The sequence below is a fragment of the Endozoicomonas sp. genome (genome assembly GCF_965196975.1).
Taxonomy (GTDB): Bacteria; Pseudomonadota; Gammaproteobacteria; order Pseudomonadales; family Endozoicomonadaceae; genus Endozoicomonas.
This window is the reverse complement of record NZ_OZ239981.1, coordinates 1,211,096-1,268,766: the sequence shown is the minus strand read 5'-3', so window position 1 is coordinate 1,268,766 and position 57,671 is coordinate 1,211,096. Positions and strand designations below refer to the sequence as shown.

The following is a 57,671-nucleotide window of genomic DNA, read 5'->3' as shown; positions in this document are numbered from 1 at the left end:
GTTCCTTCAGGGCCTTATTCTACCAGCAGTGATCACTCTGGGCCTGAATATCTGGACCACGAATGATAATGCACTTTACGTTTCCGGTCTGGGCTTTGCCAGTATCACCGGCAAGAGCAAGAACCTGATCGTGATGATCAACGGCGCTCTGGGAACACTGTTCGCCCTGTGGCTCTATAACAATTTTGTCGGATGGCTGGGACTGCTGAGCTCTGCACTGCCGCCCGTTGGTGCCATTCTGCTCGCCGACTACTTTCTGGTAAGAAAAGGCCAGTACCCTGACTATCAAAAGGCTTCATTTGCCACCATCAACCCTTCAGCACTGATTGCCTGGATTGCCGGTATTGCCGCCGCAACACTGCTGCCGGGCATCGCCCCCATCAATGGCGTTGTGGTGGCGGCTATCAGCCATATCCTGCTACAGAAAGCACCTATTTTTCAGGGACGCCTTGCTCACACTGAGACTTCGTTATGAGACTTGAAAACGTTCGCCTGCACCAGCAGCAGGGCCTGTTTGATATTGACATTGATAATGGCATTTTCACGGCCATCACGCCTGCTGGCACTGCCCGAAACGAAGGTGTAGAGGTCATTGATGGTAATGGACAATTAGCCCTGCCGCCCTTTATCGATCCACACGTTCATCTGGACACTGCTCTGACGGCCGGAGAGCCGGTATGGAATCGAAGCGGCACTTTATTTGAAGGCATTCAGAACTGGTCTGAGCGGAAAAAAACGCTGACCCGCGGTGATGTTAAAAACCGGGCATCAAAAGCCCTGGAGTGGTACATCGCTCAGGGTATTCAGCACGTTCGCAGCCATGTTGATACCACTGACCCATCGCTCACCGCCCTGCATGCCTTACTGGAACTGAGAGAAGAGATGCGGGACCTGATTGATATTCAGCTGGTCGCCTTCCCCCAGGAAGGTATCCCCTCTTTTCCAAAAGGCGCTGAGTTGCTGGAAGAGGCTCTGAAGCTGGGCGCAGAGGCTGTTGGAGGTATCCCACACTTTGAATACACCCGAGAATATGGCATCGAGTCCCTGAAATCCGTGTTTGATCTGGCCGAGAAATATGATCGCCTGATCGACATTCACTGTGATGAGATCGATGACGAACAGTCACGATTCGTAGAAACAGTAGCTACCCTCGCCCTTGAACGCTCCATGGGGCAAAGGGTCACAGCCAGTCACACAACGGCAATGCACTCTTACAACAATGCCTATGTTTTCAAATTGATGCGCCTGCTGAAAAATTCCGGAATCCATTTTATTGCCAACCCGGTTACTAATTTGAATTTACAGGGACGCATGGATACCTATCCAAAACGCCGGGGCATCACGCGAATCCCTGAGTTGCTGGAAGCCGGTGTCAACGCCTGTTTTGGTCAGGATGACATTGTGGATCAGTGGTTCCCCATGCAGGGCTGTAATATGCTGCTGGTGCTGTTCACCGGCCTGGTGGGTTGCCAACTGACCGGTTTTGACCAGATTAACCAGGGCATCAACCTGATTACCCACAACAGTGCCCGCTGCCTGAACATTCAGGACCAGTACGGTATTGAGGTTGGTAAACCGGCAAACCTGATTATGCTGGACTCTGAGAGCGTGTTCGATGCGGTACGCCGCCAAGCTTCGGTAACCCACTCTATCCGTCATGGAAAACTGATTGCCAGCACTGCACCTGCCAGAACCCGACTCTATCAATCCGGACAACCCAGGGATATCAGCCTAGCCTACTCAATATAAGCGCTAACCAGCCGTCTATATCCCTCGAAATGCCTCTCCTGTCACATCCACTGTGAGAGGCCACTCCCTCCTTTTTTCTAACAGTATATGCCTTGGTTGAAACTCATTCTCCTGTAACCTGTCTATATTGATTCGGTTATCTCAAAAATCTGGATGTACCGATTCATCCCGAGGAAGTTTACATGGCGATAAAAAAATGGTTTCTTGTCTGTGCCCTGTCCGGAGCAGCCACACTGGTTTTTGCCTACCCCGATGCTGACCGGCAAGGCAAGGTCTACAAAGGGCTACAAGATGTTCATTCCATTGCTGATTTTCAGGGCATCAATCCGCAGGATACAACCCTTCGCTGGGAAATCGGTGATAACAACCTGATTGAGTGGTTGCTGGCCCCTTGGGACGAGTCAAAAGTCAATGAAGCCTTTGACGCCTACCGACAGGAATATGGGTCGATAGCTGAAACTGCTGAAAAGGTTGTTTATGGAGCTATCGCCGGAAATTTTGATGCCTCAGGACACCAGATCACAGATGATGAACTTAAACAGCTTCTGAACATCGTAAAACAAACCGATTTCATTCAAACCTTTCACTCGGAAGCCAGAGCAATCACTACCGCTGATACCGATGCTCAGTTTTTTCCGAGTGATGTGTTTTTTACCAACAATCTTGCCCAGGCCTCTAATGTTGCAGCCAATCAAAAGTCTTCAAGTACACTGATTCCAAGAAATACACCCGTTTTTGTTCTTGGGCAGCTCATGACGGTTGACTCCTCAGGCCTGGAACCCGCAGATGACAGCTGGTTAGCACTGTGGCGACCAGAGTTTGGCTTAAAGTTTGCCAAAGCCCGCCATGTAGCTTTCGTCGATAAAGCTATGGCCGATGACTTTCCTGTGACTCCCCAGGACATCGAACCGGATAACAGGCTTAAACTGACTTGTACAAGCCGGGTCAAACATTCAGGGTGTTCAAAGCGCTTCCCTCTGGGAACGCCGATATTTATCCAGGGCGGACAGCACCTTATGGCTCAAAAAGATCAGCAGGAGCCAACCACGATAACCGTCTCTTCCACAAAGCTAAGACTCTATTCTGCTCAGTTATCCTTTGTTAACCTGTCTGTTGATCCAGCAGGAGAGCTTGATCAACAGGTGCGTAAAGTACCTCTACCACTTAGCTATCATAACTACCTGAATCAGTTGAGTAGCACCCTTCTAAAATACCCCACAGAATACGTTGCCCCGGAATACAATGAGAACCGCCATTTTGCTTTTGGGGAGGGCACTATTGGACCTGATGGGGAAAGGGGAATGGATGCCTCCACATTTGCACTGAAACTTATTCAGCCTTTCGGAAAATGGTTACCCAGGTATTCCGTCCATCAAGTTGAAGAGGGGATTAAGAGCTGCGCTACTGAAAAAGCGACTCTGGAAGAAAACTATCACGCCATGCTTGATCACTGCCCAATTGGCAATTTCGTCTCTGTAGGCTCTGGTAATAACATGGCCTGCCTTGGCAGCATTACCCTGGAACAACTTGGCCAGATTAGCCCTGAAGCCAAGGCGGATGCCATAGGCACTGGGGGAATGACCGAACAGGACCGGGTCCCCCTTCTGGCGATGAGCGCAACCGGAATTACAAACCTGGAAGAGGTCATTGTCACCAGGCCATCTGGCACACTTGAAATACCTTCAACCGGTGAAACCCTTCAGGTCTCTTCGCAAACCATGGAGCAACAAGCGGTTTGGTATATCACCGGGAAAGCGGCTGTTTACCCTGTATTTAAATCGGGTTATCTAAGCAGCTATATTCGGGATGGTCGATCACTGACATTCTATAGCTATTTCACACCTAAGCCACTAATTCAATCTGTCAGCCCTGTTCTCAAGAGCAAACTGTAACCCATTTCTAAGAACTCACTATGATCTATACGCTGCCCCGGACAAAGGGCAACGTATAATCCAATGAGCGGATCACTTTGTTAATTTTTCAGGAAAAACAGCGATAAATATAAAGGTAAAATCACCAACCATAATGTATTCCAAGCGGATCAGCCTATGGATAAGTTGCCAAGGAATGGCCACCACCATTTTACACCTAACTCTCCGGGTCTCACAAAGGCACATACTGCTCGAAACCATCAATACAGAAGAGTTATCCCTGTACAAGTTCCTGTCATCTGGTTCAGACCTGACACTCGTACAACCGTTGAAATTTCACAGCGCCCTCTGAAAGCGAGAAAAGTTAAATCCCTTAATAAGTCGATCAAGAAGTCTATTGCAAAAGAAGCACGCAAACACACAGTTAAGAAAGGCTTCCTTCGCAAAGCAAAAGACAAATGCTCACAGGGTTTAAAAGCAATTGGAAAAAGCCTTAAATTTCGTTCCGTACAAGCAGGTGCTTGTGGAGGCGGTGTACTGGGTGGAATAGGAGGAGTAATAGCCGCTGGAGCTATTGCAGGGGGAGCTACAGGAACTGCTGCAGGTCCCATTGGAACTGCCGTAGGTGCAACGGTAGGGGGCATTGTCGGGGTAGCTTTGGGAGTCGGTGCTATTTTTGGCGTAGGTATAATATCGGGTGAAGAACAGTTTCAGGATCTCTTTTCGGAAAAAGGCCTTCCCCATAAGAAGCAATGGATGAAAAACACGTTGGGAAAGGAGGCCATAGCCCTATTACTAAAAGAAGTACCCTCCTTAGAGGATATTCATACCTGTATTCAGGCAATAGATCATGCTCCCGAAAAGCTTCAGGAAATCCTGCTGAACTTACCGAATGATTTACGAAGAAACTATTATCGGAAAAAATTTGAGAAATTTGATGCTATTAGTGGTCTTTATCTTAACAGGGCCATAGAAAGAGGATTACCAACATTAAGAAACTTTATTGAGGAATGGCGATATGATAAAGACTTTAAAGGATTTGAGTTTGCCAATGATCTGGAGTAGTTCAGACTTAATCTGACATTTTCTTCTCATCAAAAGAAAAGGGTTACCGATTTAGAAAGAAGGTGAGTTCACTGAAATCTAAATCATTAAAGGTGACCCTTATGATTCACACCAACCAGAAAATCATCAAGCACAAGGTCGGGCTACTGAACCTTGCAGATGAGCTCGGAAACATCTCTAAAGCCTGTAAAACCATGGGTGTCTCCAGAGATACATTTTATCGTTACCGGGATGCTGTTGATGAAGGTGGGGTCGAAGCACTTCTTGATCAAAGCCGAAGAGTTCCAAACCTCAAAAACCGAGTAGACCCCGCTGTTGAAAAAGCGGTTCTTGAGTATGCGGTAGAAGATCCTGCCCATGGGCAGGCCCGTGTTTCCAATGAACTTCGCAAGCAAGGTATCTTCGTCTCTCCCAGCGGTGTGAGAAGCATCTGGCTAAGAAATGATCTGGGAAGCTTCAAACTGCGCCTCAAAGCCCTTGAAGAGAAAGTGGCTCGAGAAGGAATCATTCTCACCGAGTCCCAGGTCAGGGCACTTGAGCGCAAGAAGCTGGATGATGAGGCCAGTGGTGAGATTGACACAGCGCACCCTGGCTACCTTGGTTCACAGGACACTTTCTATGTTGGAACCTTTAAAGGTGTTGGCCGCGTTTATCAGCAGACTTATGTTGATACTTACTCCAAGGTAGCGCAGGCCAAACTCTATAAGACAAAGACCCCAATTACGGCTGCAGACCTGCTCAATGACCGCGTGTTGCCATTCTATGAAGCTCAAGAGCTACCTGTGCTCAGAATACTGACAGACAGAGGTACAGAGTATTGTGGTCGTGCTGATCAACACGATTATCAACTTTACCTGGCGGTGAACGACATTGAACATACGAAGACGAAAACCCGGCATCCACAAACGAATGGAATCTGTGAACGCTTCCATAAAACGATTCTGCAGGGGTGCTCTCTCTGAATGATTGAAACAATAGTGCTCTATTTTCACAGCTACTATGGGAACACCACTCATAATAGTTAACTGTCATGCCCGCTTCTGTTATTTCCAGCTCTACCAAAAGCATCGTTTTGCAAATTGAAGTTTCTATAGATTCAGGCAACATGCTGAATCTTGAAGATAGTTTACAGCGTGCACTCAATGAAGCCGGGCAGCTTGGAACAAAAGAGTTATTGGGGCTATTTGAATCACCCAATAAAGAACCTATCGTCGTTAATCAGCAGAAGTGGAACTACAAAGGAAAGGTTCTTAAGCACTATGAAACCTTATACGGTCGTATACCTTTGGAGCGCTCCGTATATCAGGGTGTCAGAGGTGGCAGTACTCTGGCAGCACTTGATCTTCGTGCCGGTATTATTGGTTCAGCTACCCCCAAATTTGCCAAGTCTATCGCCTGGAAATACAGCCAGATGCCAGCGCCTGCGGTAAAAGAAGATTTTGAGACCAACCATCAAAGGACGCTTTCAAATTCTTATATCGTAACTATTCAGCACCCAGCAAAGGCGTATTGTTGTAATTTCGAACCGCTTTAAGAAGCGCCTGAAATATGTTCAACCCCTGCTTTTTAGCAGATGATAAATAGCTTCGGATTCGGGTAAACATGGTACCTCCGTCTTCGCTTCTGAAGCAGCCTGAGATCTTCTGCTTAAGTTTGGCCATCCTGGCATCACGTTCACTGCCATTGTTATCGAAGGGAATTGAAAAGTCCGACATGAAGCGCAACGTTTCAACCTTAAACTCAATAAGCCTTTTGAACAGGTTGTAGGCCTTGGTATTCCTGACCTTCTTACGTCCAAGCACCTGTCGTTGTTTTTCCATATAAGCGGTTTCCTTCGTGAGAGCCCTTTGAAGGATTTGGTCGTATATCGTCTCAATGCGAAGCTGTATTGCACCAGGCATTTGAGTCAGACCGGCTGCTTTGTATTTCTTGCAGAAGTGCCAGGAGAGCGTAAGCAATTTCATCAGCCGCAGAGCCAGCTTATTCGCATCCCTATCGACAACTCCCTGAAGCTCTCTCAGATGATGGGCATTACAAAGCACATGCACTGCCGCATAGGCAAAGTAGGACTTCCAATGATCGTGAACCAGAATGCCTGCAAAAGTCAGCAGGATGCCCATTGCATCCATTGCTTCACAACCTCGCCTTTCTGAGAGGTAGTAAAGCGTCCATTGGTCATCTCGCATAATGTGTAACCACCACAGTGAACCGTCAACCCGCATGCCAGTTTCATCCGCTCCTGCAACCGGACTTTCTTGTAAAGCATCGCGGATACTCTGCTCAGTAGAGGCCAGGTTCTCATGGGTATAGGCAACAAAATTGGCAACAGAGCCTGCGCTGACACTCATGCAATAAATAGTATTGAAATACTCAGACACCCGGTGATATGGGATGAAGTGATACTGGTTTAAATGAACAGCCATTGCCTGAGTCACTTCTCCGTATTGAGCAGCGGGTGCTCTCTCAATTTGATAACTGACTCATAGGTTAGCTTCAACCTTTCCAGTCATGAACTCAGACCAAAGTTGTTCCCAGCGCCCCTTACTCTGGATCAGTGCTCTTGTTGTCAAAAGCACTTCCGCTCCTGTTGCTTTCCACCTCATTCCAGAACCACATAATCGTTGCTTTACCAGAGTCTTACAAGCCGCTTCAGTAACTCCTGAACCTATTGGCCAATGGCGTTTAAGCGCCTGATGATAATTCATTAACTGGTGATTGTTTGTAAAATAGCTCACAGCTTTGTAGCGCTTCTCTGTCAGTGCGATTGTCTTTTTCGGGAGCTCGGCTGATTCAATTTCCTGAAGGATTTTTTTGGCTGCTCCACGCTTGTTTTTCAAACTATGTAGCCTGTCTTCAAGCCACTGGTGTCGCTTCGCCTTACTGGTTGGAAACAGTGCTTCCGCTGCTCCAGCTAAATATTCAGATGCATGATAAAAATCGAGTATCTGCCCAGAGGTATGTTGTTTCAAATAACTCCAGTTTTCTCTAGCCCCGTCAGCTACCCCGATGTATGTGGCATTTGGGTAGAGTCGTTTTAGATCTGCAATCTCCTCGTCGAGCTTGCTCATAAAGCTTTGTTTACCATACTCTGGCGAACTGGCTGTATATATCGTGTGGAGCCTGTCTCCATCTGCAGAATATAGGCTCAATGTCCCACACATGGCTTCCCTCCAGCCTTCTTCACAAAGCAGCATGCAGGTTCCATCCAGACCAATGGCTATTGTTTCAACAGGCTCTTTTAGTGGAGGAAGGTGGTAGTGAGTGTCTTGCTGGTCTTCAATTAATGCACCTACTCTGTCCGATAAATGCTTGATATAAGAATTTGAAAGCGTCCTTTGATGGTTGGTCTCAAAATCTTCTTTTACCGCAGGCGCTGGCATCTGGCTGTATTTCCAGGCGATAGACTTGGCAAATTTGGGGGTAGCTGAACCAATAATACCGGCACGAAGATCAAGTGCTGCCAGAGTACTGCCACCTCTGACACCCTGATATACGGAGCGCTCCAAAGGTATACGACCGTATAAGGTTTCATAGTGCTTAAGAACCTTTCCTTTGTAGTTCCACTTCTGCTGATTAACGACGATAGGTTCTTTATTGGGTGATTCAAATAGCCCCAATAACTCTTTTGTTCCAAGCTGCCCGGCTTCATTGAGTGCACGCTGTAAACTATCTTCAAGATTCAGCATGTTGCCTGAATCTATAGAAACTTCAATTTGCAAAACGATGCTTTTGGTAGAGCTGGAAATAACAGAAGCGGGCATGACAGTTAACTATTATGAGTGGTGTTCCCATAGTAGCTGTGAAAATAGAGCACTATTGTTTCAATCATTCAGAGAGAGCACCCTGAGCAGCGGCTTTCACTCCTTGGGGAAACTCAGCGGTGTTCCGTTTACCACAAGGACATACTTTAACGTCTGCCCAGTACGCGGTAACTTCAAATTCTCCGGGTCTACCTGGATCAAAAACCTGTCGCTCAATGTATTTGGTGGGTTTAATATCGATAAGCGAAGACTGGCAACAGCAACATTTTTCAACCTTCAGATGCCTGACATAATCGGGTAAGGCGACACGTCTCAAACAAGAGCCTTGATGACCTTTCTGGCCACCTGGTTTATTGCCTGAAGATGGTCTAAGGCTTTTGGGGTTCGGTGTTTCCTGTGAGGAGCAGGGGGCTTCTTTGGAAGATGTATCACCTTTATCACTCCCTTTTTTACTGGGCTTTTGATAACCATCTGACGATGGTGGCTTACTACTGTTTTGACTGTTTTTATTAACCCTTTCTTCCAGTTCGCTGCAACGTTCCCGTAAAAGCGCATTCTCGGTCCGAAGCTCTTCATTCTCTTTAAGGAGAGCTTCGGTAAACGGAGTAGCTGGGAAGTCTGGTTCCATACTGGAGATTTGTTAGAAAAATTGAGTATAAGATGATGGTCGAAAAATCAGAAAATTCCAGATTTATATGAAGGGTGCTGAATAGTTACCTTATATCAAGCATTTATCGGACAGAGTAGGTGCATTAATTGAAGACCAGCAAGACACTCACTACCACCTTCCTCCACTAAAAGAGCCTGTTGAAACAATAGCCATTGGTCTGGATGGAACCTGCATGCTGCTTTGTGAAGAAGGCTGGAGGGAAGCCATGTGTGGGACATTGAGCCTATATTCTGCAGATGGAGACAGGCTCCACACGATATATACAGCCAGTTCGCCAGAGTATGGTAAACAAAGCTTTATGAGCAAGCTCGACGAGGAGATTGCAGATCTAAAACGACTCTACCCAAATGCCACATACATCGGGGTAGCTGACGGGGCTAGAGAAAACTGGAGTTATTTGAAACAACATACCTCTGGGCAGATACTCGATTTTTATCATGCATCTGAATATTTAGCTGGAGCAGCGGAAGCACTGTTTCCAACCAGTAAGGCGAAGCGACACCAGTGGCTTGAAGACAGGCTACATAGTTTGAAAAACAAGCGTGGAGCAGCCAAAAAAATCCTTCAGGAAATTGAATCAGCCGAGCTCCCGAAAAAGACAATCGCACTGACAGAGAAGCGCTACAAAGCTGTGAGCTATTTTACAAACAATCACCAGTTAATGAATTATCATCAGGCGCTTAAACGCCATTGGCCAATAGGTTCAGGAGTTACTGAAGCGGCTTGTAAGACTCTGGTAAAGCAACGATTATGTGGTTCTGGAATGAGGTGGAAAGCAACAGGAGCGGAAGTGCTTTTGACAACAAGAGCACTGATCCAGAGTAAGGGGCGCTGGGAACAACTTTGGTCTGAGTTCATGACTGGAAAGGTTGAAGCTAACCTATGAGTCAGTTATCAAATTGAGAGAGCACCCTTCTGCAGGAGTTTTATCAACCTGCATTGAGAAAGACGCTGTATACGAGTATTGAGATGATTCAGTCAGATCTGGACGAATGGTTAATTCACTACAATACTGAGCGTACCCATCAAGGTAAGCAGTGCAACGGGAGAACGCCGATAGAAACACTGATTGATGGGAAAGAGATCTGGAAGGAAAAGTTCATAGCCTGAATTTAACCTGACAGACACCTTCTTGAAAATCGGTAACTGTCAGGTCAGGTCTGAACTTCTACAAATGATCAACTCATGTCAAAAATTAATCGTTTAATGGATCTTTCGACGCCAAGAGATAACTCAGGCAATACACGTTTTGATCATGAAAGTATCAAGACTCTTGAGATTCTGGATAGATACTTCTCAAATTCCGATGTCAACCCTGAAGCTGTGATGGCTATCCGAGAAAAGCTGGCAGAACAAATCAATTTATTAGGCTCAAGTCGGCCGACTTAGTCACTGAAACTAAAGATAACCATTATCGTCGCTGAAGCATTGCTTTAAATCGATGGGCAATACCTTTTGCCTTTGGTATAGGGGATATGGTTTCAGATCCCTTGATTCTTTCTTTCGCTTTAATTATACGATCTGCTGTTTCCGGAAACTCTTTTTTGATTAGACCATCATCAACATCCAACAAATTAAATGCAATTGAGATATACATATTCTCTCCTTCTTCAAAAGCATCAAAAAAATCTGAGCTGATAATATTAGGTTTAATCGATGGGTCTTTTCTGGCCCATTCCACCAGCCAGTCATCAATTTTCGAATTTACCGTTTCTGCCTGCTCATAAAGACTCTTCATTGCATCTCGGTTTTTCAAGGCGGTTGTCAGTGAGGTCTTTTGCATCTGATTAATTAATAGTTTTCCTTCTCTGGCTTCAACTTTTCTTGATAAAAGACGTTTATTCGTGTTTTTTAATTCAGACGACTCAGCAGTATTCGCCCATTTAGTGAACGTGCTTTTTTTGTAATCCCAGCAGCCATCATACTTGCTGGACAAGTGACTTTTTTTATCTTTGGTCATTAGTACTATATTTCCCTGTCCCTCTCCAGGTTTGATATCTGCAAAGCTTCTTGGGTTACCATCATCATCTGTTTTCTTAACCAGAAGCGCTTCATTATTTTTCAGAAACGATTGATAAAACGTATCAAGGGAATCTCCCTTATCATGGTCAAACTGCATTTTTACAACCACCATCTCTTTGGGATGTTGTCTAGCATATTCAAATAACTCCCCTAACCCTGTGGTGCTGTCACTGCCATTAACCACTCCGTGGTGAATTCGAAACCCACTCTCTGTACTTGAGGATCTGAGCCTTAGGTCAAGATAGCGCACACCGGAATTCAACTGTTCACTGATGGTTTTGGTTTGAGTGACTGAATAGTTCTTTGCCAACTTGGCTATATATTTAAGCCCTGGCACCTTGCTGAGTCTGGGGAATTTTATGCTGTATGTTCCTGAATCATGGGTTCCATGAAGCGTCATTTCAGCTATTGAACGGTTAGAATCCACATTCGGCTTTCCGGCTCTATTAGCCATTTCTCTGCTGAGTTTAGCGACCTTTTCCTGCCAGCTGGCCAGCTCTTTAGAAGCAGTGCTTTGCTTCGACGGTATAACTTCGGATCTTTTAGAGCTTACTTTTAATTCTGGAGATACAACATAAGCACTCTTCAACTTCTTTTTAAATACTGGCTTTCTGAACAGCCCTTTTGATGGTAGCTTGCACTTCACACCCACTTTCTCACAGGATCTCATTCCCTGAAAACAGGGGAAGCATCCAGAGTCCTCTTGTTGGCTATGTGTTTCCAAAAGTGGCTGGTTCTGAACGGTCAGTGGAGAAGGTCCTTTTTCCATAAGAATGATGAGCTCTGGACTGTTATCTAGATTTTTCTAACCATCCAGTAAACTTCGGCATCAAAGAGGCCTTACTTGACATGAACAGCATAAACAGGAAACCGTTTCAAAAAGGATAAGAGTGTTAAAAATCGCGAGTCGTAACAAAAGAAGGTTCGAAGCAGGCCTGAATCAGAGACCTGCTTTCTGGAAAGTCAGAAAAGTCGATTGAGCCCATCCAGAGCTGCAACACGGTAGGCTTCAGCCATTGTCGGGTAATTAAACGTAGTATTCAGAAAGTAACGGAGAGAATTGGCCTTACCTTCCTGGCGCATCACTGCCTGGCCGATATGGACAATCTCAGACGCCTGGTCACCAAAACAGTGAATACCCAGCACTTCCAAGGTGTCCCGATGAAAAAGGATCTTCAGCATTCCAACCACCTCACCAGTGATTTGAGCCCTGGCCAGTCTGGAGAAAAACGCCTTACCTACTTCATAAGGAACCGCCTCTGCCGTCAGCTCTTCTTCAGTTCGGCCCAGGGAACTGATTTCCGGAATGGTGTAGATCCCGGTGGGAACTTCATTTACAAAGTGCCAGTCCTCACTGTTGCAAAGGTGCGCAGCAGCCGAGCGCCCCTGGTCATAAGCAGCGCTGGCAAGACTGGGCCAGCCAATCACATCGCCCGCCGCATAAATATGAGGTAAAGCGGTCTGATAACTTTCATTAACACTCAGCTGTCCACGACCATCAGGCTTAAGGCCGATCATCTCAAGCCCCATTGCCTGAGTATTCCCTGCCCGGCCATTAGCCCAGAGCAACATATCGGCCTTGAGTTTTTTACCGGATTTAAGATGTAACACCACACCATCATCCATGGTCTCAAGCTTCTGAAACTCTTCATTATGACGAATAATGACGTTCATTTTACGCAACTGGTAACCAAGGGCGTCCGAAATCTCTTTATCAAGAAACGACAGAAGGCGCTCACGGGTATCAATCAGGTCCACCAGCACGCCCAGACCGGAGAAAATCGAGGCGTATTCGGACCCGATAACACCGGCACCATAGATAATCATGCGTCTTGGTGTAGATGACAGCTCCAGAATGGTATCACTGTCAAAAACTCTGGGATGATGAAAGTCGATACCCGGTGGATGATAGGGACGGGAGCCCGTGGCGATCAGAAAGTTGGATCCGAAGAGGCGTTCTGTATTCCCACTGGGCTCGGTCACCTCCAGGGTATGCTCATCGATAAAGGCGCCACGACCGAAGTAAAGATCAATGCGATTCCGGGCATAGTACATGGTACGGGACTGCACCTGCTTCTGAATCACCGATTCAGCCCTTTTCAATACCTTGGGAAAGCTGAACCAGCGGGGATCACCTATCTCACGAAACATGGAGTTGGTATTGAAATCCATGATCTGTTTGACAGAGTGGCGCAGGGCCTTGGATGGAATCGTACCTAAGTGAGTACAGCTACCGCCGACGAAGTTGAACTGCTCGACGACGGCGACCTTTTTACCGAGTTTGACGGCATTCATTGCCGCCCCTTCTCCCGCAGGTCCCGACCCAAGGATGACCAAATCGTATTTACTGACACCCATCTATTCGATTCCCCCGGTTAAACACATTATCTGTTTATTCTTCTTTACAGCTTAAATCTGAAGTGCCCAGAAGGCATAACACCAGAGGTTTTTACCGTCTCTGGTGTCAACACCCAGCAAAAAATAAACCGGGTGAGAAGAGATTACGCCTTTTTACTCGAATTTGAAGCAGTGGCGTCATAAAACAGGTCATCACTCATCTCGGAGAGAGGATCTGTTTTATCTCCACCACCACAAATAACACAGCCGTCTTTCAAACCAAGATTGCTGAGGCCGCCACAGGAGCCTTTGATGGGTTTATTGGCAAAAATCACACCCACTGCCATAGCCGCAATGAGCACCAGAAAAGTACAAAATGTAATCAGCATAATTGTCATAACTGATTCCTCCATTATTTACCATGAAATACCGCTGATTCAGGCGATACCTTGAGCCTGTTGATTGAAACGGTATTTTCCGCTCATGGCTGTTTAACCAGGTAAGGCTTAAAGGCCTCGCTGGTTACAGTTTCAAATCCTTCATCCGTATAATAGGCAAAACGAGCCGCAATACCCAGTCTATTCGCCAGCTCCAGCCCTTTCTCATCACCCAGCACCATAAACATGGTTGCGAGTGCATCGGCTCGGGCCGATGTATCGGCAATGACCGCCACTTCCGCTACCCGCTTGGCTTCAGGCCAGCCGGTGACCGGATTAATGGTATGTGAGTAACGTTTACCATCTACTTCAAAAAAATTCAGATAATCGCCAGAGGTTGCCAGTGCCTTGTCCAAAGGCTCTACCAAGGCTGACACTCCGTTTTTTCCCATTTCAGGACCAATGACCGCCAGTCGCCAGAGTTTGCCATTAGGCTTGACCCCCTGAACCAGGACTTCGCCACCCACTTCTACCATAAAGTCTTCAATACCCTGAGCCCTGAGAGCTGCTGCTGCCCGATCAACACCGTAGCCCTTGGCTATAGAGCTCAGATCAACAAACAACTCCTTTTCCCGGGTCAGCGTTGAGCCTTCAGTATCCACTGTCAAACTCTGATAACCCACCTTGGCAAGGGCTTCCTGAATAGCGGTTTCATCCGGAATATGACCCGGATATTGATCCTCAATCCATTTGACAAATTCTGGTGCATTTGCAAGCTGGTGAGAGTCACTATCGTCGTGGCTCTCTTTGACGGCAGCCCATTGCGTTGGCCCAAAGCCCCACAGGTTCACCAGGGGCCCTACTGTAATATCGTAGGCTCCATCTGATATATCAGAAATCTCCTGGGCTTCCTGAACCAGCTGAACAATATCACTGGACAGTACAAATGGCTCGCCGACCGGGGCCCGGTTAAACTGCATCAGCTCAGAGTCAGGCTTGTAGGTTGACATCCGCTGATCAACATCAGACAGAGCATCATGTACTACTCTCGACACATCCTTTACTGGATGACTGAACAGGGTGGCTACATAACTGACGTTATAGGTCGTTCCCATGACCTTCCCCTGAAAGCTATATAGCCTGGGCCGCGTACTCAACACCAGAAATACTGCCACTATCACAATGATGGCAGGTATCAATGATCGCTTCAGAGATCGGGAAAGCAAGTGAAACTCCTGAAAGTGGTTCAATACGGCGTGGCTCAATCTCAGGAATTCTCTGTACACTGTGTCACACTGAGTGGTACGAAAGGGAAACCACCTTTGTCGACGCTTTATGCAAGATGCTCTGAGAAAGCTTCCGGTTAAAAGTCTGGCCGGATTCTAGCACCTGCTCAGGGGATAATCATCAGGGATTAAACGGAAAGTATTCAGGCAGTTACCCAGAGAATCACCGCATCATCGTCGCTGGTTGAAACCAGCGCATGCCCCATCTCTGCATCATAGTATGCACTGTCTCCTTCAAACAGCTCGATCGGTTGATAATATTCGGTATAGAGCTCAATACTGCCGTGCAAGACCAGTAGAAACTCCTCACCATCATGTCGCACCCACTCTCCATAGTCGTCAAATGAGCGTGCCCTGACGGTGGTACGATAGGGAATCATTTTTTTGCCGGAAAGCTCTGTAGCCAGCAACTCATGTTCATAGGTGCTGGTGGGATGAAGACGCCCCTCACCCTGACGGGTAATATCTCTACGGCCTCCAGCAGAGACCGTTTTCTTTACCGGGGAAAACAGCTGGGGAATATCAATCCCCAGTCCATTGACCAACTTTGTTACTGCAGTGAACGTGGGCGATATCTGCTCATTCTCGATTTTAGAGAGGGTTGAACGAGCCAGACCGGTCTTCTGGCTGGCCTCTTCAAGCGTCAGCTGCTGACTCAAACGAATTTCCCTGACCCGCTTTCCAAGCTCCAGTGGCGCTACAGATGCTTCTGGTTGACTCCCCCCCTCCTGATCAACGCCAACTCTGCGAGTCACTAACACTGCAGGCTTATTCTGTTGTTCCTGTTTAAGAAAATCCGTTGATTCCGGCACGCTTTCCCCCTTTGCCATCCATTCTTATGGGCATTGCCATTGGCTAAACAAAACCATCATACATGGTCTGTCAGGAAAAAACCTTTATGTGAAAACTTGTTTCTTATTGGAAACTTTTTTATTGATGTGAAAGAAAGGTATTGTTACGCTTTATTTTAGGAAAATAGGAATCTTTTGGTCAAAACCCATTAATAACACATTGATTTCTGGTGCCAAGCAGCTTTCTGTTGATTGATCGTTTGACCGATTTCTTGCTGATAAATAACAAAAACAGTCTTAAAGCAGATATCGCAAAAATATACCAACAAATGGAGTCATGGCGATGAGCTTAAGTATTCTCGATTTGTTCAAGATCGGTGTAGGTCCTTCCTCATCCCATACCGTGGGACCGATGGTCGCCGCCAACCGCTTTCTTGATGCCCTGCTCCAGCAAGGGCAGCTTGAGAATACCCGTCAGATCCGTATTGAACTCTATGGTTCTCTGGCCATGACTGGCGCAGGCCATGCTACCGATACAGCCGTGATCCTCGGGCTTATGGGTGAAAAGCCTGATTTGCTGGATCCTGATCAAGCTCCAGAATTGATCAACAATGTCCGCGGGACTGGCCAGTTATTGCTGGCCAGCCAATATTTGATTCCTTTCGTTGAAGATCAACACCTTCATTTTTTGAATGGCCACTCCCTTCCCAAGCACCCTAATGGCATGACGCTGAGAGCTTTTGATGAAGCAGGCCTTGAGCTTTTTCATGACAATTATTACTCCGTGGGTGGAGGCTTTGTACTGAATGAGCAGGAAACCGATCAGACGATTTCTGCAACGGAAATTCAGGTTCCCTTTCCATTTAATAATGCCCAGGACCTTCTGGACATCGGAGATAGAACCGGACTCTCCATCAGTGAAATAGTTCTGGAAAATGAAAAACATCTGGGAAGAGCTGACAATATTCAACAGGCGTTGTTGAATATCTGGCAGGTAATGGACAGCTGCATAAACCGCGGCTGTGAACAGACAGGCATACTTCCTGGCGGCCTTAACGTCAGACGTCGTGCACATCAATTGCATCAGGAACTGTTGAATCGCCCCAGAGACCAGCAGGATCACCTTGAAGTCATGGACTGGGTCAATCTGTTTGCCATAGCGGTCAATGAAGAGAACGCCGTTGGTGGTCGTGTCGTTACTGCACCAACCAATGGTGCAGCTGGCGTTATTCCAGCGGTTCTTGCCTATTACGATCGTTTTGTCCCAGGTAGCAATGAAGAAGGTATTTGTACCTTTCTGGCAACCGCTGCAGCCATTGGCATGCTCTATAAAAAGAACGCTTCAATCTCTGCTGCCGAGGTAGGCTGTCAGGGGGAGATAGGGGTTGCCTGCTCCATGGCAGCAGGAGCCCTCTGCGCTGTGATGGGTGGCAATAACCGCCAGATTGAAAATGCTGCTGAAATCGGTATGGAGCATAATCTTGGCCTGACCTGTGACCCGATAGCCGGCCTGGTACAGGTTCCCTGTATTGAGCGCAATACCATGGGAGCCGTTAAGGCAATCAACGCAGCCCGTCTGGCCATGAAAGGCGATGGACAGCACCGGGTATCGCTTGATGACGTGATTGAAACCATGCGCCAGACGGGGCTGGACATGCAGGATAAATACAAAGAAACCGCCACCGGAGGGCTGGCAGTGAATGTCGTGATGTGCTGAGAGTGCATTGAAACAAAGCCGTTAAAAACAACATTTGTCTTTTATTTCCAATGCTGGCAAGAGTGATTAATAACTAAACAGCCAGCTCAAATAATTTTTATTAAAACCAACGTAAGAGTGAAAACAGGACTACAACATGGCCGTTGAACACACGTCTACTCTGCCGACACTGGCAGAACTGGAACATAACGATGCCTTTACCCATCGTCATATTGGTTCTGACCAGCAGGAGCAGCAGGCCATGCTGGAAAGTCTCGGACTCACGTCGCTGGCAGAGCTGATCAATGAAACCGTTCCGGGCAGTATCCGATTAAAGCGGGAGTTAGAACTTCCCCAGGGGAAAACCGAACAGCAGGCGCTTGCTCAGCTTCATGCTCTTGCCAGACAAAATACAGTGAATAAGTCGTACATTGGCATGGGATATCACAATACCGAAGTGCCCAATGTTATTCTGCGTAATCTGCTGGAAAACCCGGGTTGGTATACTGCTTATACCCCTTATCAACCAGAAATTTCCCAGGGGCGACTGGAAATGCTGCTGAATTTTCAGCAGATGGTTATGGACCTTACAGGCATGGAGGTTGCCAATGCCTCTCTACTGGATGAAGCCACTGCCGCTGCGGAAGCCATGACCCTGTGTTTGAGAAGTGTTGGACGAAGCAAGGCTGCCTCTCAAACCTTCTTTGTTGCCGATGACGTTCACCCTCAGACTATTGATGTCATAAAAACCCGTGCCGACTGGCTGGGAATCAACGTCATCGTTGGCAACCCTTACACCGAGCTCAACGACCACGATGTGTTTGGTGTACAGCTCCAATACCCGGGGACTTACGGTAACATCACCGATATTGAGAGCGTTGTGACCATTGCGCAGCAACAGGGTGCCATGGTTTCAGTAGCCACTGACCTGCTGGCCCTTACATTGCTAAAATCACCCGGAGAGCTCGGAGCTGATATTGTTCTGGGTAACAGTCAGCGATTTGGTGTGCCAATGGGCTTTGGCGGCCCCCACGCTGCTTTTTTTGCTACAACCGGTAAACTAAAACGTTCAGTACCCGGCCGGATTATTGGTGTATCCAAAGACAGCCGTGGCAATACGGCTCTGCGTATGGCAATGCAGACCCGTGAGCAACATATTCGTCGGGAAAAAGCGACCTCCAATATCTGCACTGCTCAGGCACTGCTGGCGAACATGGCTGCCGCTTATGCGGTTTACCATGGTCCGGAAGGGTTAAAAACCATCGCAGGACGCGTACACCGTCTGACCCAGATTCTCCACCATGGGCTCACTGAAATGGGCTTCCAGTGTAACCATACCTTCTTTGATACCCTGACCTTCAAGGTTGGCAGTGAGCAGGAAACCATTATCCAGCGCGCGCTCAAATATGGTTGCAACCTGCGTCGTATAGGCTCTGACCGACTAGGTGTAAGCCTCGATGAAACCTCTCGCTCTGAAGACATTATTGATCTTTTCAATATCTTTATGGGTGAAGGTAAAGAGCTGAATATTGCATCCATTGACCGCCAGATTGCAGCCAATAACAGCCAACTGTCACATACCCAGAGTGCAATCGGGCTCTCAGCAGAACTACGTCGCTCAGACAGCATTCTGAGTCACCCTGTTTTCAACAGTCATCACTCAGAAACGGATATGATGCGTTACCTGAAGCAACTGGAAAACAAGGATTACTCGCTGTTACACGGCATGATTCCACTGGGTTCATGTACCATGAAGCTCAATGCCGCTGCAGAAATGCTGCCGGTTTCCTGGCCAGAGTTTTCCAATATTCACCCCTTCACTCCGAGAGATCAGGTTCCGGGTTACCTGACCATGATCCGGCAACTTGAGGAAGCTCTGGTAGAAATCACAGGCTATGACGCCATCTCCATGCAGCCAAACTCCGGAGCCCAGGGTGAATATGCAGGCCTGTTGGCTATCCGTAACTATCAAAGGGCAAACCAGCAGGAGAACCGTGATGTCTGCCTGATCCCCTCTTCTGCTCACGGCACTAATCCGGCCTCAGCAGCCATGCTGGGCATGAAAATCGTCATTGTCGCCTGTGATAACAACGGCAATGTCGATGTCGATGACTTGAAGGCCAAAGCTGAGGAGTACAGTGATCGCCTGTCTGCCTTAATGGTGACCTACCCTTCAACCCATGGTGTATATGAAGAAGAGATCCGTACCATCTGCCAGATCATTCATGATCATGGTGGTCAGGTCTATATGGATGGTGCCAATATGAACGCCATGGTCGGTGTCTCCCGCCCAGGCGATATCGGCTCCGATGTCTCTCACCTCAATCTGCACAAGACCTTTGCCATTCCCCATGGTGGTGGTGGTCCAGGCATGGGCCCCATTGGCGTCAAGAGCCATCTGGCACCTTACCTGCCTAATCATTCGGTAAGTCCGATCGAAGACCACAATGAAGGGATTGGTGCCGTATCCGCTGCACCGTTCGGCAGCTCATCCATACTCCCCATCAGCTGGATGTACATCACCATGCTGGGCAGCAAGGGGTTAAGGGAGTCGACAGAACTGGCCATCCTTCACGCCAACTACATGGCAAAACGGCTGGGTGATCATTATCAGATTCTCTATCAGGGTAGAAACCATCATGTTGCACACGAATGCATCATAGATATTCGCCCTGTCAAAGAAGCCTGTGGCATTACCGAAGAAGATATTGCCAAACGTCTGATGGATTATGGTTTCCACGCCCCAACCATGTCTTTCCCGGTTGCCGGCACCCTGATGATAGAACCAACCGAGTCTGAATCCATGGAAGAAATAGATCGGTTTATTGACGCAATGATCTCAATCAGGAAGGAAATTGACCAGGTCGCCAGCGGTACATGGCCCAAGGACAACAATCCCCTGATAAATGCTCCACATACCATGGAAGACCTTGCTGAAGAGGAGTGGCATCGCCCCTACAGCAGGAAAGTGGCTGCATTCCCTTCTCCCTACAGCCATAAGGCGAAATACTGGCCAGCAGCTAATCGTATCGACAACGTTTATGGAGACCGAAACTTTATCTGCTCATGCCCAGATATCGAGGCTTATCAATAACTTATAAATTACATTTACAATAAACACAAAATCGACAGAAGGCCCTCAGGTGAAATATTAACCAGAGGGCTTTTTTGGTGTCAGCTGGAATCAGTCATTTACATCTCACAAGAAATCTTTGCACAACTCCCCACCACAAAACAAACCGATTAATAATCAATCAGTTAGAATGAAGCCTGAAACCGTTCTGTTCAGCTAAAATTAGTAGATTAAATACAAGGAAATTTATCCAGGACGGACAGTTTCATGAATCCAAGCACTGGCAGCCAGGTCATAGGCTATCTAAAGAATGCCAACCAACCTTTTGAAGTCACTGACGCTGATGGAAACGCTCGCACTATTAACCCCGGTGATCCCGTATTTCTTGAGGATATCATCGAAAATGGCACCGATGCTGACGTTGTTATTGAGTTAATCAATGGCCAGTTGATCAACCTTGCTATTCAGCAGCAAATCATCATGGGACCAGAAATACTGACTCAACTGACCAACACAGAGTCAGGTTCTGATGGCCAGCAGGAAGATAAAGAAATTCTCCCAGAGCAGGAGGTAGCTCCCCCGGACAATGAGGAGCGTTCTGAGCCCTCGGAGGTCAGTGAACCCGAAGATGCCGGGGGGATTGATGAACAGTTTGTCATTGAGCGTGAGCAGGATCAGACCGTCACATCTTCTCAAACCGAAGCGAATACAGACTCTTCATCAGAACCTGATTCCGCCACCTCAGAAAATGACGCCCCTCCACCGGTTGAAACCAGCACAATAACGTTGAATCAAAAGCCCGAAATTCAAAACCAGAGCTTTCAGGTGAATGAGAATGTTCTTTCAGATGGCTCCGTGGTGGTAGGCACTGTTTCTGCCAGTGATGGTGGAAGCAGTCAGGGTCTGACTTTCAGCATCCTCTCTGGCAATGATGACGGCAAGTTTTCCATCAACCCAACGACTGGTGAGATCACCGTAGCCGGAGAACTGAATCACGAAGCCATCGCCGACTATAGCCTGACAGTAGGTGTGACTGATAGTGGAAATCTTACCGAAAACGCCACGATCATCATTACGGTCAATGATTTGAACGAAGCCCCTGAAGCTCAGGGTGATATCGTAAGCGGCCATGAGAATGAGACGTTAACTCTCAATGTCCTAGCCAATGACACCGATGAGGATGAAACAGATACACCCGCTAACTTCAATCTGGACACGGCAGAAATAACCGATATCAATGGAATTCCCGTAACCGGTCAGGGTTCTGTCAGTATCAATGGCAACCAGCTGCAGTTCACACCGGGCAATGACTTCAACTACCTTCCTGCGGGTAGTTCAGAAACTGTCCTTATCCGCTACCGGATGAGTGATGATCAAGGTGCATCTGCAGAGTCCACAGTCCATGTTACCGTCACCGGTGTCAATGATGCACCCGAAACCAGTAATAACACGCTGATATTGGACGAAGACAGCGCTCACACTTTCTCTCTTTCTGAGTTTGCTTTCAGTGATCTTGATACGGGAGACACACTGGAATCCATTAAAGTCATCAGCTTGCCCAGTGCCGGTGGTCTGGTATTAAATGGCGCAGCCATCACCGCTAATCAGGTGATCAACGCTGCTGATATCCCCAACCTGGTATTCACGCCAGAAGCCAATGACAATGGTATCGGTTATGCCAGCTTTCTCTTCTCAGTCAGTGATGGAAACACGGACAGTTCACCACAGACCATTACGTTTAACGTCAACGCGGTCAATGACGTACCTGTCGCCAGTGACAACACGCTGACCATTCTGGAGGATGGTGCTCACACCTTTACCGCCTCCGAATTCGGTTTCAGCGATATTGATGTAAACGACAGTCTTCAGTCAATCAAAGTAAACACTCTGCCTGGTACCGGCAGCCTGACACTAAACGGGGCAGCAGTCACTGCCAACCAGGTTATTGCAGCCGCCGATATTGGCAACCTGATCTTTACACCCGCTGCCAATGCCAATGGCGTCGGTTATGCCAGCTTCGATTTCTCCGTCAATGATGGAACCGTCGACAGTGCCACCAGCACCATCACCTTTGATGTAACTGCTGTTAATGACGCTCCGGATGCCAGTGATAACACCTTTACGCTGGATGAAGATACATCCCATACCTTTACGGCCGCTGAATTTGGTTTCACCGATATCGATACAGGCGACAGCCTGCAGTCGATTAAAGTTACCAGTCTGCCAGGTGCTGGCAGCCTCACTCTGAATGGCGCAGCGGTCAGTGCCAACCAGGTCATCAATACCGCTGATATAGCCAACCTGGTCTTTACCCCGTCCCCCAATGCCAATGGCAATGCCTACGCCAGTCTGGGGTTCACCGTCAGTGATGGTCAGGTCAGCAGCAGCGGCAACAGCATCACCTTTAATGTCACTCCCGTTAATGATACGCCAACGGCCGGGGATAACACCCTGACCATCGATGAAGACACCTCCCATACATTTACGGCTTCCGAGTTTGGCTTTAACGACATTGATGCGGGTGACACGCTTCAATCGATAAAAATTGCCACTCTGCCAGGTGCTGGCAGCCTGACATTGAACGGTTCAGCGGTGAATGCCAATCAGATCATCGCTGTCGCCGATATTGCCAACCTGGTCTTTACACCCGTCGCAAATGCCAACGGTGCGGGTTATGCCAGTTTCGATTTCTCCGTTAATGACGGAACGGTGGACAGTGCCATCAGTACCATCACCGTTGATGTAACGGCCGTTAACGACGCACCGACCGCCAGTGACAGCACCCTGACCATTGATGAGGACACTTCGCACACCTTCTCCACAGTGGAATTTGGCTTTGGTGATATTGATACCGGTGACTCCCTGCAATCCATCAAAATTACCGGTTTACCCGCTGCCGGTAGCCTGACACTCAATGGCGCTTCGGTCACCACTAATCAGGTCATTACTACGGCAGATATTCCCAACCTGGTCTTTACGCCAGAGGCTGATGCCAATGGCAGTGGTTATGCCAGCATCCAGTTTTCGGTCAGTGATGGTCAGCTCAGCAGCACCAGCCAGAACATTACCTTTGATGTCACTCCTGTTAACGATGCGCCATCAACGGGTGACAACACACTGGCCATTGATGAAGATAATGCCCTGACGTTTGCTGTTTCTGATTTTGGCTTTACGGACATTGATACCGGTGACAGCCTGCAGTCCATTAAAGTCACTACGCTCCCTGCTACTGGTGACCTGACGCTGAGTGGAGCAGCAGTTGTAGCAGATCAGGTCATCAATATTACCGATATCCCCAATCTGGTTTTCACCCCCCAACCCAATGCTAACGGAACCGGCTATGGCAGTTTTCAGTTTACCGTCAGCGACGGCACCGACGAGAGTGCACCCAAAACATTCACTGTAGACGTCAACCCAGTTAATGATGCACCTTCAGCAATTAGTAGTACTCAGACCATTGATGAAGATACTGCCTACCATTTTTCCCCAGCAGAATTAGGATTTAATGATGTCGATACCGGGGACGTCCTGCAATCCATCAAAATTACCAGCCTGCCCACATCAGGCAGTCTTACGCTGAATGGAACACCGGTTAACGCGAACCAGGTCATCAGTTCATCCGATATTACCAACCTGTCATTTACACCAGCCGCCAACGAGCACGGCACCGGTTATGCCAGTATTGCATTTACCGTCAGTGATGGGCTGCTGGAAAGCGCGCCCAGAACCATGACGTTTGATGTCACCTCCATCAACGATGCACCAACCGTTGCTGATATCACGCTAACGATGGATGAAGACACATCTCACGCATTTGCCATTAACGAATTCGGCTTCAGTGACATTGATACGGGCGATACCCTGCAGACCATCCGAATCACCAGTCTGCCTGCACTTGGGACGTTAAAACTGAATAACCTTGATGTTGTTGCCAACCAGCTCATTCTCGCAGCAGACATAGGCAATCTGGTGTATGCACCAGAAACCAATGGCAATGGTCTGGTTTATGCCAGCTTTAACTTCACCGCGAGTGATGGTGAAACCGACAGTACTGAGAAAACCATTACCTTTGATGTTACCTCAGTCAATGATGCTCCTGTTTCCACCGATAACACCCTGACCATTGATGAGGACACTCCACACACCTTCAGCTCATCCGAGTTTAGTTTCACCGACAATGATATTGGCGATACCCTTCAGTCCATAGAAGTCATCAGTCTTCCTGCCAATGGTTCTCTGGCGTTCAACGGCAATCCCGTCACCATCAACCAGGCCATTCCCATCAGCAGTATTGGTAACCTGACCTTTACTCCGGATCTCCATGAGAATGGGACGGACTATGCAAGTTTCTTGTTTACGGTCAGCGATGGTTCGGCCAGCAGTACGCCCCAGAGCATGACGTTTAATGTCACGGCTATCAATGATGCACCACTGGCGGCCAATAACACCCTGACCCTGGATGAAGATTCCGCCCATACCTTTACCGCTTCAGAGTTTGGCTTCAGTGATGTGGATTCCGGCAACACGCTGCAGTCCATAAAGGTGGAAACCCTTCCCGGTGCTGGCAGCCTGACACTGAACGGGGCAGCAGTCACTGCCAATCAGGTTATTGCAGCCGCCGATATTGGCAACCTGATCTTTACACCCGCTGCCAATGCCAATGGCGCCGGTTATGCCAGCTTCGACTTCTCCGTCAATGATGGAACCGTCGACAGTGCCACCAGCACCATCACCTTTGATGTAACTGCTGTTAATGACGCTCCGGAGGCCAGTGATAACACCTTAACGCTGGATGAAGATACATCCCATACCTTTACGACCACTGAGTTTGGTTTCACCGATATCGATACAGGCGACAGCCTGCAGTCGATTAAAGTTACCAGTCTGCCAGGTGCTGGCAGCCTCACGCTGAATGGCGCAGCGGTCAGTGCCAACCAGGTCATCAATACCACAGATATTGCCAACCTGGTCTTTACTCCGGCTCCCAATGCCAATGGCAATGCCTACGCCAGTCTGGGGTTCACCGTCAGTGATGGTCAGGTCAGCAGCAGCGGCAACAGCATCACCTTTAATGTCACTCCCGTTAATGATACGCCAACGGCCGGGGATAACACCCTGACCATCGATGAAGATACCTCCCATACATTTACGGCTTCCGAGTTTGGCTTTAACGACATTGATGCGGGTGACACGCTTCAATCGATAAAAATTGCCACTCTGCCAGGTGCTGGCAGCCTGACATTGAACGGTTCAGCGGTGAACGCCAATCAGATCATCGCTGTCGCCGATATTGCCAACCTGGTCTTTACACCCGTCGCAAATGCCAACGGTGCGGGTTATGCCAGTTTCGATTTCTCCGTTAATGACGGAACGGTCGACAGTGCCATCAGTACCATCACCGTTGATGTAACGGCCGTTAACGACGCACCGACCGCCAGTGACAGCACCCTGACCATTGATGAGGACACTTCGCACACCTTCTCCGCAGTGGAATTTGGCTTTGGTGATATTGATACCGGTGACTCCCTGCAATCCGTCAAAATTACCGGTTTACCCGCTGCCGGTAGCCTGACACTCAATGGTGCTTCGGTCACCACTAACCAGGTCATTACTACGGCAGATATTCCCAACCTGGTCTTTACACCGGATCCTGCCAGCAATGGTGACGGGTATGCCAGCATTCAGTTTGCTGTGAGTGATGGCACTGATCTCAGTACATCCCATACCATCACTTTTGATGTAAACGCTGTCAATGATGCACCAACCGCAGCTGACAATACGCTGACCATCACAGAAGACTCAGCCCATACCTTTGCCAGTTCGGAATTTGGTTTTACGGATATCGATATCGGTGACACACTGCAATCCGTCAAAATCACCAGCCTGCCTCTGCAGGGCAGCCTGACACTGAATGGATCCTCAGTCTCTACCAATCAAATCATTAATACAGCAGACATCAGTGGCCTGGTATATACTCCGGCGGAACATGGTAATGGCTCAGGCTATGCCAGCATCCAGTTTACGGTTTCCGATGGTCAGGCAGACAGTACACCAAACACCATTACCTTTGACGTAACCGCCGTCAATGATGCACCAGAAGCAGCGGACAACACGTTAACCATTAATGAGGACTCCAGTCACTCGTTTCTGGCCGGTGATTTTGGCTTCAGTGATGTCGATTCAGGCAATGCCCTTCAGTCGGTTAAAATCACCACGCTTCCCGTCAATGGAAGCCTGACCCTGAACGGGGTGGCAGTAACGGCAAACCAGATCATCTCAGCGGGCAACATTGGTGATCTGACGTTTAGTCCAGACGCCAACGATAATGGCAATGACTATGCCACCGTCCAGTTCACAGTCAGTGATGGCATAGCCGAGAGCACTCCCAATACCATCACGTTTGATGTTACTCCCGTCAATGACATTCCAGTGGCTGCAGACAACACCGTCACTATTGATGAAGATAATGCCCACACGTTTGCCGCCGCTGACTTTGGCTTCAGCGATATTGACACCACAGACTCTCTTCAGTCCGTCAAAATTACAGGATTACCCTCAGCAGGTCAGCTGACACTGAACGGAATCACAGTCACTGCGAACCAGGTCATCAATAATGCAGATATCCCCAATCTGGTCTTTACACCTGCCACCAACGCAAATGGTGCAGGCTATGCCAGTGTCCAGTTTACGGTCAATGACGGTACCGCCGACAGTGCGCCCAAAGCCATTACTTTTGATGTTACAGCGATTAACGACGCCCCCACCGTTGCAGATATCACCCTCACCATCAACGAAGATGCTCCTCATCCCTTTGATGCTTCAGAGTTTGGTTTTAATGATGTGGATTCGGAGGATTCCCTTCAATCCATTACCATCACCAGCATTCCCGCTGCTGGCAGCCTGACCCTGAATAGTGCAGCAGTGAGCGTTAATCAGGTTATTACTGCCAATGATATCCCTAATCTGGCCTTTACCCCGGCTGCCAATGAAAATGGGATTGGCTATGCCGATTTCCGGTTTACGGCCAGTGATGGTTCCGCAAGCAGCACCGAAAAAACCATAACCTTTAATGTCACATCACTGAATGACGCGCCAGTTACTCAGGATAATGCCCTGAGCATTAATGAAGACACGCCACATACCTTCACGACAACCGACTTCAGTTTTACCGACAGTGATCCGGGCGATACGCTTCAGTCCATCGAAATCATCAGCTTGCCTGCTGCAGGGAGCCTGAAGCTGAATAACACGGCCGTTAGTGTGAATCAGGTGATTAATGCCAGTGATATTGCCAATCTGGTATTCAGTCCTGCAGACAATGCCAACGGCAGCAACTATGCCAGCTTTCAGTTTACCGTCAGTGATGGTTCGGCCAGCAGTACACCGAAAAGCATTTCCTTTGATGTTCAGGCAGTCAATGATGCCCCCACCAGTGCAGACAATACCCTGACCATCAACGAAGATGCTTTCCATACCTTCTCGGCAACAGAGTTTGGCTTCAGTGACGTTGATGCGGGTGCCAGCCTGCAGTCCATCACCATAACCTCATTACCCACAGCTGGAACGCTGGAGCTCAACGGTTCGGCAGTCAACGCCAATCAGGTCATTAATACTGCCGATATTGCCAACCTGGTCTTCACTCCCGTGGCTAATGCCAACGGCACCGATTACACCAGCTTCCAGTTTACCGTCAGTGATGGCAGCGCCAGCAGCACCGCCAACACCATGACCTTTAACGTAACACCGGTGAATGATACTCCTACTGCACAGGATAACAGCGTCACCATAAATGAAGATTCGTCGTATACCTTTGCGACATCTGACTTTGGCTTTAACGACATCGATGCCGGTGACACACTGCAGTCAGTAAAGATCACCACAATGCCAACTGCTGGCAGCCTGACCTTGAACGGTTCAGCAGTCAGTGCCAACCAGAGTATCGCCGCAGCAGACCTTGGCAATCTGGTCTTTACGCCAACCGCTAATGCCAGTGGCAGCAGCTATGCCACCATTGGCTTTAAGGTCAGTGATGGAACCGCCGAGAGCGCTGCTCAGTCCATTTCAGTCAACGTCACCCCCGTCACTGATACACCGGTAATATCCGTCAACAATGATGTTTACAGTAGTCTGGCACTGGATTCTGAGCTCATTACCAATGGTGATTTTTCCGCAACTTCTGACTGGTCATTAATCAACACTGTCAGTATTTTAAATGGTCAGTTGAGTTTCAGTGGTGCCCAGGGTCCTAATGATGGTATTGCCGAGCAAAATTTCACATCCCATCCTGATGTGAATTACAGCCTGTCACTGTCCTATGCAACATCTGGAGCGACCACAGCCCAGTCGGGACTGGTGGAACTGATTGATGCAGGTTCAGGGACAGTACTGGCAAGTCAGACCATTAACACCAATACGGGTACTCAGCAAACGCTGAATTTGAGCTTTACTGGCATTGCCAGTGGAGAGGTCACACTTCGAATCTCAGATACCTCATCGGTAACTGACAGTGTTGACCTTCGAATCGATAATATTTCCATTCAGGCGGTCAGTGCGGCTAACAGCCATATCCCAACCGGGGTTGGAGTATTCGCGCAGGAAGACCAGCTCATAGCGGTAGACCTCAGTACCGTGAACGCAGATACCGATGGATCTGAAACACTGGATATTCAGCTGACAGGTTTACCTGCCGGCGTTCAGATTTCGGATGGCGTCAATACGATCACATCAACAGGAGCCGCTATTGATGTCAGCAGCTGGACACTGGGCAGCCTGACACTCACCACCGCCGCCAACAGCCACGATGATTTCAGCTTTACCGTTACAGCAACAGCAACTGAGACAGCAACCAGTAACAGTGAAGTAACCTCGCAGCTGATTAATGTCCATATTCAGTCGGTCAATGATGCTCCAACCGCGACAGACAACACAATGACGATTAATGAAGACACTGCCCACACATTTGCAGCATCCGAGTTTGGTTTCAGCGACCTGGATACGGGCGATACCCTGCAATCCATTACCATCACCTCACTACCGGCATCCGGAAACCTGACGCTGAACGGCGTTGCCGTCACTGAAAATCAGGAAATCACCACAGCAGATATCCCCAACCTGGTGTACACACCGGCATCACACATCAGCGGAACCAGCAGTGCCGCTATTGGCTTTACCGTCAGTGATGGCACGGCCAGCAGTACACCACAAAGTATTACCTTCGATATTACCCCAGTCACAGACACGGCAACCATTACACTCAATAACAATATTATTGATACAGAAGTTATCAATAACGGTGATCTGGCAACGGCAACCGGCTGGACGACAACAGGAGCGGTAGATGCCACGTTAGGACACCTACAGTTTGGAGCAGCCTCTGCTGCCAGTGATGGTGTGGCCGAGCAGCCGATTTACCTGAATAATAACCTGAACTACACCCTGTCACTGGATTACTACCGTATTGGCGTTGCTCTGCTGGAATCAGCCCTTATCGAAGTCATAGACGAAGCTTCTGGCACTATATTGTTCTCTCAATCGATCTCCACCAGTACGGATATCGTTCAAACCCTTAATGCCAGTTTCACAACAACCACTGCCGGCAACGCCACCTTGCGCATTTCTGATACCAGTTCAGGCGACAGGGGTTCCACTGACCTTGCCATAGATAACATCAGCCTGATGCCACTGGCTGCCAACAATGCAGGCTTTACACCGACGGTATCCATACCAGAAGATCAGCCCATCGCTTTAGATCTGGCGATAGCTACTCCCGATGCTGATGGTTCAGAAACACTGGCAATTGAATTAGCTGGCATTCCCAGCGGTATGGTATTAACTGATGGCACCAACACAGTGACCTCTACAGGTGCCTCCATCGATGTCAGTTCATGGAATCCAAACAACCTGACACTCACGGCGTCCGACAACTACAACACAGACTTTACCGTTACCGCCTTGGCAACAGCCACTGAATCAGCCACCGGAAACTCAGAAGTCACCACACAGACCATTAATGTCCATATCCAACCGGTCAATGATGCCCCAACTGCGGCAGACAACACGCTGACCATTAATGAGGACACGGCTCATACCTTTACAGCAGCGGAGTTTGGCTTCAGTGATGTTGATACCGGTGACACGCTTCAATCCATCACCATCACCAGCCTGCCTACAGCCGGCAGCTTGTATCAACAGATAGATCCAGTTATGGATTTTGCATTCAGTGACTCAAGTGATCCGGTGAATGACACCACTAATAATATCCATGGAACTATACGCTCTGGTGTAGAGTGGCAAAATGACCCCGAACAAGGCTCTGTATTAAGATTTGATGATACTGATGACTATATTACGCTAGACACTGAATACTCTACTGGAAGTGAATGGTCAATTAATGTCCGCTTTAAAAACCCTGATCCGATAGATGATAATCAGGTCAGCCTGTTAACCAGAAGCAGTGGCTTTGGAGATGGACATATAGCCATCAACAGCAATGGTGAGCTTGGTGTATTTGAACGATACCCAGATGCTGACAGCACTGGAGATTTAGTCGAGCTGGGCAGCAGTGATGGGGCATTCTATGGATCAGGTTATATCGTTACTGACCTTGATTCAAACTGGCACACTCTAACTGCTGTGGGAGAAAACAATGAGACTGGTTTTTATATTAATGGTCTATTTGTTGGAACCAGTAACTTTCAGGTAACAAGTGGGATTTCTTCAATAGGTGGAGCTCCTAGCTTATTTGATCCTTTCGCAGAGTTTATTGATGATTTCAAGGTATACAATTCTGCATTGACACCCACTGCCAACCCTGCCGCTCCTGAAGGAGTGAAGTCCGTCAGTATCAATGATGTGATTACTGAAGCGGATGTGGCTAATCTGGTATTTGTGCCTGATGAACACGCCAATGGTACCGGCTACAGCAGTTTTGGTTTTACTGTCAGTGATGGCAGCCTGAGCAGTACTGCCCAAACCATCACCTTTGATGTGACATCCATCAACGATGCACCTTCCGATATATCACTGAGCAACACGTTTATTGCTGAAAATGCCGTGGGTGCGGTGATCGGTACGCTGACCACCACCGACCCGGATGCCAGTACCGAGTCCTTTGGTGTCCATGAATACACCGTCAGCGACAGCCGCTTTGAAGTGGTCAATGGTCAGCTGAAACTCAGAGATGGACAGTCTCTCAACTTTGAAGCCGATGGCAGCACACTGGACATCACGGTTACCACCACCGATGACAACAACACCGGTCTCTCTTATAACGAAACCTTTACGCTCAACATCGGTAACCTCAATGAACCTCCAGAGATCAGTACCCAGAGCTTTACGGTCAACGAAAATACCGCCACCGATGGCAGCGTGACTGTGGGTCGGTTAGTCGCCCAGGATGTGGATGCCGGTGATGCGCTCACCTACGCCATTCTTTCAGGTAATGATGAAGGACGTTTTGCCATCAATGAAACCACCGGTGACATTTCGGTAGTGAATGCCCTTAACCATGAAGCCAAAGACGTTTATAACCTGACGATTCAGGTTCAGGATGGGCAGGGTGACAGCCAGAGTGCTTCCATTGCCATCAATGTTGCCAACGTCAATGAAGCACCGGAGCTGGACCAGGGGTTACAGAACCAGTCTTCAGGTATTACCGCCAGTGTCGGCAATCAGTTCTCTTATCAGATTCCGGTCAATGCCTTTAAGGATCAGGATGTTGGCGACAGCCTCTCCTATGCTGTTGCCGGTATGCCATCGGGTCTGGTCTTTAACCCGATAACCCGAACCATTGCCGGCACACCGAGCGCCACAGAAGTCGGCGACCATACCATTACGGTCACGGTAACGGATGGCAATGGCCTGATGGCTTCCGATACGTTCTCCATGCAGGTTGGTAATGCCAAAGTACTGGAAGGGTCTGAAAATAATGCCGTCAATCTGGCCGCTGAAGCAGGTATTACCAGTTACACCATCACCTCGCTGCCCAACCTGGGAACCATCAAAAAAGCGGATGGTACGACTGTCAACGTTAATGATGTTCTGACCAATACCGAACTGGAAGGTCTGCTCTATGATGCTCCAAAAGAGTATGACAATGTGTCTGATATTGGCCTGCTTTCCTATCAATACCAGGATGGTGGAACTCAGAGCAAATCGGCCCGTATTGTGGTGGAAGCAGTTAACGATGTACCTGATATTACCGCACCGGACAGCAAAGATACCTCAACATTGTCGCTTAATCCTATCAACGGTGTATACGTAGAAGATGATGATATCGGTTCCGATATCATGGAAATTTCATTGTCCGTCAATAGTGGCAAACTGTTCCTGGGTAATACCGAAGGGCTTGAGTTTATCAGTGGTGGTAATGGCGAATCGTCCATGACCATCAGGGGGCGCCTGACTCAAGGTACTGAACCCCAGGCAGACCTGAATTTCAATTTCCGGGATGCAATTGAGCCAGTTCTGGATAAGCGCACTGAAATTACTGGTAATTTAAGTAATGGTGCAACCAGAACATCTGATCCTGCACAAGGAGGTGTTATTCATCTAGTACAAGAAAACAGCATTATTAATCTTGACACTCCGTACTCTCTTGCCAGTGAATGGACAATAAGCGCTAAGTTTAATGGAGTCCGACTATCAGGGGATGGAAACCTCACTTTAGGATTGAATCATAATCACCATGTTGCAATAAGAAATGGTGAACTTGGCTTATTCAGTAACAGCTTTCACTCTAGCGGTCATTCACTTTCTGGACTGGAAGAGGGATGGCATACCATTACTGCAGTTGGCTTAGATGATAAAACATACTTTTACATTGATGGAGACCATGTAGGAACAGTCAATACTCAGGCAAGCAGTGATATTATCGGTTTTGGCAGTTACCCCGAGTATAATAACCGGTTTGCTGAGTATCTGGATGACATCAGAATTTATGACTCTGCTGTTGTTCCTCAACTCAATCTTGATACTGCTATCGGTGCAGACCAGGATGATTTCCACCTGTTCTTCTCTGACCAGGCCAACCCCAATATTGATACAGAACATGACATCACTACCACATTCACAAGCGTTGATATTATCCATGATAGTGAGCAGGGTAGCGTAGCCGGTTTTGACAGCAACAGCGATGTGATTAACTTTGATCAGCCTTTTGATCTGGCCAGTGAGTGGACCATTTCTGCCGACTTTAAAGGCCTGTTCTCTGGCAACACCTGGAATACACTGACCCGGGCCGATGCATCTGGTCATCATATTATTATTCAGCAGTCCACCGGCTTACTGGGTGTTTTTGCCGACAATGGCACGGCCTTCCATAGCTCCGGTTATGTGATTACCGGTATTGATAATAACAGCTGGCATAACCTCACCGCCGTCGGTAAAGGTGGTAAAACCTACTTCTATCTTGATAATGAGCATGTAGGTACCTCTAACTACCAGATCACCACGGATATTGAGGCGGTTGGTAACTATCAGCTGGGTACTCAGCCATTTGCAGAAAACCTCGATAACTTCCGCGTTTATAACAAGGCACTGGAGCCTGATCATATTAACCTCGAGGGTCCTGTTCAGAAGGCATTGGAAGGTCTGGCCTACACACCAGACAGCGATGCTACTGGTGACACTCTGACTATTACCACCAGCGATCTGAACAATACGACAGGCGTCGATGGCACCAAAACCGACTCCCATACTGTTAATCTGAATGTAGCCCAGCTGCCCTTCCCGATTGAAGAAGACTTCACGACTTCACCATCGGACTGGAGCATCCAGGACGATGCCGTACACCAGTCCAGTGTTACCGGTGCTACCGACGGGGGGTTATTGCAGTTAACGGGGCTCAGCGATTACGAAACAGGATTTTCTGTTTTAAACACGCCTTTTTCATCTTCACTCGGAATACAGGTCGAGTTCGATTACTTCGCTGGGGGTGGAACGGCCGCGGATGGGATGCTGTTCTTCCTGGCAGATGGCAGTCAATCTACGGTTACTGCAGGTGCCTCTGGTGGGGGAATGGGATACTCCCCCTACAGTGGAACAGGCACCAATGGTCTGTCTGGGGCCTACATGGGCATAGGCTTTGATGAGTATGGTAATTTTGCCGGGGACTCAACCAACCGTAAAGACAGTGTTGTAATCCGCGATGGTGGAAACGGCACAACCGGTTATGGCTACCTGTCTCACTACCAGGTCAGCTCTTTTGGCGGTATTGATGACACCAATATAACCACTGACAGTAGTGGCGATGGTAATGGATACGACTGGCGCAAGGTGCGCTTAACCCTGGACTCCGAGCAGAAACTGACGCTCGAGATGAGTTGGGATAATGGGAGCTCCTGGCAAACCCTGTATGATCAATACGATTACGGTGCGAACACCAGTCAGGCGCTACCCGATACATTTAAACTCGGCTTCACTGGTGCAACCGGAGGTGCTAACAACTATCACTGGGTGGATAATGTGTCCGTCAAGGTACCGGCGGATCTAAGCGTCACCAACCCGGTTGAACCCGGCAATGCCGCCATCGGCGATGAGGTCAGCTGGGAGTTCGCCATTGAAAATACCGGCGATAACCACGCCTTTGAAACCGGTATGACCTGGAGCGCACCGACTGGGCTGGAAAATACCAGCTGGACCTACACCACCTCCAATGGCCAGACCGGTTCCGGCACTGGCAATATCGATACTCTGGTGGATCTACTCAAAGGGGAAACCGCCACCTTTACGGTCACCGGCACGTTGACCACCGCTGCGGTTGCCAACCTGGGCCAGAGTTTCTCTGCTACTCTGGCCAGTGCCTACTCTGGCGCATCTGACAGCAACACGTATAGCACCTCCATTGATACCGACATCCTGTTACTGAACATGGAGCTCTCGACTGACACCATTGCCGAGATGACCTATACCGGTGATGGATCCGTTAAAGTGGCGGATATCAATGTTACCGCTGGTGACACGGTGGATACCCAGCTCACGCTGTCCGGAGCCGATGCCGACAAGTTCACCATCATCAATAACAACGGTCAGCCTGAACTTCATGTTAACCAGAACATCACCCTGGATTTCGAAACTGAGAATCGCTACGACCTGACCGTTACTTTGACCGACAACAACGGCAACAGTGCCCAGAACGTCAAGCCGGTCACCATTAAAGTGGCGGATATCAATGAGCTACCAACCGATATATTACTGCCCTTCAGCAATGCGGTGGATCTGCCAACGCCACAGGCTTCCTGGGAGTTACGGAGTAACCTGAATGACGACGCTGGTTCCGTGAATGGTTCATTCAGTGGAGGTTCACCGGTCTATGTTGATGGCCCCGGTGGCGCTGCAGGCTCAGCACTGCAGTTTGACGGCAGTAATGATCACTTTACGGCATCATTGAATGTGTCCGAAACCAGTTATGCCGTTACCCTCTGGTTTAAGACAGACTCAGCCAATGGCGGCATTTTCCAGGTGGACGGTGGCGGCCATGACCGTAACCTGTGGCTGGAAAACGGCCAGTTAAGAGGGCGTCTATGGTCGTCTGGCGAAATTATTACATCTACAGATACCTTTAATGACGGTGAATGGCACCAGGTCGTGCACACCTTCGGTGGCAGTGCTAATGGCCAGAAAATTTACGTTGATGGGGTAGAAGTAGCCTCTGGATCATCCGACGTGTCCAACTTTACCAGCCAGACTTCAATCAGTCTTGGCTATACGGCATACCCTTCTGGCAACCAGTATTTTGAAGGCGAAATAGCCAGCGTACAGGTCTACAACCAGGGACTGACCGCCACTCAAATCGCCTCCCTCTACCAGGGCGAAGCCCGTATTGATGAGTGGCAGGACGGTGCTGAAGTTGGCCCCGTGTACATCATTGACCCCGATTCCCCAGAGGGAGCATTTGGCACGCACAACTACACCCTCAGTGACAACCGATTTACGATAGAGAATGGCATTCTCAAGCTGAAAGCCGGAGAAACCATCAATGCCGATACAGAAACCTCCATCAGCCTGGATATTACGGCTTCCGATAATGGCGGTCTCTCCATCACCCGCAGCCTGACCATTGCCGTAAATGATCTGCCACCAGTGGCACCAGAAATCAGCGCTGTTCGTTTAAATAATGACTTTCAGTCGGTCATTACCGGCACCGGCCAGCCCGATACCACCCTGAACTTCACCATTAACAGCATTAACTACAGTGCTACTGTAGCCAGTGATGGTACTTGGAGCTTTACCCCCCCCGTCACCTTAAATAATGGCGACCCTCTTACTATCCGGGTGACCTCCACCGATGGTGGTGGAAACAACAGTCAGCTCACCGAGTACAATGCCACAGTCGGTCGTGGCGACGGTGAGGACAACACACTCACCGGTGGTACTGGTATCGACCTGATGGAGGGTGGTGCCGGCAGCGACCAGATCAGCGGCGGTGCTGGTGATGACATTATCCAGGGCAACCAACTCAATACCGGTGGCCGGTATGATGAACTGCTGGAAAACACGGAGTTTAATAACTTTACGACTGTTACTGATCATGGCAACTATCGCGATGTGATTCTCAATGACTGGAAAGCCGTGAATACGGCTTCGATCATTAATACCAGTGAAACCGTCGATGCAACACTGCTGCCTCAGATTGAAGCAGAGTCCTGGAATGCCAGCGCGCTACTGACCAATACTGACAATACACCAAGAGTTGAACTGGACTTTGCCGGTGATGCCGACTCCCTCATGCAGAAAGTAACAACGGTAGACGGCGCCACTTACACACTGGAATTCGAAACGGTAGGCCGGGAGGGTGTCGCCAACCCAGATGTTGAAGTATGGTGGGATGGTTTTTATGTCACTACATTTACAGCCAGCTCAGACTGGCAAACCTTCTCATTGACGGTCACCGGAGACGGTACGGAACAGAGCCTGATGCTCCGAGAGAACGGCGGCGGTGGTCCTATCATCAACAACGTAAGTTTGTCCGGACTACTGCCTGATAACTCAGGGAACAGTGGCAACCTTATCCAAAATGGTGAGTTCGATTCCTATACGGTATTAACCGTTCATTCAACATGGGAAGAAGTTGATCTGGACAACTGGCAGAACCTGAATACAACAGGTATTACCTCAGGACAGTACACCTCAGGTGTTGATGTAGATAGCTTCTCTGAAAACAACATCGAGCTGGCTTTCTGGGCACCCACCAAAACCGACACCACTCCCCGACTTGAACTGGATGGCAATAACACCGATGTCGATGCCATCTATCAGCAGGTGGATACCCTCAATGGTGAAACCTATACTCTGTCGTTTGAAGCCTATACCCGCCTGGCCAGTTCCGGTGATGTCGAAATCTGGTGGGGCGACCAGTATGTGCAGACTGTCAGTATTGGCACCAGCTGGGCAACCCATACCGTTAACCTGACCGGTGATGGCACCCGTCAGACACTGATGATTCGCGAGGTACCTGGCCAGAATGACGGTCAGGGCACCATTCTCAGTAATGTCAGCCTGCAGGGTGTTCTGCCGGAAGTGGATACCCTGGAAGGGGGTGCCGGTAATGACACGATTACTGGCTCCAGCGGTAACGATATCATTACCGGTGGTGCCGATAACGACACGATCACCACAGGGACCGGCCGGGATCGACTGGTCTGGCAGCCGGGTGACGAAGGCTCAGTCGGCACTCCTGCCACTGACCGGATTACCGACTTTGCCGTCGGTGCCAGTGGCGATATCCTTGACCTTCATGCCTTCCTGACCGGTGAAGAGTCAACGGCACTGGATCAGTTTATTCACTTCCGTCTGGATGGCCAGGATACGGTTATTGAGATCAGCCGGACCACTGGAGGAGATGTCGTTCAGCATATTGTTCTGGAAAACACTGACCTGACCGCTCTGGGTAATAGTGATGCCAGCATTATCAGTCAGTTGCAGAATAATGGGCAGCTGATTACCACTCATACCCTGGCTATTGATACGCCGATCATGGGTGATAACCAGATCAGTGCTGCGGAAGAGAATGCCATGTTTGTCTCTGGCGTGGGTGAGCCCGGGGCTACGGTAGAACTTACGATGCGAGCTGACTCGGTTCCTGCCCCCCAGGCAAGCTGGTCATTGAATGGCAACCTTAACGGTGACAGTACGGTTACCTTTAATGGCGGATCTGCCAGCTATGTTGACGGTCCAAACCAGGGATCTCAGGACAGCTCCAGACAGGCACTCCATTTTGATGGCGTTGATGACAGCCTGACCGGTAACTTGAACGTTTCTGAAACGAACTATGCTGTGTCATTCTGGATAAAAACCACAGACAGTAATGCAACTCTATTTAGAATTGACGGAACAGATGGATCCCAGGGGTACGGTGTTGACCGTTACATTAATCTGGTTAATGGTCAGGTTCAGGCAAGCGTCTGGGACACTGTGAATGGCCATCAATACATTACGAGTACAGGAACTTTTGATGATGGTGAGTGGCATCATATTGTGCACACCTATGGCAGTAGTATTGGTGGGCAAAAGCTCTATGTAGATGGGGTTGAACTGGCATCTGGTCCAGATACCCAATCTGACTTTGACTGGCAGGTGAGTTTCAATTTCGGTAACGGTGACTTCTTGGGAGATGCTGCCGGGCTTGAGATTTTTGATCAAACCCTAAGTGCAGATGACGTTTCCGCTCTCTACAATACCGCTGTTGAAACCATTAACGTTGAGGTTGATGGCACCTGGAGTCTCTCAGGTGAAGTGCTGGATATCGATTCACTGCCTGATGGCCAGCTGGCAATCACCGCCACACAAACCGACACCGCCAATACAGTCACCACCGCAACCCAGACCGTTACCTTCTCTGGCAATGTTCCTACCCTGTCAACGGCTGAAGTGGTTGCCAATACGCAGGACCTGGTTCTTACCTTCAGTGAAGACATGGACATCAACAGCATTCCGGCTCTGGCTGACTTTGCCGTATCCGTAGACAGCAGTAGTGTGAATGTACTGAACGTCTCTTACCTGAACAGTACCCAGATTCGCCTGAGCCTGGACAGTGCCGTCAGCTTTGGTGCCAATGTTCAGGTCAGTTACACCCCCGGCAGTAATCCGGTGCAGGAACAGGGTGGTATTAACCCATTCGCAGCAATGATCAACTTCTCCGCTACTGTTACCCCTGATGGGGTCGCCCCGGTTCGTCAGGATATGACGGTAGACGGTGATCAGTTGACGGTTAACTACAACGAGAATCTTGATCCAGCCGACCTTCCTGACAGCAGTGCTTTTACCATCTCACTGGTCGGTGGCGGCAGCCTTACGGTTTCCAATGTCAGTATTACCGATAACCAGATGACCCTGACCCTCAACAGCCCGGTCGCTGATGCCGATATTGTGCGACTCTCGTACAGTGCTGCCAATGCCACCAATAATGGCGGTGCAGCGATTCAGGATGCCCAGGGAAATACCAGTAACGGCTTTGCCAGCGCCCTGGTTGAAAACAATACCGATACCACACCGCCAACCCTCAACAGTGCGGTGGTTGATGGCGATACCATCACCCTCACCTACTCCGAAGAACTGAATGAAGGTGCAGGCTTCTCGGGTGTCGAGTGGGGAGCTGGTAAAAATGGTGAGGGAACCGGGTTGGAGTTCAATGGCTTTGAAGGTACCGGTGAGATTGATGGGCTATCTATTGGTGGAACCATGACCCTTGCAGCATGGGTTCGCTATGATGACTTTTCTCAAGCCTGGTCAAGGATCTTTGATTTTGGTGATGGGGAAGCCGATGACAATATTGTCCTCGCTCATAATGGCGACACCAGTGATCTCAGGTTTTCTGTTCGCTCTGGTTCTGGCACAGAGTACCCCGTTGATATCGCAAACTTCTTCACCGAGGGAGAGTGGGTACATGTTGCTGCTACCGTCAGTAGCAATGGCACACTGAAAGTCTACAAAAACGGTGTCTTTGAAGCCGAAACGACTGGTGCCGTGGTTCCTCCGGTCATGGTTCGAGCCAACAACTACGTTGGTAAAAGTAACTGGCCTGTAGATGAACCCATGGATGGAGCAGTTGATGACATCCTGATCGTTGACCGGGATCTTACTTCCTCTGAAATATCCGACCTGTACAACGCCAATGACTTCGCAAACTTTGCCTCAGGCCTGACAGGTGACACTTATCACGCCTACGACTTTGAAGAAAACGGCGGTACTTCTGTCAGCGACCTGAACGGTAACAGTCAGCCCATGACCTTGACCGGTGACTCCCTTGTTGAGGTTCAGGTCGGTGGTGTGACCCGCAATATCAACAGCACATCGGTCAGTGGCAATCAGGTCACCCTGGCGCTGGCCAGTCCGGTTACCGACGGTGAGTCCGTGACACTGAGTTATAAACCCACAACAACCGCTGACTTCCAGAGTGCGCTCTCCGTTGATAATGGCGGGACTGTCTCACTTAGTGGAGACACACTGACACTGACCTCGGTTTCCGAAGAAAATGTAGTACTGATTAACACACTGAACAGTTCAATTAGAAGTGACGACCTTTACCTTGATTTCACCGTAACGCCAACCGATGATTTTGGATCACGTAATGCGTTTATCGTGTTTGATTATCAGAGCGCCAACGATTACAAAGCCATTGGCAGCTATGATGGCGATGGGACTTCAGAATGGAACGTTGAACACTGGGTCAATGGTACAAAAACCATTCTCACGACTAATGACAGCTCTGATCCAGCGCAGTTCGACGTTGCCCGCCACACAGAAGTCACAATTATCGATAACAAGGTTACCCTGATCGTTGATGGTGACGAAAAAGTCGCTCACCAGTTCAATGAGAACATCAGTGATGGTGAGCTGGGGGTATTGAATATTTCAAATTCCCGCTCCATTTACACCATCAACCGCACCGAGTGGGATATCGGTGATAACACGGTGAACCCGGACAGCATTGAGGACCTGAAAGGCCTTGATGCCGCCGCATTCGATCATGGCGATATCACCATCACCAATATTACCGATTCCATTACACCCACCCTGGTTTCCGCAGAAGTTAATGGAAACACCCTGACATTGACGTTGAATGAAGCACTCAATACCAACGCAACCCTGAACCCGTCATTATTCACCGTCCTTGCCGAAGGAGAGGGCCAGACCATCAACAGCATCGCCATTAATGGAGAACAGGTTATTTTAACCCTGGCTGAACCGGTCACTGATGGCCAGCAGGTCTCCATTGACTATACGCCGCCTTCTGCCAGCAGTGATCTAAACAGTGACCGAATTGAAGACAGTGCGGGTAATGATGCCAGTACCATCTCTGGCTTCTCGGTCACCAACACCACGGATACTGCTGGTGAGCCTGAAGTTCTCAGGCTCTTCAGTGATGATGCCAACCAGTGGTATCAGGATGGCAATACCATTACCGTTAAAGTGGAGTTCTCCGAGCGGGTCAATGTGACCGGGGAACCAACACTGCAGCTGGAAACCGGCACCTTTGATCGCCTGGCCACCTACAATGGTGGTTCAGGAAGTAATATATTGTCGTTTACTTTCACCATTGATAACCCGGATGAAGCAGCCGACCTGGATGCATTATCAACCTCTGCACTGAGTCTAAACGGTGGTGTTATTGCGGACCTGGTGGGCAATAATGCCAACCTGTTGCTCCCTGCGCCCGGGTCAGCAAATTCCCTGGCCGGTCAGAATACTATCCAAATCGACAGTATCTCGCCCAATGTCGGTATCACCGACAATAATGTGGTCAATGAGGCCGGTGTTCTCGCACTGGGCGGCTCAAACTTTTACAGCCTGCTCTCTCCAGGGGAAGCGCATGACACCAATCTGGCCAGTCGACTCGACTGGAGTAAATTCTCCTGGCGGGTAGTGAACAGCAGTGGCAGTAATACCGATGTCAGCTTCACCGCATCGGATATTAATTCCGTGCTTGCCGTCAGTAATGAGGAGTTATACATCAAGCTGGCCAGCAGTAAACTGGCCGAACTGAGGGCAATTTCCGGTTTTGGTAATGCGGAAGGTCAGGACCTGATCCGTATTACCAGTGATGGCTTCTTCCAGGATGCCGCTGGCAACACCATGAGCGATGCCAATACTGCCGGGGTTGAAATCTTCGTATTGCCCCCCGATGGTATTGCGCCTTCCATCACCGAAGTAACCAGCCTTGATCCTAATGGGGAATACCCCATCGGTTCCGTTTTGCGTATTCAGGTCACCTTTGATGAACCTGTAGAGGTGACCGGTGAACCCAACCTGTTAATGGGCACGGGCAATAATATTTCACCGGCGGCCTACAGTTCCGGCTCAGGTACCCGTCAACTGACGTTTGAATACACCGTACAACCCGGTGATCAGGCCGATGACCTGGATGTGTTCAGCGCCAATGCTCTGCAGCTGAACGGTGGCACCATCAAGGATACCTCAGGCAATAGCGCCATCCTGCTGGTGCCAGCCATGAGTACCCTGGTTGACTTCGATGCTTCCGACCTGATGGGAAAAACGGCCCTGGAAACCGCTGGCTGGAGTTTCTTTGATAATGATGAGATCCGGGAAAATGATATCCGTGAAACGACATTGACAGAAGTCGATACCCAGAGCTTTGCGGATAATATGAAATACCTCAGCCTGGACGGTGATACCTCCACCGCAGAGGCATTCCTGATTCAGGACTATTTAAGCGATGGTGCCTGGGATCTCCCCAACATGTACTACACGTTCTCATCAGCGGAGATGGAGGCCTTTAAAGAGTCCGGCTTCCAGATCCATATGACGCTGATGAAATCAGGCAGTATGAATGTCTCCCTGGGTGATCCAGCATCGGCCAGTACCAATAACCGTTTTGGATTTGAAGCCGGTATTCCCGATGACAACCAGTTCCATGATCTGGTCATTACCGGCCACATCAACGCCAGCAACTCCCTGGTGATTGACAGTTACACTGTCGATGGCAGTACCGCCACTTACAATACCGTTACAGACAGTCGAAACGGTAATTTTGATGACTTCACCCTCTCTATGGGTTCCTCCTCTTCAGCCGGTGCTGGTGTTGATAATGCCCTGTTGATACAGAGCATTTCGGTTAAGCAGACCGATACCAGTGCCCTTGCCCAAAATGCCGATCTGATGATTGACGGCAATGCGCCAGAAGTCTCCATTACCGGGGTAACCCTGGCGCCCGATGGGATTGATGATCAGGTATTAACGCTCAATGGCAGTGGTTTCACTACCATGCTGGGTGATGATGAAAGCGCAGGTGTCTCACTGCAGGGTGAGGATCTGGCCCGCTTTGACTGGAGCAAATTGCTGCTTAAACTCAGGCAACCCGATAACAGTATTGATAATGTCAGTCTCAGCCAGTCCGATATTGGCGCTGTAAGGGTTCATGGTGATCGACTGGAAATTGTACTCGACAGCGGGGTCAGCAAAATACTGGATAATAACGGCTTTAGTACCATCGGTGGTGACATGACACTGTCTATTACCCCCGGCTTTATTGGTGATGAAACCGGTAACCGCTCAACCACCGATGCCCTGTCCGATGCCACTGTCAGTGTGACGACCAGTGGAGCCACTGTCGTCAATATAACGGCTGACACAGCAGACGGCAGTTACCAGGCCGGTGATGAGATTTTCATCCGTGTCCGCTTCAGCGAGAAAGTGACACTGGAAAATTACGACGCCAATAATGACCCGCTATTACTGCTGCTGAATGACCGGTTGCCTGGCGGTGGAAATCCCTATGGCGGTAATGCTGTCTACGTTTCAGGGAGCGGCTCCCGTGAGTTTGTTTTCCGTCACACACTGACAGCCGGTGAAAATACCGACGACCTGAATTACCGGGATACCAGCTCACTGGTATTTGCATCTGATGTCACCAATTCAAACACGCCGCTGACAGTGAATGACTCAGGCTTCGAAAATACCATTCTGGCCAACAGCACTATTGGAACATCAACTTCATGGACACTCAGTGCCGGTGGTGATGGTGGTGTCTGGAATCCACCATCAAGCAGTTTCCCTGGAGAGGCATCAGAAGGCAGTAATGTTCTTTACATAAACAGTGGCCAGGTGTCACAACAGCTTTTTGACGTGTTCTCAACTGATAGTTTCTATCGTTTATCTATTGATGTTGGCAATCGTATCGATATTGCTGGTTTTGGCAGCTATGAAATTCGCCTGCTGGCAGGCAGTGAGGTTGTTGGCAGCAGTGGAACATTAACCCCGGCGGAGGGAGCGTTCGAAACATTAACGCTGGATGTTGATGGCAGAACATTTGATGATACGTTTGCCGGTAATAACCAGCCACTCACTATCGAATTGGCACATATTTCAGGGGATCAGGTCAATTTTGATCAAGTCAGCCTTGAACTGATTCCTGTCGGCGCCTTGACCAATGGCGCGGGCAGCGATGCAAGCTTAACCCTGCCAGATATGGGCAGTGACAATGCGCTTGCAGGTAACAGCCAGATTGTGGTCGATACCAGCGCCCCGGCAACCACCATAACCAGTGTCGCTTATGATGAAGACAACAATCAGTTACTGCTGCAGGGTGCTGATTTTGATCAGTTATTGAACAGCAGTGAAAGTGCCACAGCGGATATCACAGCCAGGCTGGACTGGAGCAAACTGGTGATTGATATCGATAAAGACGACGGTGTTACCCAGAATGTAACACTGACCGCCAGCGATATTGTCTCTACCCGTCTTGCTGGAACCGACACGCTAACCATCCAGTTTACCGATGCCAAGGCCGCTGAGCTTGAAGGAATCTTTGGCTACCAGGGGGCAGAGGATGGGATTGATATCCAGGCAGGTTTCCTGAGGGACCTGGCCGGTAATGAAGGCGCTGCAACCACCAGTGACCTGACCCTGGATTACAGTGATATTGCAGCGCCAACGGTTCTTCAGGTTCGCCTTGAAGAACCCGGTCGCTTTATACCGGGCGAAGAGGTTGTCATTCTGGTCCAGCTCAGTGAGCGTGTGAATATCAGCGGTATAGACACGGCCAATGCAGCGACTCTTCCGACCCTGGCCCTGAACAATGGCACCACTGCAACATACGACAGCGGTGCAGGTACCGACACCTTACGGTTTGTTTATACCGTCGGCACCGCCAACAGCGAAAACACCACAGCCCTTAACTACGCCTCCAATACCGCCTTAACGATCCCCTCTGGGGTCATGGCCTTTGATGCCGTCGGAAACAGTCTGATCCCTACCCTGCCGGCCACCACCAGTAACGACGCACTGGCGCAAACCGGCACCGCCATCGTCGATGTCAATGTGCCTGAAATCACGGGTATTGACAGTTTAACCACTGATGGCCCCTACAATGCGGGCAAAGTCATACAGATTGAAGTGTCCTTCAGTGAAGCGGTTGAAATAACAGGAACCCCTGCTCTCTATCTCAACACGGGTGGCCAGGCCTCCTACTCCAGCGGTTCCGGCACCGATAAACTGGTGTTCCGCTACACCGTCGGTGCGGGAGAAAACATGGCCGACCTTGATGTACTGGCCGGCATGCCACTGGACCTTGAGAATGGCACCATCCGCGATCTGGCCGGTAATGACCTGCGAGATCATCTGCTGAATAATCTCAGTGCCCAATGGACATTTGACAGCGCTTCCGGAACCACCGTGGCCGACGAATCCCATTCTGACAGTGTGGATGACCCAGCCACACTGACCAACGGTGCCACACTGGTGTCCGGGGGAGTGACCGGCCAGGCAGTCAGTCTGGATGGGGTGAATGATTACGTTGCCATTGGTGACTCCACCGAAATTAACAGTTACACCGGAACGATTCCTGAAAGAACGATTTCTCTGGCCTTTAAGCCCGATGCCAGTAATACATTAACCAGCAGGCAGTTCCTCTATGATGAGGGTGGCGGTTCTAATGGTTTCAATATCTATATTGAAAGCGGAAAGCTGTATCTTGGCGCCTGGAGTGAAGGTACAAGCTGGGATGGTCAATGGCTCAATGTGGACATCAGTGGCATTGATAAGAGCCAGTGGCACAATGTATCGCTGGTATTGAACAGTACGGATGGCACCTTGAAGGGCTATCTGGATGGTGAAGAGTTCGGCTCCACCACTGGACAGGCGGTGAAATCTCATGCTGAAACCTATTTGGGAAGCCAGCAAGGATCCTCAAAACTTCATAATAGTGGTACAACCGATTACTCCACAGAGGGGAATAACTTCCACGGTTTGATTGATGATGTGCGCATCTATAACGATGCCCGCCCTCCTGCTGCACTGGAGCTGGCCAGTCAGGCCAATATCGAGGTGGATACTGACCTGAGTTTCAACATTGTCAAATTCTTCCATCGAACCAACCAGTTCCTGTTTGACACCAGCACCGGTGACTGGGGCGTCGGCGCAGGCAATGACCTCTCCACACTGTACGATGTTGACTGGACCAAATTTGTCATCACCGGCACCGATGATTTTGGTAATGCCACGGAGTACCGTTTCCAGGAAGAAGATGTGCTTTTCTTCCGGCAGCATGAGAGCTCAGGACTCGCCGAGAGAACACAATTGCAATTAACGGACGAAGGGTATGAGCGTTTTCTGAACTGGGAGGGAATGTCCAACTTCTTTACCAAAAACACGTCATCCCACGAGCAGAGCCCATTTGATGAAATGAGCCTTAGAATTGAGCCTGGCTGGTTCAAGGATAAAGCAGGCAACGAAACCAGCTTTTCCTACGATGGCGCGTTGATGCATAACTCTACATCCGGTTTTGATGCATACACCGAAGCTCAGCCAACGCTGAAATCCATTAACAGCATCACTGCCGATGGTGCCTATAAAGTGGGTGATACCATTCTGATTGAGGTGCACTACAACCAGAAAGTCAAGGTTGATACCAGCAGCGGAACCCCCACCCTGTCTTTGAATGGTGGAGCCACGGCAACATTTGTCAAACAGGAGCCAGGAGTTACGGATACCCACACCAGCTCAAGATTAATGTTTGAATACACCGTCCAGAGCGGCGACAACATCACTCAGTTGAACGCAACAACCATTAATTTAAATGGCGCTAGAATATTCGGTGGCATTGGCCCCAGCAGTGGTAATGCCGATCTCAGTTTTTCCAACCTGGACAGCGAACTCACTGATAACAGCTCGCTGGTAATTGATACAACTGCGCCTGCAACAACCATTACCTCCATTGAATACGACCCGGACAGTAATAACCTGCTACTGACCGGCAGTAACTTCAATGACATCCTGAGTGGCAATGCCAGTGCTGATACAACCGAACTGAGATTATTGCTGGACTGGAGTAAATTAAGCTACAACGTCAATGGTTCTCTGGCACTCAGTTTCAGTAAAGATGATGTGCTCTCCGCCAAAGTGGTGGACAATACCCGGCTCAGGATTGAGCTTGCTGCGGCCAAAGCCGTGGATATTGAGAGTAATACCGGCGGTGATTACAGCAATGATCAGGTGGACATAGCTACCGGCTTTATCAATGACCTGGCTGGAAATGCTGCGACCACCGATGCGCTGAGTTCAGGAAGCGTGACACAGTCTGATCTGAAGGCTCCGGACCTTAACTCATCACTGGTTTCTGGTAACGAGCTGGTACTGGGCTTCTCTGAAACTATTTCCGGAGTCCCTGCTAATAGTGAATTCTCCATCAAGGTGAATGGTATTGACCGGGTAATCACCAATGTCTCGGTTAATGGTCAGGAAGCCACTGTGACCTTCTCTGGTGACCCGATTACCAGTGATGAGCAATTACTGTTCAGCTACACCGGCAGCAGCCTTAATGACAGTGCTGGCAATAGTGTAGAAACCATCAGTGATCGAATGGCAGGCTACAATCACACCTCTGGTAGCGCATTGAAAACCCTGATCGGGGATATTGGGGATGACTTCTTCATTATCAATCACGATGATGTTACTGCTACCGGAGGGCGTGGTGCTGATACCTTTGATTTCAACATCAATGGCAACAGTCAGAACCCTGCTGACCTGATTATTACTGATTTCAACACGAATGAAGGCGACCTGTTGAAGCTGGACGACATTCTGGTGGATGCCAGCGACAGTCTGGATCAGCACTTCCACTTTGTTGCCAGTGGCAGCGATACCATTATGGAAATTCGCCCGGAGGCCGATGGGGATGTCACCAAACGGGTCACCTTTAAAGATATTGATTTGTTTACCTTGGGCAACAATGATACCGACATCCTTAATAGCCTGATAAATAACAACAATCTTGATCATGGTGAGTAATCACCATCGATCCGGATTCAGTCCTCTTCTTTAGATAGCAAAAGTGAATAATAAAGAAGTACCACTGAACTAAAATTAAATACCAAAAGAAAAGAATCATTTACCAAGGCAGGTAATATTATGGATTCGTAACTATTCAGCACCCTTCATATAAATCTGGAATTTTCTGATTTTTCGACCATCATCTTATACTCAATTTTTCTAACAAATCTCCAGTATGGAACCAGACTTCCCAGCTACTCCGTTTACCGAAGCTCTCCTTAAAGAGAATGAAGAGCTTCGGACCGAGAATGCGCTTTTACGGGAACGTTGCAGCGAACTGGAAGAAAGGGTTAATAAAAACAGTCAAAACAGTAGTAAGCCACCATCGTCAGATGGTTATCAAAAGCCCAGTAAAAAAGGGAGTGATAAAGGTGATACATCTTCCAAAGAAGCCCCCTGCTCCTCACAGGAAACACCGAACCCCAAAAGCCTTAGACCATCTTCAGGCAATAAACCAGGTGGCCAGAAAGGTCATCAAGGCTCTTGTTTGAGACGTGTCGCCTTACCCGATTATGTCAGGCATCTGAAGGTTGAAAAATGTTGCTGTTGCCAGTCTTCGCTTATCGATATTAAACCCACCAAATACATTGAGCGACAGGTTTTTGATCCAGGTAGACCCGGAGAATTTGAAGTTACCGCGTACTGGGCAGACGTTAAAGTATGTCCTTGTGGTAAACGGAACACCGCTGAGTTTCCCCAAGGAGTGAAAGCCGCTGCTCAATACGGAGAAGTGACTCAGGCAATGGCTGTTCATTTAAACCAGTATCACTTCATCCCATATCACCGGGTGTCTGAGTATTTCAATACTATTTATTGCATGAGTGTCAGCGCAGGCTCTGTTGCCAATTTTGTTGCCTATACCCATGAGAACCTGGCCTCTACTGAGCAGAGTATCCGCGATGCTTTACAAGAAAGTCCGGTTGCAGGAGCGGATGAAACTGGCATGCGGGTTGACGGTTCACTGTGGTGGTTACACATTATGCGAGATGACCAATGGACGCTTTACTACCTCTCAGAAAGGCGAGGTTGTGAAGCAATGGATGCAATGGGCATCCTGCTGACTTTTGCAGGCATTCTGGTTCACGATCATTGGAAGTCCTACTTTGCCTATGCGGCAGTGCATGTGCTTTGTAATGCCCATCATCTGAGAGAGCTTCAGGGAGTTGTCGATAGGGATGCGAATAAGCTGGCTCTGCGGCTGATGAAATTGCTTACGCTCTCCTGGCACTTCTGCAAGAAATACAAAGCAGCCGGTCTGACTCAAATGCCTGGTGCAATACAGCTTCGCATTGAGACGATATACGACCAAATCCTTCAAAGGGCTCTCACGAAGGAAACCGCTTATATGGAAAAACAACGACAGGTGCTTGGACGTAAGAAGGTCAGGAATACCAAGGCCTACAACCTGTTCAAAAGGCTTATTGAGTTTAAGGTTGAAACGTTGCGCTTCATGTCGGACTTTTCAATTCCCTTCGATAACAATGGCAGTGAACGTGATGCCAGGATGGCCAAACTTAAGCAGAAGATCTCAGGCTGCTTCAGAAGCGAAGACGGAGGTACCATGTTTACCCGAATCCGAAGCTATTTATCATCTGCTAAAAAGCAGGGGTTGAACATATTTCAGGCGCTTCTTAAAGCGGTTCGAAATTACAACAATACGCCTTTGCTGGGTGCTGAATAGTTACCTTTGAATATACCGTTCAGGCAGGTGATGATACACCCGATCTTGACGTCCATAGCCCCAGTGCCCTCCAGCTGAATGGAGGATCTATAAAAGACCTGTCCGGAAATAATGCCGTTCTCATGGTTCCAGTGATGGAAACTCTGGTTGACTTTAATGCTGCAGACCTGATGAGCAAAGCGGCGCTCGAAACGGCCGGATGGAGTTTCTTTGATAATGATGAAATCAGAGAAGGCGACATTCGTGAAACAACCCTGACAGCCGTCGATACCCAGTCCTTTGATGACAATATGAAATACATCAGCCTTGATGGTGAAGGCTCCACAGCAGAGGCCTTTTTGATTCAGGACTACTTATCCGACGGAGCCTCGGATCTTCCTAACATGTATTACCAGTTTACCAGTGATGAACTGGAATCATTTAAGGAATCCGGCTTCCAGATATCCATGACTGTCATGAATTCTGGCAGCATGAATATATCACTGGGAGACCCTGCCGCTGCCAGTACCAATAACCGTTTTGCTTTTGAAGCAGGCATCCCCGATGACAATCAATTTCACGATTTGGTCATTACCGGTCATATCAACACCAGTAATGCACTGGTCATTGACAGCTATACCGTTGACGGCAGCAACGCTACCTACAATACGGTCAATGATGGCAGAAATTCAGCCTTTGATGATTTTACGCTCTCAGTGGGCGCCTACTCTTCAGCAGCCTCGGGTATCGATAAAAGCCTGCTGATTAAAACCATTGCGGTAAAACAATCAGATATTAATGCCCTTGTAGAAAAGGCTGATTTAAGAGTCGACGGTAACGCCCCTGAGGTTTCAATTACTGGGGTTACACTGTCCCCGGAAGGTTCTGATGATCTGGTATTAACCCTAAGTGGATCTGGTTTCAGCACATTGCTGGGTAGTGATGAAAATACCGACATATCGCTTCAGGGGAACGAACTGAACCGCTTTGACTGGGATAATCTCATTATCAAACTGAAACAGCCTGATGACAGCTTTGACAATATCAGACTGAATGCATCTGATGTTGGCTCGGTAAGGGTTCATAGCAATCAACTTGAGATCGTGATTGACGATGGCGTTGACACAATTCTTGGTAATAACGGCTTCAGCACTATTAATGGAGATGTAACGCTGACCATTAACCCGGGCTTTATTGGTGATCAGGCTGGCAACCGTTCATCCACCGATGCACTGACTGATGCCACTGTTGATGTTACAACCAGTGGCGCTATGGTCCTCAGTGTATCAGCGGATACCGAAGACGGCAGCTACAATGCCGGAGATGAGATAGTGATCCGCGCTCGCTTCAGCGAGAAAGTGACACTGCAAAACTATGATGAAAATAATGATCCTCTCTTGCTGCTTCTGAATGACCGTCAGCCTGATAGCGGTAACCCCTACGGTGGTAATGCCGTTTATGTATCGGGTAGTGGTACCCGTGAGTTTGTTTTCCGACATACGCTGTCAGCGGGTGAAAACATTGATGATCTGAATTACAGAGATAACCGCTCTTTAGGCTTTGCCTCTCAAGTCATACGTTCCAATGACGGTTTAATCCCAGAATTGTCGTCAGCAAGCGATCAAGGCTATGTAATAACGGCGAGTGGCGAGCATAATGCCAGCTATGCTGCATTCCGTGCATTTGACAGCACGGTGGCCGATCCCAGCACTAACGTAGGCTCCTGGGCTGTCAGTGGCTCTACAGCTTGGTTGCAAGTCCAGTTAACTAGCTCAACTGAGATCTGGAAATACTCACTCACTAACATTGAAAGTCAGAATAGAAGAGCACCTTCCAGCTGGACTCTGGAAGCCAGCAACGATGGCACTAACTTCGTCACTCTGGACACTCAAAACAATGTCAATGACTGGCAAAATCGAGAAACTAAAGAGTACTTTCTGGATACAGGGGCAGACTATCTTTACTACCGGATCAATATTACTGGAAATAACGGTGACACTTATACAGGTCTGGATGGCTTCCAACTCTATGAAGGCACTGGTACCTCATCGAGCCTCATCAATGGAGCAGGTGAAACCACCAAGTTAGGATATGACATTAATGGGTTAATCCCATTAATGTCATCCTCTTCCGAGCAGAATATTGCTGTCACTGCAAGCGGAGATGCTGGTACTGGCTTTGAACCCTACAGAGCTTTTGATTCAACGCCAGCCAATGCATCAGACAGCCAAGGCTCCTGGGGAGTTTCTGGAACTACAGGTTGGTTACAGGTAGAACTGGAAAGCCCAATTCAGATCCTGCAATACTCTCTAAAAGCTGTTGAAGCTCGTGTGGGTCGGGAGCCAAAGGCCTGGACTTTGCAGGGCAGTAACGATGGGGTTAACTTCGTAGCCCTAGATACCGAAACAGTGGTCAACAACTGGAGCAACCGAGAAAACAAGTTCTTTGAGGTAGATAATCCGGGAGAGTACCGTTTCTATCGCCTTAACATTACCGATAATAATGGTGACTCATTTACTGGGCTTGATGGTTTTCAGCTCTATGAAGGAGGGCTACCAAATCTAAACAGTAACCAGTCACTTGCTGGAAACAGCCAGATCGTAGTCGATACATCAGCCCCTGCAACAACAATCACCAGTGTTGCTTATGATGAAGACAATAATCAGTTATTGCTACAAGGGAGTAACTTTGACCAGCTATTGAACAACAGTGAGAGCGCTACTGCAGATATCACTGCCAGACTCGATTGGAGCAAACTGGTTATTGATATCGACAAGGATGATGGGGTAACCCAGAATGTGACTATCTCAGCCAGTGATATTAATTCAACACGTCTGGCTGGCTCGGACACTCTGACCATTCAGCTGACAGACAATAAAGCGTCAGAGCTTGAAAATGTTTTTGGGTACAAAGGTGCTGAAGACGGTATTGATATTCAGGCAGGGTTTCTGAGAGACCTCGCAGGAAATGAGAACACCGTGAGTACCTCCGACTTGACACTGGATTATTCTGACATCGCTGCACCAACCGTATTGCAGGTACGTCTGGAAGAATCTGGAAATTACAAACCGGGCGATGAAGTAGCTATTCTGGTTGAACTCAGTGAAGTCGTTAATATCAGTGGTGTTAACCTTGCAGATAATCAGACCAGACCCAGCCTTGCACTGGATAATGGTGCTACTGCTTTGTATGACAGCGGAGCAGGAAGCAATACCTTAAAGTTCATTTACACCGTTGGTAATAGTAACAGTGAAAACAGCAGCAACCTGAATTACAGCACCGCCAGTGCACTCTCCATTCCGTCAGGCACCATGATTTTTGATGCTGCAGGAAATTCACTGGTTACCACCCTGCCTGCCTTGAGCAGTAATGATGCCCTTGCTCAGACCAGTACAGGCACTATCGATGTGAATGCTCCAGATATCCAGCAAATCCGAAGTTTGACCGCGGATGGAGACTACAACGCCGGAAAAGTGATTCAAATAGAAATGACCATCAGTGAAGCCGTTAATGTAACCGGCTCCCCTGCCTTGAATCTGAATACAGGTGGTCAGGCAACCTATGCCAGTGGTTCCGGATCTGACAAGCTGGTGTTCAATTACACTATTCCTGTTGGCCATAATGTCTCTGACCTGGATGTTTCCAGTCTTTCACTGACAGGGGCAACTATACAGGATCTCTCAGGTAATGATCTGAATGCCGCCAGCCTTCCAACTGGAAGCAATGGTGCTTCACTGGCCAGTCAGGCAGATATCACTGTGGATACATCAGCTCCGAGCTTTTCAATCACCAACTTCTTCTTCTGGGCTGGCTATTTTGAGTTTGATTCCAGCCAGGTATGGCCCGGAAATCTGAGCGAGTCATTAACCAATACCTATGACATTGACTGGTCAAAACTGGCCATCAGTGGCACGGATGACTATGGCAATCCAACCAGTTATTTCTTCAATCAAAACGACATCGACTTTTTCAGCAAGCATGGCAACATTTCAACCCGGGCAACGCTTAAGTTAACAACAGAGGGGTATGAGCGCTTTCAAGACTGGGAAGGGTTCAGCTATTTTGCCAATTGGAATGGCGAACAATCATTCTCCCAAGATATGAACATCCGCATTGACCAGGGCTGGCTTATTGACTCAGCAGGTAATAACTCAACTCTGGAGCTTGCTGATCAGGATCTTAAGTTCAGCTTATACCGCAGAACGGACAGTGCCAATCTGGCTGAGTTGGATGCGATATCTTCAACCACTGCAAACGGTATCTACAAAGCCGGTGATGTCATCAATATAGCGGTCAGCTTTAATCAGAAAGTGATTGTGGATACATCAGGCGGTACTCCAACATTAACACTCAATAATGGCCAAACTGCCACTCTGGTTGAATCGGACGACACAAAAGCCCGGGTATTTAATTTCTCCTATACCATTCAGGCTGGAGACTCCGTTAATAGTCTGAATGTAACCACAATTAATACCAATGGTGGCCGTTTCTACGGCGATGGCGGTCCAAATAGTGGAACGGTTGATGTATCCAGTACGGCAATGAATGGGTTAAGCAGCGAAGCCATCATGGCTGGGTCTAAAGAGATCCACATTGACACCACTAACCCTGCATCAACTATTACGTCTGCACAATACGATCCTGATGCAGATGTTCTTATCCTCAATGGAACTGGCTTCAATGATATCCTCAGTGCCAACGCCTCTGCCGAGAGTACAGAGCTCAGGCTTATTCTTGACTGGAGCAAATTGAGTTATGACGTCAATGGATCTCTGGCCCTTAGTTTCACTAAAGATGATGTCCTTTCTGCAAAAGTGGTCAATAACACGCGGATCAGTATTGAACTGGCTGCTGCCAAAGGCGTTGATATCGAGAGTAACTCTGGAGGTGATTACAGTAATGATCAGATAGATATTGCTGCCGGATTTATCAAAGATCTGGCGGGCAATACTGCAACTACCGATGCTCTGGTTTCAGGTTCAGTGACTCAATCTGACCTGAGCGCTCCTAATCTCAGCTCTTCTCTGGTCTCTGGCAATGAACTGGTACTGGGCTTTTCTGAAGCAATTTCCGGAGTTCCCGCTAATACAGAGTTTGCGGTTAAAGTGGACGGTGTTGATCGGGTAATCACCAATATTACAGTCAGCGGCCAGGAAGCAAGCATTACTTTTGATGGGAGCCAAGTCGGCGGTGATGAGCAACTGTTATTTAGTTATACAGGCAATAGTCTTGGTGACAATGCAGGAAACACGATTGATACGATCAGTGATCGAGTAGCAGGCTTCAGTCATGAATCGGGGAACACCCTTAAAACACTGATTGGTGATGTCGGTGATGACTTCTTTGTCATCAATCACGATGATGTCACTGCTACCGGTGGTCGTGGTGCTGATACCTTTGATTTCAACATCAATGGTAACATTCAGAACTATGCTGACCTGATTATTACTGATTTCAACACGAATGAGGGCGACCTGTTGAAGCTGGACGACATACTGGTGGATGCTAGCGACAGCCTGGATCAGCACTTCCACTTTGTTGCCAGTGGCAGTGATACCATTATGGAGATTCGCCCGGAGGCCGATGGGGATGTCACCAAACGGGTCACCTTTAAAGATGTAGATCTGTTTACCTTGGGCAGTAATGATTCCGATATTCTTAACAACTTGATCAATAACAATAATCTTGATCATGGTGAATAAGTCATAGAAAACACGGACTCTCAGCATTCGTTTTTTAACCGAGTCGATTTCCCACACAACTGAACAAATCTTGACAGCAGTCATGAAAGATGAAATGTTGCTGTGTAATTTATTGCCAGATAAATGGCCAAAAAGAAACGACTAGAACAACAAGCCTGTAAACCTAATAGTTGAGAGCCTTCTCGGACTTCTGGAGGATATGCTCTCTCGAGAAATGGAGACGACGGATGTCTGAAGCGTCTGCTGAAAGCCTTAAAAAAACACCTTTATACAACCTTCATCTGGCTCAGGGCGCCAAAATGGTGCCTTTTGCCGGTTATGAGATGCCTGTGCAGTACCCATCCGGTGTCAAAACTGAGCACCTTCACACCCGAAATAAAGCCGGTGTTTTTGATGTTTCCCATATGGGGCAGTTGAGACTTTCTGGTGTTGGAGCAGACCGCTTTCTAGAGTCACTGGTGCCGGTTGATATTGTTGACCTTCCTGTTGGAAAGCAGCGTTACGCCCTGTTTACCAATGAAGCCGGCGGCATTCTCGATGACCTGATGGTCACTCGCTACGATGACTGCCTTTACCTGGTGGTCAATGCGGCCTGCAAAGAGCAGGATACTCAGCACCTGCAAGCCCATCTACCGGAAGGCGTGACACTTGAACGATTAAACGACCGTGCACTTATTGCCATTCAGGGCCCTATGGCAGCAGATGTCATGCAGAGACTGATTCCAGAGGTCGCGGATATGGTCTTTATGGACTCACGCCAGCTCTCCATTGATGGCGTTCCCTGCTTTATCAGTCGTTCTGGTTACACCGGGGAAGATGGTTTTGAAATATCTATCCCTGAGAGTGAGGCTGAACGTATCACCCGGCTGCTGCTCGATCATCCGGAAGTGGAGCTCATCGGCCTGGGCGCCAGAGATTCCCTTCGTCTGGAGTCAGGCCTCTGCCTCTATGGCCATGATATTGATGTGAATACAACGCCAGTTGAAGCAAGTCTGATATGGGCAATCAGCAAAAATCGTCGCCATGATGGTGAGCGTGCTGGTGGCTTCCCCGGGGCAGAGAACATTCTGAAGCAAATTGAAACCAAGCAGGTTGGAACCAAACGTATCGGTCTTATTGGAAGCAGCAGAGCACCGGTTCGTGAAGGCGCAGATCTGGTTGATGAGCAAGGACGGAGTATAGGGCGAGTAACCTCTGGAACCTTCGGACCTTCCGTTGAAGCTCCGGTTGCCATGGCTCTGATCAATGCCGATTATGCGACACTGGGTACAGAAGTATACGCCCTGGTCCGGGGTAAAAAGCTGCCAATGACGGTCAGTAAAATGCC

21 protein-coding genes and 2 pseudogenes (2 of these 23 running past the window's edge) are annotated in these 57,671 nt (G+C 48.6%); 15 read left to right on the top strand and 8 right to left on the bottom strand.

The genetic code is table 11. The annotated features are described in order from the left end of the window. The 6 genes and pseudogenes from codB to ACOCLE_RS05530 form a co-directional block, all read left to right on the top strand. Window positions 1–475, top strand: the 3' portion of a protein-coding gene (gene codB / locus ACOCLE_RS05555) for a cytosine permease (RefSeq protein ID WP_419535854.1). The gene continues 779 nt to the left of window position 1, outside the view; only the last 475 of its 1,254 coding nucleotides appear in the window; the start codon falls outside the window, past its left edge; its stop codon occupies window positions 473–475. Continuing rightward, a complete protein-coding gene (gene codA / locus ACOCLE_RS05550) occupies window positions 472–1,749 on the top strand; it encodes a cytosine deaminase (RefSeq protein WP_419535853.1) in 1,278 nt (425 codons plus the stop codon). Before codB ends, codA begins: the two co-directional genes overlap by 4 nt. 182 nt (window positions 1,750–1,931) lie before the next feature. Continuing rightward, a complete protein-coding gene (locus ACOCLE_RS05545; protein WP_419535852.1) occupies window positions 1,932–3,641 on the top strand; it encodes a hypothetical protein in 1,710 nt (569 codons plus the stop codon). A gap of 156 nt (window positions 3,642–3,797) precedes the next feature. Then, complete coding sequence (locus ACOCLE_RS05540; protein ID WP_419535851.1) at window positions 3,798–4,685, top strand: DUF2613 domain-containing protein; 888 nt, start codon at window positions 3,798–3,800, stop codon at window positions 4,683–4,685. Window positions 4,686–4,786: 101 nt separating this feature from the next. After that, window positions 4,787–5,629: pseudogene (locus ACOCLE_RS05535) on the top strand (IS481 family transposase); the annotation flags it as partial. A gap of 86 nt (window positions 5,630–5,715) precedes the next feature. Beyond that, complete coding sequence (locus ACOCLE_RS05530; RefSeq protein ID WP_419535850.1) at window positions 5,716–6,219, top strand: hypothetical protein; 504 nt, start codon at window positions 5,716–5,718, stop codon at window positions 6,217–6,219. Here the strand turns inward: ACOCLE_RS05530 and tnpC (ACOCLE_RS05525) are convergent. From tnpC (ACOCLE_RS05525) to ACOCLE_RS05515, 3 genes are all read right to left on the bottom strand, one after another. Beyond that, the gene (gene tnpC, locus ACOCLE_RS05525; protein ID WP_419535849.1) at window positions 6,170–7,120 is read right to left on the bottom strand and encodes an IS66 family transposase; all 951 of its coding nucleotides are present in this window, start codon (window positions 7,118–7,120) and stop codon (window positions 6,170–6,172) included. The genes ACOCLE_RS05530 and tnpC (ACOCLE_RS05525) overlap by 50 nt on opposite strands. A 45-nt stretch (window positions 7,121–7,165) precedes the next feature. Further along, window positions 7,166–8,446, bottom strand: coding sequence for an ISKra4 family transposase (locus ACOCLE_RS05520; protein ID WP_419532972.1), 1,281 nt, complete (start codon window positions 8,444–8,446; stop codon window positions 7,166–7,168). A gap of 64 nt (window positions 8,447–8,510) precedes the next feature. After that, window positions 8,511–9,074 carry a DUF6444 domain-containing protein gene (locus tag ACOCLE_RS05515; protein WP_419534946.1) on the bottom strand — a complete coding sequence of 188 codons (564 nt, stop codon included), beginning with the start codon at window positions 9,072–9,074 and terminating at the stop codon, window positions 8,511–8,513. Window positions 9,075–9,288: 214 nt separating this feature from the next. On the opposite strand from ACOCLE_RS05515, the gene ACOCLE_RS05510 reads away from it, so the two are divergent. The 3 genes and pseudogenes from ACOCLE_RS05510 (at window position 9,289) to ACOCLE_RS05500 (ending at window position 10,505) form a co-directional block, all read left to right on the top strand. Then, entirely contained in the window at window positions 9,289–10,002 is a 714-nt protein-coding gene (locus ACOCLE_RS05510) for a hypothetical protein (RefSeq protein ID WP_419533971.1), read from the top strand. A gap of 23 nt (window positions 10,003–10,025) precedes the next feature. Then, window positions 10,026–10,226, top strand: a pseudogene (locus ACOCLE_RS05505) (IS481 family transposase); the annotation flags it as partial. 75 nt (window positions 10,227–10,301) lie between these two features. Beyond that, the gene (locus tag ACOCLE_RS05500) at window positions 10,302–10,505 is read left to right on the top strand and encodes a hypothetical protein (RefSeq protein WP_419535848.1); all 204 of its coding nucleotides are present in this window, start codon (window positions 10,302–10,304) and stop codon (window positions 10,503–10,505) included. Between the two features lie 22 nt (window positions 10,506–10,527). On the opposite strand, the gene ACOCLE_RS05495 is transcribed toward ACOCLE_RS05500, so the two are convergent. The 5 genes from ACOCLE_RS05495 to ACOCLE_RS05475 form a co-directional block, all read right to left on the bottom strand. Beyond that, window positions 10,528–11,907: a hypothetical protein gene (locus ACOCLE_RS05495; protein ID WP_419535847.1), complete on the bottom strand. Its 1,380-nt coding sequence runs from the start codon at window positions 11,905–11,907 to the stop codon at window positions 10,528–10,530. Between the two features lie 194 nt (window positions 11,908–12,101). Further along, the gene (gene sthA, locus ACOCLE_RS05490) at window positions 12,102–13,496 is read right to left on the bottom strand and encodes a Si-specific NAD(P)(+) transhydrogenase (RefSeq protein ID WP_419535846.1); all 1,395 of its coding nucleotides are present in this window, start codon (window positions 13,494–13,496) and stop codon (window positions 12,102–12,104) included. A gap of 143 nt (window positions 13,497–13,639) precedes the next feature. Beyond that, complete coding sequence (gene nqrM, locus ACOCLE_RS05485; RefSeq protein ID WP_419535845.1) at window positions 13,640–13,873, bottom strand: (Na+)-NQR maturation NqrM; 234 nt, start codon at window positions 13,871–13,873, stop codon at window positions 13,640–13,642. An 83-nt stretch (window positions 13,874–13,956) separates the two neighbouring features. Continuing rightward, complete coding sequence (locus ACOCLE_RS05480) at window positions 13,957–14,967, bottom strand: FAD:protein FMN transferase (protein ID WP_419535844.1); 1,011 nt, start codon at window positions 14,965–14,967, stop codon at window positions 13,957–13,959. A gap of 314 nt (window positions 14,968–15,281) precedes the next feature. Continuing rightward, complete coding sequence (locus ACOCLE_RS05475) at window positions 15,282–15,950, bottom strand: helix-turn-helix domain-containing protein (protein ID WP_419535843.1); 669 nt, start codon at window positions 15,948–15,950, stop codon at window positions 15,282–15,284. 322 nt (window positions 15,951–16,272) lie between these two features. Here ACOCLE_RS05475 and ACOCLE_RS05470 point away from each other — a divergent pair, with 322 nt between their 5' ends. The 6 genes from ACOCLE_RS05470 to gcvT form a co-directional block, all read left to right on the top strand. Then, window positions 16,273–17,646: an L-serine ammonia-lyase gene (locus ACOCLE_RS05470; protein WP_419535842.1), complete on the top strand. Its 1,374-nt coding sequence runs from the start codon at window positions 16,273–16,275 to the stop codon at window positions 17,644–17,646. Window positions 17,647–17,782: 136 nt separating this feature from the next. Further along, window positions 17,783–20,719: an aminomethyl-transferring glycine dehydrogenase gene (gene gcvP / locus ACOCLE_RS05465; protein ID WP_419535841.1), complete on the top strand. Its 2,937-nt coding sequence runs from the start codon at window positions 17,783–17,785 to the stop codon at window positions 20,717–20,719. A 246-nt stretch (window positions 20,720–20,965) separates the two neighbouring features. Further along, window positions 20,966–48,940: a tandem-95 repeat protein gene (locus tag ACOCLE_RS05460; RefSeq protein ID WP_419535840.1), complete on the top strand. Its 27,975-nt coding sequence runs from the start codon at window positions 20,966–20,968 to the stop codon at window positions 48,938–48,940. A 217-nt stretch (window positions 48,941–49,157) separates the two neighbouring features. Further along, window positions 49,158–50,663 carry an IS66 family transposase gene (tnpC, locus tag ACOCLE_RS05455; protein WP_419532963.1) on the top strand — a complete coding sequence of 502 codons (1,506 nt, stop codon included), beginning with the start codon at window positions 49,158–49,160 and terminating at the stop codon, window positions 50,661–50,663. 122 nt (window positions 50,664–50,785) lie between these two features. Next, a complete protein-coding gene (locus ACOCLE_RS05450; protein WP_419535839.1) occupies window positions 50,786–56,344 on the top strand; it encodes a discoidin domain-containing protein in 5,559 nt (1,852 codons plus the stop codon). Window positions 56,345–56,571: 227 nt separating this feature from the next. Continuing rightward, window positions 56,572–57,671, top strand: the 5' portion of a protein-coding gene (gene gcvT, locus ACOCLE_RS05445) for a glycine cleavage system aminomethyltransferase GcvT (protein WP_419535838.1). 31 nt of this gene lie beyond the right edge of the window; 1,100 of the gene's 1,131 nt are visible here — the first part of the coding sequence; its start codon is at window positions 56,572–56,574; its stop codon lies off the right edge, out of view.

What these genes read in the sequence shown, in the direction of transcription:
- codA (WP_419535853.1), top strand. Translation starts at nt 472, where the DNA reads ATGAGACTTGAAAACGTTCGCCTGCACCAGCAGCAGGGCCTGTTTGAT.
- ACOCLE_RS05545 (WP_419535852.1), top strand. Translation starts at nt 1,932, where the DNA reads ATGGCGATAAAAAAATGGTTTCTTGTCTGTGCCCTGTCCGGAGCAGCC.
- ACOCLE_RS05540 (WP_419535851.1), top strand. Translation starts at nt 3,798, where the DNA reads ATGGATAAGTTGCCAAGGAATGGCCACCACCATTTTACACCTAACTCT.
- ACOCLE_RS05530 (WP_419535850.1), top strand. Translation starts at nt 5,716, where the DNA reads ATGCCCGCTTCTGTTATTTCCAGCTCTACCAAAAGCATCGTTTTGCAA.
- ACOCLE_RS05520 (WP_419532972.1), bottom strand. Translation starts at nt 8,446, where the DNA reads ATGCCCGCTTCTGTTATTTCCAGCTCTACCAAAAGCATCGTTTTGCAA.
- ACOCLE_RS05515 (WP_419534946.1), bottom strand. Translation starts at nt 9,074, where the DNA reads ATGGAACCAGACTTCCCAGCTACTCCGTTTACCGAAGCTCTCCTTAAA.
- ACOCLE_RS05510 (WP_419533971.1), top strand. Translation starts at nt 9,289, where the DNA reads ATGCTGCTTTGTGAAGAAGGCTGGAGGGAAGCCATGTGTGGGACATTG.
- ACOCLE_RS05500 (WP_419535848.1), top strand. Translation starts at nt 10,302, where the DNA reads ATGTCAAAAATTAATCGTTTAATGGATCTTTCGACGCCAAGAGATAAC.
- ACOCLE_RS05495 (WP_419535847.1), bottom strand. Translation starts at nt 11,907, where the DNA reads ATGGAAAAAGGACCTTCTCCACTGACCGTTCAGAACCAGCCACTTTTG.
- sthA (WP_419535846.1), bottom strand. Translation starts at nt 13,496, where the DNA reads ATGGGTGTCAGTAAATACGATTTGGTCATCCTTGGGTCGGGACCTGCG.
- nqrM (WP_419535845.1), bottom strand. Translation starts at nt 13,873, where the DNA reads ATGACAATTATGCTGATTACATTTTGTACTTTTCTGGTGCTCATTGCG.
- ACOCLE_RS05480 (WP_419535844.1), bottom strand. Translation starts at nt 14,967, where the DNA reads ATGGGAACGACCTATAACGTCAGTTATGTAGCCACCCTGTTCAGTCAT.
- ACOCLE_RS05470 (WP_419535842.1), top strand. Translation starts at nt 16,273, where the DNA reads ATGAGCTTAAGTATTCTCGATTTGTTCAAGATCGGTGTAGGTCCTTCC.
- gcvP (WP_419535841.1), top strand. Translation starts at nt 17,783, where the DNA reads ATGGCCGTTGAACACACGTCTACTCTGCCGACACTGGCAGAACTGGAA.
- ACOCLE_RS05460 (WP_419535840.1), top strand. Translation starts at nt 20,966, where the DNA reads ATGAATCCAAGCACTGGCAGCCAGGTCATAGGCTATCTAAAGAATGCC.
- tnpC (WP_419532963.1), top strand. Translation starts at nt 49,158, where the DNA reads ATGGAACCAGACTTCCCAGCTACTCCGTTTACCGAAGCTCTCCTTAAA.
- ACOCLE_RS05450 (WP_419535839.1), top strand. Translation starts at nt 50,786, where the DNA reads ATGGTTCCAGTGATGGAAACTCTGGTTGACTTTAATGCTGCAGACCTG.